This is a genomic window from Paenibacillus sp. XY044 (genome assembly GCF_002257645.1).
Taxonomy (GTDB): Bacteria; Bacillota; Bacilli; order Paenibacillales; family Paenibacillaceae; genus Paenibacillus_AQ.
In genome coordinates, this window is sequence record NZ_NQMO01000002.1 from 227058 (window position 1) to 284501 (window position 57444).

57 protein-coding genes and 1 riboswitch (2 of these 58 running past the window's edge) are annotated in these 57444 nt (G+C 53.7%); of the genes, 43 read left to right on the top strand and 14 right to left on the bottom strand.

The window, feature by feature from the left end; translation table 11 throughout:
- Both tkt and ppnP read left to right on the top strand, forming a co-directional pair.
- Positions 1-1279 carry the 3' portion of a transketolase gene (gene tkt, locus CJP46_RS09215; protein ID WP_094595320.1) on the top strand. It extends 764 nt beyond the left edge of the window, so the window shows 1279 of its 2043 coding nt (coding positions 765-2043); its start codon lies off the left edge, out of view; its stop codon occupies positions 1277-1279.
- Positions 1280-1328: 49 nt separating this feature from the next.
- Positions 1329-1643 (top strand): pyrimidine/purine nucleoside phosphorylase, encoded by a 315-nt coding sequence (gene ppnP, locus CJP46_RS09220; protein WP_094595321.1) that lies wholly within the window; start codon positions 1329-1331, stop codon positions 1641-1643.
- A gap of 210 nt (positions 1644-1853) precedes the next feature.
- On the opposite strand, the gene CJP46_RS09225 is transcribed toward ppnP, so the two are convergent.
- Positions 1854-2753, bottom strand: a complete 900-nt coding sequence (locus tag CJP46_RS09225) for an NAD(P)-dependent oxidoreductase (RefSeq protein ID WP_094595322.1) — start codon at positions 2751-2753, stop codon at positions 1854-1856.
- Positions 2754-2966: 213 nt separating this feature from the next.
- Between CJP46_RS09225 and CJP46_RS09230 the strand changes: the two genes are divergently transcribed.
- From CJP46_RS09230 to CJP46_RS09240, 3 genes are all read left to right on the top strand, one after another.
- A complete protein-coding gene (locus CJP46_RS09230) occupies positions 2967-4322 on the top strand; it encodes a glucose-6-phosphate isomerase (protein ID WP_094595323.1) in 1356 nt (451 codons plus the stop codon).
- A gap of 107 nt (positions 4323-4429) precedes the next feature.
- Positions 4430-5062 (top strand): YigZ family protein, encoded by a 633-nt coding sequence (locus CJP46_RS09235; RefSeq protein ID WP_094596115.1) that lies wholly within the window; start codon positions 4430-4432, stop codon positions 5060-5062.
- 5 nt (positions 5063-5067) lie between these two features.
- Entirely contained in the window at positions 5068-5652 is a 585-nt protein-coding gene (locus CJP46_RS09240) for a TetR/AcrR family transcriptional regulator (protein ID WP_076173442.1), read from the top strand.
- 174 nt (positions 5653-5826) lie between these two features.
- On the opposite strand, the gene CJP46_RS09245 is transcribed toward CJP46_RS09240, so the two are convergent.
- The 3 genes from CJP46_RS09245 to CJP46_RS09250 all read right to left on the bottom strand — a co-directional run bounded on the left by CJP46_RS09245 (position 5827) and on the right by CJP46_RS09250 (position 6888).
- Complete coding sequence (locus CJP46_RS09245) at positions 5827-6228, bottom strand: secondary thiamine-phosphate synthase enzyme YjbQ (protein WP_094595324.1); 402 nt, start codon at positions 6226-6228, stop codon at positions 5827-5829.
- Between the two features lie 122 nt (positions 6229-6350).
- Positions 6351-6587, bottom strand: a complete 237-nt coding sequence (locus CJP46_RS37025; RefSeq protein WP_256992326.1) for a cupin domain-containing protein — start codon at positions 6585-6587, stop codon at positions 6351-6353.
- Complete coding sequence (locus CJP46_RS09250) at positions 6472-6888, bottom strand: helix-turn-helix domain-containing protein (protein ID WP_256992277.1); 417 nt, start codon at positions 6886-6888, stop codon at positions 6472-6474. The genes CJP46_RS37025 and CJP46_RS09250 overlap by 116 nt, the downstream gene beginning before the upstream one ends.
- Before the next feature lie 303 nt (positions 6889-7191).
- On the opposite strand from CJP46_RS09250, the gene CJP46_RS09255 reads away from it, so the two are divergent.
- The 7 genes from CJP46_RS09255 to CJP46_RS09285 all read left to right on the top strand — a co-directional run bounded on the left by CJP46_RS09255 (position 7192) and on the right by CJP46_RS09285 (position 14464).
- Positions 7192-8076 (top strand): MBL fold metallo-hydrolase, encoded by an 885-nt coding sequence (locus tag CJP46_RS09255; RefSeq protein ID WP_094595325.1) that lies wholly within the window; start codon positions 7192-7194, stop codon positions 8074-8076.
- A 36-nt stretch (positions 8077-8112) separates the two neighbouring features.
- Entirely contained in the window at positions 8113-9111 is a 999-nt protein-coding gene (locus tag CJP46_RS09260; protein WP_094595326.1) for an alpha/beta hydrolase, read from the top strand.
- 101 nt (positions 9112-9212) lie between these two features.
- Positions 9213-10124 (top strand): DMT family transporter, encoded by a 912-nt coding sequence (locus CJP46_RS09265; RefSeq protein ID WP_094595327.1) that lies wholly within the window; start codon positions 9213-9215, stop codon positions 10122-10124.
- 323 nt (positions 10125-10447) lie between these two features.
- A complete protein-coding gene (gene cysT, locus CJP46_RS09270; protein WP_094595328.1) occupies positions 10448-11263 on the top strand; it encodes a sulfate ABC transporter permease subunit CysT in 816 nt (271 codons plus the stop codon).
- Positions 11260-12057, top strand: coding sequence for a sulfate ABC transporter permease subunit (locus tag CJP46_RS09275; protein ID WP_094595329.1), 798 nt, complete (start codon positions 11260-11262; stop codon positions 12055-12057). Before cysT ends, CJP46_RS09275 begins: the two co-directional genes overlap by 4 nt.
- A gap of 1 nt (position 12058) precedes the next feature.
- Positions 12059-13123: a sulfate/molybdate ABC transporter ATP-binding protein gene (locus tag CJP46_RS09280; RefSeq protein ID WP_094595330.1), complete on the top strand. Its 1065-nt coding sequence runs from the start codon at positions 12059-12061 to the stop codon at positions 13121-13123.
- Between the two features lie 273 nt (positions 13124-13396).
- Positions 13397-14464 carry a sulfate ABC transporter substrate-binding protein gene (locus CJP46_RS09285; RefSeq protein ID WP_094596116.1) on the top strand — a complete coding sequence of 356 codons (1068 nt, stop codon included), beginning with the start codon at positions 13397-13399 and terminating at the stop codon, positions 14462-14464.
- Between the two features lie 366 nt (positions 14465-14830).
- Here the strand turns inward: CJP46_RS09285 and CJP46_RS09290 are convergent, their stop codons facing one another.
- Positions 14831-16090 (bottom strand): MFS transporter, encoded by a 1260-nt coding sequence (locus CJP46_RS09290; protein ID WP_094595331.1) that lies wholly within the window; start codon positions 16088-16090, stop codon positions 14831-14833.
- A 448-nt stretch (positions 16091-16538) separates the two neighbouring features.
- Between CJP46_RS09290 and CJP46_RS09295 the strand changes: the two genes are divergently transcribed.
- From CJP46_RS09295 to melA, 3 genes are all read left to right on the top strand, one after another.
- Positions 16539-17315, top strand: a complete 777-nt coding sequence (locus CJP46_RS09295) for an MBL fold metallo-hydrolase (protein ID WP_094596117.1) — start codon at positions 16539-16541, stop codon at positions 17313-17315.
- A gap of 31 nt (positions 17316-17346) precedes the next feature.
- Entirely contained in the window at positions 17347-18321 is a 975-nt protein-coding gene (locus CJP46_RS09300; protein WP_256992279.1) for an AraC family transcriptional regulator, read from the top strand.
- 113 nt (positions 18322-18434) lie between these two features.
- Entirely contained in the window at positions 18435-19943 is a 1509-nt protein-coding gene (gene melA / locus CJP46_RS09305; RefSeq protein WP_094595332.1) for an alpha-glucosidase/alpha-galactosidase, read from the top strand.
- A 119-nt stretch (positions 19944-20062) separates the two neighbouring features.
- Here the strand turns inward: melA and CJP46_RS09310 are convergent, their stop codons facing one another.
- Complete coding sequence (locus CJP46_RS09310; protein ID WP_094595333.1) at positions 20063-20860, bottom strand: Cof-type HAD-IIB family hydrolase; 798 nt, start codon at positions 20858-20860, stop codon at positions 20063-20065.
- A gap of 234 nt (positions 20861-21094) precedes the next feature.
- Positions 21095-21997 (bottom strand): DMT family transporter, encoded by a 903-nt coding sequence (locus tag CJP46_RS09315; protein ID WP_094595334.1) that lies wholly within the window; start codon positions 21995-21997, stop codon positions 21095-21097.
- Between the two features lie 173 nt (positions 21998-22170).
- Here CJP46_RS09315 and CJP46_RS09320 point away from each other — a divergent pair, with 173 nt between their 5' ends.
- On the top strand, positions 22171-22431 hold the full coding sequence (locus CJP46_RS09320; protein WP_094595335.1) for a YqkE family protein: 261 nt from the start codon (positions 22171-22173) through the stop codon (positions 22429-22431).
- 52 nt (positions 22432-22483) lie between these two features.
- On the opposite strand, the gene CJP46_RS09325 is transcribed toward CJP46_RS09320, so the two are convergent.
- Both CJP46_RS09325 and lplA read right to left on the bottom strand, forming a co-directional pair.
- Positions 22484-22948: a GNAT family N-acetyltransferase gene (locus tag CJP46_RS09325; protein WP_094595336.1), complete on the bottom strand. Its 465-nt coding sequence runs from the start codon at positions 22946-22948 to the stop codon at positions 22484-22486.
- 190 nt (positions 22949-23138) lie between these two features.
- Positions 23139-24140 carry a lipoate--protein ligase gene (gene lplA, locus CJP46_RS09330; RefSeq protein WP_094595337.1) on the bottom strand — a complete coding sequence of 334 codons (1002 nt, stop codon included), beginning with the start codon at positions 24138-24140 and terminating at the stop codon, positions 23139-23141.
- Between the two features lie 172 nt (positions 24141-24312).
- On the opposite strand from lplA, the gene cobD reads away from it, so the two are divergent.
- The 14 genes from cobD (at position 24313) to CJP46_RS09400 (ending at position 40020) form a co-directional block, all read left to right on the top strand.
- Positions 24313-25407: a threonine-phosphate decarboxylase CobD gene (gene cobD / locus CJP46_RS09335; RefSeq protein ID WP_094595338.1), complete on the top strand. Its 1095-nt coding sequence runs from the start codon at positions 24313-24315 to the stop codon at positions 25405-25407.
- A gap of 148 nt (positions 25408-25555) precedes the next feature.
- Positions 25556-26278 carry an adenosylcobinamide amidohydrolase gene (locus CJP46_RS09340; protein WP_094595339.1) on the top strand — a complete coding sequence of 241 codons (723 nt, stop codon included), beginning with the start codon at positions 25556-25558 and terminating at the stop codon, positions 26276-26278.
- Complete coding sequence (gene cbiB, locus CJP46_RS09345; protein WP_094595340.1) at positions 26275-27249, top strand: adenosylcobinamide-phosphate synthase CbiB; 975 nt, start codon at positions 26275-26277, stop codon at positions 27247-27249. The genes CJP46_RS09340 and cbiB overlap by 4 nt, the downstream gene beginning before the upstream one ends.
- Positions 27234-28019 carry a histidine phosphatase family protein gene (locus CJP46_RS09350; protein WP_094595341.1) on the top strand — a complete coding sequence of 262 codons (786 nt, stop codon included), beginning with the start codon at positions 27234-27236 and terminating at the stop codon, positions 28017-28019. Before cbiB ends, CJP46_RS09350 begins: the two co-directional genes overlap by 16 nt.
- 250 nt (positions 28020-28269) lie before the next feature.
- Positions 28270-28488, top strand: a riboswitch (cobalamin riboswitch).
- Positions 28489-28827: 339 nt separating this feature from the next.
- The gene (locus CJP46_RS09355) at positions 28828-29841 is read left to right on the top strand and encodes an ABC transporter substrate-binding protein (RefSeq protein ID WP_094595342.1); all 1014 of its coding nucleotides are present in this window, start codon (positions 28828-28830) and stop codon (positions 29839-29841) included.
- Positions 29841-30887 carry a FecCD family ABC transporter permease gene (locus CJP46_RS09360; protein ID WP_094595343.1) on the top strand — a complete coding sequence of 349 codons (1047 nt, stop codon included), beginning with the start codon at positions 29841-29843 and terminating at the stop codon, positions 30885-30887. The genes CJP46_RS09355 and CJP46_RS09360 overlap by 1 nt, the downstream gene beginning before the upstream one ends.
- Complete coding sequence (locus tag CJP46_RS09365) at positions 30884-31669, top strand: ABC transporter ATP-binding protein (RefSeq protein ID WP_094595344.1); 786 nt, start codon at positions 30884-30886, stop codon at positions 31667-31669. The genes CJP46_RS09360 and CJP46_RS09365 overlap by 4 nt, the downstream gene beginning before the upstream one ends.
- A gap of 88 nt (positions 31670-31757) precedes the next feature.
- Positions 31758-32828 carry a nicotinate-nucleotide--dimethylbenzimidazole phosphoribosyltransferase gene (gene cobT / locus CJP46_RS09370; protein ID WP_094595345.1) on the top strand — a complete coding sequence of 357 codons (1071 nt, stop codon included), beginning with the start codon at positions 31758-31760 and terminating at the stop codon, positions 32826-32828.
- Positions 32825-33418 (top strand): bifunctional adenosylcobinamide kinase/adenosylcobinamide-phosphate guanylyltransferase, encoded by a 594-nt coding sequence (cobU, locus tag CJP46_RS09375; RefSeq protein ID WP_179281106.1) that lies wholly within the window; start codon positions 32825-32827, stop codon positions 33416-33418. The genes cobT and cobU overlap by 4 nt, the downstream gene beginning before the upstream one ends.
- On the top strand, positions 33415-34248 hold the full coding sequence (gene cobS / locus CJP46_RS09380) for an adenosylcobinamide-GDP ribazoletransferase (protein WP_094595347.1): 834 nt from the start codon (positions 33415-33417) through the stop codon (positions 34246-34248). Before cobU ends, cobS begins: the two co-directional genes overlap by 4 nt.
- 16 nt (positions 34249-34264) lie before the next feature.
- Positions 34265-35878, top strand: a complete 1614-nt coding sequence (locus CJP46_RS09385; RefSeq protein WP_256992280.1) for a cobyric acid synthase — start codon at positions 34265-34267, stop codon at positions 35876-35878.
- Between the two features lie 240 nt (positions 35879-36118).
- Entirely contained in the window at positions 36119-37513 is a 1395-nt protein-coding gene (locus CJP46_RS09390) for an L-cystine transporter (protein WP_094595348.1), read from the top strand.
- A gap of 438 nt (positions 37514-37951) precedes the next feature.
- Complete coding sequence (locus CJP46_RS09395) at positions 37952-39034, top strand: hypothetical protein (protein WP_094595349.1); 1083 nt, start codon at positions 37952-37954, stop codon at positions 39032-39034.
- A gap of 284 nt (positions 39035-39318) precedes the next feature.
- Entirely contained in the window at positions 39319-40020 is a 702-nt protein-coding gene (locus CJP46_RS09400; protein WP_094595350.1) for a queuosine precursor transporter, read from the top strand.
- 106 nt (positions 40021-40126) lie between these two features.
- On the opposite strand, the gene CJP46_RS09405 is transcribed toward CJP46_RS09400, so the two are convergent.
- On the bottom strand, positions 40127-41218 hold the full coding sequence (locus CJP46_RS09405; protein ID WP_094595351.1) for a M24 family metallopeptidase: 1092 nt from the start codon (positions 41216-41218) through the stop codon (positions 40127-40129).
- Positions 41219-41373: 155 nt separating this feature from the next.
- Positions 41374-42105 carry an MBL fold metallo-hydrolase gene (locus CJP46_RS09410; protein WP_094595352.1) on the bottom strand — a complete coding sequence of 244 codons (732 nt, stop codon included), beginning with the start codon at positions 42103-42105 and terminating at the stop codon, positions 41374-41376.
- A gap of 321 nt (positions 42106-42426) precedes the next feature.
- On the opposite strand from CJP46_RS09410, the gene CJP46_RS09415 reads away from it, so the two are divergent.
- The gene (locus CJP46_RS09415; protein ID WP_094595353.1) at positions 42427-43272 is read left to right on the top strand and encodes an SDR family oxidoreductase; all 846 of its coding nucleotides are present in this window, start codon (positions 42427-42429) and stop codon (positions 43270-43272) included.
- Between the two features lie 145 nt (positions 43273-43417).
- Positions 43418-43924, top strand: a complete 507-nt coding sequence (locus CJP46_RS09420) for a GNAT family N-acetyltransferase (protein ID WP_094595354.1) — start codon at positions 43418-43420, stop codon at positions 43922-43924.
- 121 nt (positions 43925-44045) lie between these two features.
- Here the strand turns inward: CJP46_RS09420 and CJP46_RS09425 are convergent, their stop codons facing one another.
- Entirely contained in the window at positions 44046-44429 is a 384-nt protein-coding gene (locus CJP46_RS09425; RefSeq protein WP_094595355.1) for a winged helix-turn-helix transcriptional regulator, read from the bottom strand.
- A gap of 150 nt (positions 44430-44579) precedes the next feature.
- Here CJP46_RS09425 and CJP46_RS09430 point away from each other — a divergent pair, with 150 nt between their 5' ends.
- The 6 genes from CJP46_RS09430 (at position 44580) to CJP46_RS09450 (ending at position 49580) form a co-directional block, all read left to right on the top strand.
- Positions 44580-46151, top strand: a complete 1572-nt coding sequence (locus tag CJP46_RS09430; protein ID WP_094595356.1) for a copper amine oxidase N-terminal domain-containing protein — start codon at positions 44580-44582, stop codon at positions 46149-46151.
- A 168-nt stretch (positions 46152-46319) separates the two neighbouring features.
- Positions 46320-46439 (top strand): tyrosine-type recombinase/integrase, encoded by a 120-nt coding sequence (locus CJP46_RS37515; protein ID WP_373557987.1) that lies wholly within the window; start codon positions 46320-46322, stop codon positions 46437-46439.
- 206 nt (positions 46440-46645) lie between these two features.
- Complete coding sequence (locus CJP46_RS09440; protein ID WP_094595357.1) at positions 46646-47251, top strand: nucleoside/nucleotide kinase family protein; 606 nt, start codon at positions 46646-46648, stop codon at positions 47249-47251.
- 232 nt (positions 47252-47483) lie between these two features.
- Positions 47484-48098 (top strand): nucleotidyltransferase family protein, encoded by a 615-nt coding sequence (locus tag CJP46_RS09445; RefSeq protein ID WP_094595358.1) that lies wholly within the window; start codon positions 47484-47486, stop codon positions 48096-48098.
- A 236-nt stretch (positions 48099-48334) separates the two neighbouring features.
- Positions 48335-48835: a hypothetical protein gene (locus CJP46_RS36130; protein ID WP_179281107.1), complete on the top strand. Its 501-nt coding sequence runs from the start codon at positions 48335-48337 to the stop codon at positions 48833-48835.
- A 262-nt stretch (positions 48836-49097) separates the two neighbouring features.
- A complete protein-coding gene (locus tag CJP46_RS09450) occupies positions 49098-49580 on the top strand; it encodes a DinB family protein (protein WP_094595359.1) in 483 nt (160 codons plus the stop codon).
- Positions 49581-49960: 380 nt separating this feature from the next.
- Here the strand turns inward: CJP46_RS09450 and CJP46_RS09455 are convergent, their stop codons facing one another.
- Both CJP46_RS09455 and CJP46_RS09460 read right to left on the bottom strand, forming a co-directional pair.
- Complete coding sequence (locus CJP46_RS09455) at positions 49961-50341, bottom strand: pepsin/retropepsin-like aspartic protease family protein (protein ID WP_094595360.1); 381 nt, start codon at positions 50339-50341, stop codon at positions 49961-49963.
- The gene (locus CJP46_RS09460) at positions 50338-50598 is read right to left on the bottom strand and encodes a hypothetical protein (RefSeq protein WP_094595361.1); all 261 of its coding nucleotides are present in this window, start codon (positions 50596-50598) and stop codon (positions 50338-50340) included. The genes CJP46_RS09455 and CJP46_RS09460 overlap by 4 nt, the downstream gene beginning before the upstream one ends.
- Before the next feature lie 337 nt (positions 50599-50935).
- Here CJP46_RS09460 and CJP46_RS09465 point away from each other — a divergent pair, with 337 nt between their 5' ends.
- From CJP46_RS09465 to CJP46_RS09485, 5 genes are all read left to right on the top strand, one after another.
- The gene (locus tag CJP46_RS09465) at positions 50936-51385 is read left to right on the top strand and encodes a hypothetical protein (RefSeq protein WP_094595362.1); all 450 of its coding nucleotides are present in this window, start codon (positions 50936-50938) and stop codon (positions 51383-51385) included.
- Between the two features lie 678 nt (positions 51386-52063).
- Positions 52064-53593 (top strand): PucR family transcriptional regulator, encoded by a 1530-nt coding sequence (locus CJP46_RS09470; protein ID WP_373557976.1) that lies wholly within the window; start codon positions 52064-52066, stop codon positions 53591-53593.
- A 135-nt stretch (positions 53594-53728) separates the two neighbouring features.
- Entirely contained in the window at positions 53729-54994 is a 1266-nt protein-coding gene (locus CJP46_RS09475; protein ID WP_094595364.1) for a cytosine permease, read from the top strand.
- Entirely contained in the window at positions 54995-56098 is a 1104-nt protein-coding gene (locus CJP46_RS09480) for an S-methyl thiohydantoin desulfurase family protein (RefSeq protein WP_094595365.1), read from the top strand.
- Positions 56091-57444: the 5' portion of a hydantoinase/oxoprolinase family protein gene (locus tag CJP46_RS09485; RefSeq protein WP_094595366.1), read on the top strand. The gene runs 197 nt beyond the window's last position; only the first 1354 of its 1551 coding nucleotides appear in the window; its start codon is at positions 56091-56093; its stop codon lies off the right edge, out of view. The genes CJP46_RS09480 and CJP46_RS09485 overlap by 8 nt, the downstream gene beginning before the upstream one ends.

The following is a 57444-nucleotide window of genomic DNA, read 5'->3' on the forward strand; positions in this document are numbered from 1 at the left end:
AGTGAAAACTGTCATCGGTTACGGAAGCCCGAACAAACAAGGTAAAGGCGGCCATGGCGGTACTCACGGATCCCCACTGGGTGCTGATGAAGCCAAGCTGACCAAAGAATTCTACAAATGGGTATACGAAGAAGACTTCTACGTGCCTGAAGAAGTTCGCGCTCATTTTGCGAAAGTGAAAGAGCACGGCGTGAAAGTCAACAAAGAATGGACCGAGCAGTTCGAAGCTTACAAGAAAGCTTATCCTGAACTGGCCGGTCAATTCGAAAAAGCCGTTGCCGGCGAACTTGCCGAAGGTTGGGATAAGGACCTTCCGAAGTATTCCGTGGAAGACAAAGCCGTATCCACACGCGTTGCTTCCGGTAATGCCCTGAACGGTCTTACAGGCGGCGTACCACAGCTGCTGGGCGGATCCGCTGACCTGGAAAGTTCCACGATGACTCACCTGAACAACTTGTCCAACTTCACGCCTGACAGCCGCGAAGGCCGCAACATCTACTTCGGCGTACGCGAATTCGCGATGGCTGCAGTCATGAACGGCGTGACGCTGCATGGCGGACTGAAAGTATTCGGCGGTACGTTCTTCGTATTTACCGACTACCTGCGTCCGGCGGTTCGCCTGGCTTCCATCATGAAGCTGCCTGTCACTTACGTTCTGACTCATGACAGTATTGCGGTTGGTGAAGACGGTCCTACCCATGAACCGATCGAACAGCTTGCATCGCTGCGCATCATTCCTGGATTGACTGTGCTCCGTCCGGCTGACGCCAACGAAACATCGGCTGCCTGGGCTTACACAGTTGAAAATAAAGAAAACCCGGTTGCGCTCGTATTGACGCGCCAAAACCTGCCAATCTTGGCCGCTACAGCAGAGGGCGCACGCGAAGGCATCAAGCGCGGTGCTTATGTGGTAGCCGACGCGAAGAACGGCAAACCTCAAGCGCAAATTATTGCAACGGGTTCCGAAGTACAGCTGGCTGTGAAAGCTGCCGAAGCGTTGTCCAAAGAGGGCATCGAAGTTCGTGTCATCAGCATGCCAAGCTGGGATCTGTTCGAAAAACAAGATCAAGCTTACAAAGATTCCGTCCTGCTGCCTGACGTCAAAGCGCGTCTTGCCATCGAAATGGCTTCTCCATTCGGTTGGGAACGTTATGTCGGCGACAAAGGCGACATTCTCGGCATCTCCATCTTTGGCGCATCCGCTCCTGGCAACCGCGTCATCGAAGAATACGGATTTACGGTGGACAATGTAGTCAGCCGTGTCAAAGCGCTGCTGTAAGGTCTAGCCGTTTAATTCATATTTTGAGTTTAAAAGGAGCAGTGAGCACATGTCGCAGTTCAGCAATGCCACCATCGTCAAAGCAGCCAACGTTTATTATGACGGCCAGGTGACCAGCCGCACCGTCATTCTGGAAGATGGTAGCAAGGTTACGCTCGGAATCATGCTTCCGGGCACGTATGAATTTGGGACGGACGGTCCTGAAATTATGGAAATCCTATCCGGCCACCTGAAGGTCCTTCTTCCCGGTGAAGAATCCTGGCAAGAAATTCAGGGAGCACACACGTTTCACGTGCCTGCCCATTCCAAATTCGCTCTGGAAGTGTTCAGCGTAACCGATTACTGCTGCTCCTATATAGATTGAACTAAAGAAAGTCATATCTCTGGAACGTGAATCCCAAGGAGTAAGAAGTACAAAACTTTAGTTCATTCTATGTACCCGGCGGAGTAACGAAAAAGGGTAAGTCCGTCATCTGGCGGACTTACCCTTTTCTCTCCGGTTAACATCTTTTCTGCATAATTTGGAGCTGTTCCATTCAACCTATGGCTGTATATGGAAGGAGCCTGCCTCTGATTATTGCAGCGGCTTGCCGCCGATCGTCTGTCCGATCCATGCTTCATAGCATTTGACGACAGCGGACAAGTCCTCATCTCCGAAGCCCTGCGTCTGTCCGGCTTGAAACAGGCTTTTCGCCAGGTTCAGCATCGGGGACGGTACGCTGGTGGCATCGGTGAGGGAGGAGGCAAGCTTCAAGTCTTTGAGCATCAGCGCAAGGGAGAACTGGTTGCTGAAGTCGTGATCAATGATTTTGCGGCCTTTCAAATCCGCTGCCTTACTGCCGGCCGAACCGAGCTGCACAAGCTCAAGGAAGCTGTCCGCAGGAATGCCGGATTTGGCGGCGATGGCGAAGCCTTCCGCCAGGGCCAGATTGTTGATTCCGACCATCGTGTTATGGGCGAGCTTGGCAACGGAACCGCTGCCGCTAGGTCCCATATGGATGACCTTCTTGCCTAGCGTATCAAACAGGCCGGATGCGGCTTCCACCACGGAAGCTTCTCCGCCGACCATAAATACGAGCGTGCCGTCGATAGCCGCCGGCTTGCTGCCGGTAACCGGTGCGTCGAGGAAATAGGCTCCGAGCTTGTGAACCTCGGCGGCCAGCTCCTTGACGAGCCCGGGGGAAATGGTGCTGCTGTCAATGACGGTGGTGCCTTGAGCCAGCGTTTTCAGAATGCCGTCCTCGCCGTAAAACACCTCGCGGATGGAATCGTCATTGCTGACCATGGTGATGACCGCATCCTGTCCCGCAGCCGCTTCGGCGGGAGTGGTGGCTTGGGACGCGCCTTCCTGGACAAGCGGTTCGGCCTTGGAAGCCGTGCGGTTATAGACGGTTACCTCGTAACCTTGTTTTAACAGATTGGAAGCCATGGGCGCTCCCATGGTGCCCAGTCCGATGAAGCCTATTTTTTTCATGAGAATCACCTTTTCCTGTGGGATATAAGCATTCATTAAGTTTACCACGAGGCCATGCGACAATCCATGGGGGAAGAAGTGAAATAGTGGGTGGATAAGCTTCATATTGTCCTTGCCAAATGCAGTCAAATTACAGTATCCTATTCTAAAGCTGTTTTTTTCGGAGCGTAAATAGAATAGAGATGAAGCCAAACTAGGAGGTTTACATTAGATATGTCTACCAAATTAAATTTCGATTACAGTAAGGCGCTCTCCTTTATCGGTCAGCACGAAGTGGATTATCTGGCGGAGCCGATCCGACTCGCTCACGAGCAGCTTCATAACAAGACAGGCGTCGGTTCTGACTTCTTGGGATGGATCGATCTTCCTACCCAATACGACAAGGAAGAATTTGCACGCATCCAAAAAGCAGCAGCAAAAATCCAAAGCGATTCTGACGTTCTGATCGTCATCGGAATCGGCGGATCTTACCTCGGCGCACGCGCGGCGATTGAAGCTCTGTCCCATTCCTTCTATAATGTATTACCAAAGGACAAGCGCAAGACGCCTGAGATCTATTTCGCCGGCAACAACATCAGCTCCACTTACGTGGCTCATTTGCTCGATCAGATTGAAGGCAAGGACTTCTCCGTAAACGTCATTTCCAAGTCCGGCACAACGACGGAGCCTGCGATTGCATTCCGCATTTTCAAAGCCGAGCTGGAGAAGAAATACGGCAAAGAAGAAGCCCGCAAGCGCATCTATGCCACAACCGACAAGGAAAGAGGAGCCCTCAAGAAGCTCGCGAATGAAGAAGGTTATGAGTCCTTTATCATTCCGGACGACGTGGGCGGAAGATATTCCGTACTGACTGCGGTTGGCTTGCTGCCAATTGCCACGGCCGGAATCAACATCGAAGAGATGATGCAGGGTGCCGCTGACGCTTCCAAGGAATTCAGCAACCCGAACGTGCAAGAGAACCTCAGCTACCAATACGCTGCCGTGCGCAACGCACTGTACCGCAAAGGCAAAGCCATCGAGATTCTCGTGAACTACGAGCCTTCTCTTCACTTTGTATCCGAGTGGTGGAAACAGCTGTACGGCGAAAGCGAAGGCAAGGACTACAAAGGTATCTATCCGGCATCCGTCGACTTCTCGACCGATCTGCACTCCATGGGACAATTCGTTCAGGAAGGCAGCCGCAACATTTTCGAAACGGTCATTCAGGTAGAGAATGTAGCGAAGCAAATTACGATCGAAAGCGATCCGGACGATTTGGACGGCCTGAACTTCCTGGCTGGCAAAACGATGGATTTCGTCAACAAAAAAGCCTTCCAAGGCACGATGTTGGCACATACAGACGGACAGGTTCCTAACCTGATCGTAACCGTACCGGATATGACTCCGTATTCCTTCGGATATCTGGTGTACTTCTTTGAAAAGGCGTGCGGTATTAGCGGCTATCTGCTTGGCGTCAATCCGTTTGACCAGCCTGGCGTGGAAGCCTATAAGAAGAACATGTTCGCTTTGCTCGGCAAACCGGGCTACGAAGAAGAAAAAGCGGCGCTGGAAGCAAGACTGTCCGAATAAGAATAATATCAGCAACTTTTGAATAGACGTACAAGGCTAGGGAAGCAGTTCACCGGTTAATCAACAGCGGGGGACTGCTTTCTTGGCAAATGAGAAAGGGCATGAACATGATTGATCGCTATCGGACCGTCCGGGGGGCGGGATCCAAGGAAATTGTCATTAAGAAGTCCCGTTTTATCGGCCATGTGAAACCGGTGGACAGCGAGGATGATGCAAACGCTTTTATCGAAGAAATCAAGAAACTGCACTGGAATGCCACGCATAACTGCTCCTCCTACATGATTGGGGAGAGGGATGAAATCCAGAAGCAGTCGGATGACGGAGAGCCGAGCGGAACGGCGGGCAAGCCGATTCTGGAGGTGATCCGCAGCCAAGGTTTGAAAAATGTGGCGATCGTCGTGACCCGATACTTCGGCGGCATCATGCTGGGGGCGGGGGGGCTGATCCGGGCATACACGGACGGAGCCGTGGCGGCGATTGAAGCGGGTGAAGCCGTTACACGCGTGCTGCACCGCGAGGTTTTTGTAGATATCGACTATACCTGGCTGGGGAAGGTCGAGAACGAGCTTCGGGGCCGCGAGGTCCGAATGGGGGAAACGGTGTTTACGGATAAGGTACGGCTGAAGTGCCTGCCGGAAGACCGCGAAGCGGAGTCGTTTATGTCGTGGATGGTGGACTTGACACAGGGGCAATCCCTGATTACGGAGGGCGAAAAGCTTTATTTTATTGAAGGGGAATAAGGTCTATGGCAAGAAGAGCAGTGGAACAGGAGTTGTCGAGGGAGAGGATTCTGGAAGCGGCCAGGCATTTGTTTGTGACCAAAGGATACCGGGCCATTTCTATGCGCAGTATTGGTCAGCATTTAGGTTACAGTCATGGTTCCTTATATTATCATTTCAAGGAAAAGGCAGAATTGTTCTACGCCATCGTGGTTGAGGATTTCAACAATCTCGCTGTACAGCTGAATAAGGTGCTCAAGGTCGCTCCGACCCAGGATTTGACGAAGGTGGAACAGCTTATGCTGGAATTCATTCGTTTCGGCCTGGACCATCCTTATCAGTACGAGATCATGTTCATGATCCGGGACGAAGAACTGCTGTCCTACTGCCGTTCTGAGCAGGGACGCTGCTTCGAATTGTTCGCCTCCATGGTGCGCCGCTACATGAACGAGGAGGAGCACGGCCCCGATCATTGCCGCAATCTTCCGCTAACGTTATTTTTGTCTATGCACGGATTCATATCGTATTACATTCAGGATCGCGTGACTTTTGAGGAGATTAAACCCGCGGCCATTACGCATGTGAAGATATGCTGCCGCAGTCTGCGGTAATTTTTTTAGCTACTTACTTTATAGCGGTGAATTGGTATTGCGCCAACGTATAAATGCTGTGGTGAGTGTGAGCAAAGCTTGAGGATGATAAGGTGAAGGGGAAGGGCATGAAGAAATGCCTCACACCCCGACACCTGTTTTGTCATGCCTGCTTTCGGAGATACGGCGGTTTTCTTACCCCTCCATAATTTTCACATGGTATTGCCTGCGGCGCGGCCCGTCGAACTCGCAAAAATAAATTCCCTGCCAGCGCCCGAGCAGCAGCTCCCCCTCCGTAATGATCACGGTCTGCGAAGGCCCACAGGTGATCGACTTCAAATGGGATGCCGTGTTGCCTTCGGCGTGGCGGTACTTCGGATGCTCCCACGGATACACCTCATCCAAACGCAGCAGCACATCATGCTTGACGTCCGGATCGGCGTTTTCGTTAATGGCGATGCCGGCGGTCGTGTGCGGACAGTATATCAGCACCGTCCCCTCCTTGACCCTACTCTGATGAACCAGCGAGATAATCTCGCGGGTAATATCCCTCATTTCGTCCCGTGAAGCCGTACTGAATTCTAGGGTATGCAGCATGTAGTCCGTCTCCTTTCCTGGGCTGTTTGCCTAATTTTGGACATGTTATAAGCCTATCATACAGCTGCCGCGCCGCATGCACAATGAACGGCGGGCCTATTCCGCCAATGGATAAAGTTAATCTAGAAGGTAGCTGGAGAGGGAACGGCAATCAGCAGCGTCTCCCCCTCGGCGATATTTTTGTAACTATGCGGCGTTCGGGCATCGTAATAAATGCTGTCGCCTTCTTCGAGCGTGAACCGTTCATTTCCAAGGACGAACTCCAATCGTCCGGTATGGATAAAAAGGAACTCCTCCCCTTCGGGATGGCCAACGCTGACGTCCCCCGATGTTGCGCCTTTTTCGAGAACTCCCCAAATCGGTCCCATCTTGTTGCCGCTTCCGTGACTGAGAGCATATTCTGGAACCCTCGGAATGAACGAGGGGTTTTCGTTCGTTTTTTCTGATGACGATGCTTCGTTTCTCCTCGCCGAACAGATCGGTAAAATTCACGCCCAGAGCGTTAGCTATACGCTTGAGAACGCTTAGGGATGGATTCACCTTGTCGCGTTCGATTTCACTGAGAAAAGACAAAGAGATGGAGGCCATGGTGGAAACCTCTTTGAGTGTCAATTTTTGTTTTTTTCTCGTATTTCGAATGGTATCGCCGATTAAATTCATCAGAATTCCTCCTCACCGAAAATTTCGCTGTGAACGTAATTTTTATGTGTATCATATCGGATATTTGCAGTGGTATCAAGCACTTTGATGCAGAGGGAATTACGCTGTAAAACCGTTGAATTATCAGGGTTTAAGAACTACTATTATATCAGGGTTGATGTGCAGCCTCATACCCGGGTATTTATGCATTTCTTCAACCATTTCCATATGAGCGAAATTTTTGGGATGGTTTCAGGTCCCATTATAAATACGATAGTTGTCCCAAACGATCTACGATTCAGAAAGAAAACCGGAGGATTTCAAATGAACAAAGTCTATAAAGTAGGCGACGCGACCGTAACCCGTGTCACGGAAATGACACTGAGCGGCGTCCCGCCGGAAATTTATTTTGCAGGCTCGTGGGACCCGGAGTTCTTGGAAAAGAATCGGGATACCCTGCCAGCCGGTCTAATCGACGGCGATTCTCAGCTTGTCGTTAGTATTGGAACTTGGGTCGTGAAGACGCCGGACCATACGATCCTTATTGATACAGCAACGGGAAATGATAAAAGTCTTCCGTATAATCCGGAATTGTCCAATCTAAAGCTGCCCTATCTCGAACGTCTCCTGGAGGCGGGGGTTACGCCGGAGGATGTGGACTATGTTCTGTTGACGCATTTGCATGTGGATCATGTCGGCTGGAATACAAGGCTAGCAGACGGTAAATGGGTACCGACGTTTCCGAACGCTACCTATGTATTTCCGCTTGCGGAACAACAATATTACTCCAGCCCGGCCAGCCATAATAAAGAAAACGAACCTAACTTTAACGCATACGAAGAGAGCGTTCTGCCTGTTGTCGAAGCTGGAATGATAAAGACGATCCCTCCCGAGGGGGGAGAGTTCCTCGACTTGTTCAAATTTATTCCGACTCCCGGCCATAGCATCGGTCAAATGTCGATCAGCCTCGCGTCTGGCGGAGAAGAAGCTTTGTTCGGCGCTGACGTGATGCACCATCCGTTTCAGGTATACCATCCCGAGTGGAATTCCATGTATTGCGAATTCACGGAACAAGCAGGCGTCTCCCGACGTTGGGTGCTAGATTATGTCGCGGATCGGCCCATCATTTATTTCAGTACCCATTTTCCGGGGAGTTCTGCGGGGTATGTGACTCGTGACGGCAACGGATTCAAATGGGAATTCATCTAATAAACGATCCTAATCACATTGAAAGGTGCTGACAACATGACGACAAACGATTTTAAGCACGATACACCGATTTTGACCGAAGACCACCGTATCCCCAGCGATACGTCCGGAATCGAACTATATGTACGCAACAAACGTCCGGCTTCCATGAACACGTTCACGAACGAGAAAACGATTGTCATGGTTCACGGTGCCACATATCCGATCGGCAGTTTGTATGACGTTGAATTGGATGGCTTCACATTCTTGGACTACTTGGCCAGCCATGGTTACGACGTGTATGCCGTAGATGTACGCGGCTACGGGGGGTCGACAAGACCCCCTGAGATGGAGCAGCCCGCTGACTCCAACCCTCCGCTGGTTCGCACGGAAACGGGAGTTCGCGACTTAGGCTCGGCGGTAGACTTCGTTTTAAAACATCGAAATTTATCGAAGGTCAACATTTTGGGAATGTCCTGGGGCGGAACGGTCGCCGGGGCTTATACGAGCCGGAACAACGAAAAAGTAAATAAGCTTATTCTTGTTGCGCCTCAGTGGCTGAGCACAAAACCGGTCCCTATCGATACCGGGGGTGCACTCGGCTCCTATCGCCTCGTTCCGGTCGGAAGCACGAAGGAACGCTGGCTAAGCGCCGCCCCTGAAGATAAACGCGGCGATCTGATTCCGGAAGGCTGGTTCGAACAATGGACCGAAGCGACGTTAGCTTCCGATCCGGGAAGCCACTGCGCCCATCCGGGACATATTCGGGCGACCAATGGGCCGATTCTGGACATCCGTGAATACTGGACGGCGAACAGAGCTTTTTATGAGCCCAAGGAGATCACGGTGCCTGTCCTTCTTGTTCACGCGGAATGGGACATCGATGTGCCTCTTGAATTGGCGCAAAACTTCTTCACGTCACTGACCGGCGCCGTTTATCGCCGCTGGGTAGAGATTGGGGAAGGGACGCATATGGTGCTGCTGGAGAAAAACAGGATGCAGGCTTTTCAAGCGATCCGCGGCTTCCTGGAAGAATCGTACATCCCGGCGAAATAACCCGGGTGCAGTGCCCAACATTTCATATGCCTAAAACGAGGCCTGCGGCATGCTGCCGCAGGCTTTTTTCGTACCCACACTTTTGAAAGAAGGCGAATCGTTTGCGGTCCTATCTGCTTCTCTTATTTTGCGCATCCCTTTACGGTAGCAACTTCGTGCTGGGCTCGCTTTTGCTGCAAGCATTTCCTGCGCTGCATCTATCGGCCTATCGGCTTGCCGTCTCCTCGGTGTTCCTGCTCATTTATTTGATAGGGACCCGCCGATGGGTCCGGGTTACGCTGCGGGATGCCGTGTACTTCATACCGTATGCTCTAGTGGGGATGCTGCTGCATCAAGTTTCCTTCTTTACGGGGCTGCGCACGGTCGATGCGACGACGGCATCATTGATATTATCGTTATCACCTATTTGTACTGCGCTGTTTGCTCGCCTGTTTCTGAAGGAATCGTTTACGCTTCGGATGACGATCGGATCGGTCGTCGCCTTTGCCGGTGTCGTTTTTATTGTAGCGAATGGCGCAGGTTTCATGCTTCGCATCTCGTCCGGCATTGGATGGATGCTGATTTGCATGCTGGCATTTTCAGGGTCTGTCATTCTCATGAAAAAGCTGACTGAGCGCGTCGAACCGCTTGTGGCAACGGCTTACTCTACGATGCTGGGTTGTATTGCGGTACTTCCAGTATCGATCTGGAGCGAACCGCATGCTGAAATTCGCCCACACTATGGGTGGTGGCTTGCCTTAATTGGATCCGCGCTGCTTATCCAAGGATTATGCGCCGTCGTCTGGAACGCTCAAATTCGCAAGGTAGGCGCCGCGACGGCGTCCCTGTTTCTGAATTTGCAGCCATTCGTTGCAATGGTATCGGGCTATTTCATCCTAGGTACGCCGATTACCTATATGCAAGTTGCGGGTTCGTTACTGATTATTTGCGGCGTCATCCTGGCGACCTTCCAACGACGCTCGAAAGGAAATGCGCATGCCGATCAACTCCATATGTCCGTGGTGAAGCGATAACAGAGTGGAATGCTGGGAATTTCATCACAAACGGCCTCGATCAGGCAATGGATCATAACGGTTAGACCCTGACTTTGCCCCGAAACAGGTGGCATATTCCGGACTGAAAAATGCAGGGCCTGCACTCGTGCAGGCTCTTTTCTTCGCGGCGTAAACGGAGACTGGAAATAAATCTATTTTTGTATTGACGGTGTGAGACAGTTTTTGGTAAAGTACTGATAAGCAAAATCCAAGTAGTCAAATAGGAATAATTTAATCTTTGATGGAAATCATCAATCGTCAAGCGCCGACCGGGCCGATTCCCGGAGGCAGGGAGGGGTCAAGTGAATACACTGCTGCGACATAAAGGCTGGACTTGGGGTTTTCGAAGCACCGTTCTTCTTTATTTTGTACTGCTGGTCGTGCTCCCTTTGCTGGGAGTGTATTATCATTCGTTCTCGCTGGGATGGAGCGCTTTTGCGGAAAGCGTGAAAGACCCGATCGCGTGGAAATCCGTGCTCCTTACGCTGAAATTGGCCCTCGTGGCCACGATGATTAACGTTCTGATCGGTACGATGATCGGCTGGGTGATCGTCCGCTACCGTTTTCCGGGCAGATCGCTCCTGAACAGTCTGGTGGATCTCCCTTTTGCCCTGCCGACCGCAGTCGGGGGCCTTATGATTCTGCTTTTACTCGGACCGGGAAGCCTGATCGGCGGAGCTGCCGAAGCGCTCGGCTTCGAAATCGTGTTCCATCAGCCGGCGATCATCATCGCCATGGTATTCGTCACGTTTCCTTTCGTCATCCGTGCGGTTCAGCCGCTGCTGGAGGAGATCGATCCTTCCGAGGAGGAGGCGGCGCGGACGCTGGGGGCGTCGGGGAGCAAAATCTTTTTCAAAGTCGTGCTGCCGTCCATGCTGCCGGGTATGCTCAGCGGGGGGATGCTGGCCTTCTCCCGGGCGCTGGCGGAGTTTGGGGCCGTCGTGCTCGTTGCCGGCAACATTCCGGGCCGAACGCTGATCGCTTCCGTGTTTATTTACGGGGAGGTTGAGAGCGACAATACCGCCGGGGCCGCTGCCGTGTCGATTCTGCTGCTAACGCTGTCCTTTGTCATACTCTGGGTCGTGAATTTTGTGCAGACGAAGGGGAAGAGAGCATGAAGAAACTGTGGATTACGCTGACATACCTAGTCTTTTTCCTGCTGCTAATCGCTCCCCTCGGCAAAATGGTCATGGGCGCCTTTGAAGATGGGCTGGGCGGTCTGGGTGATGCCCTGGCAAGGCCTGAGGCGCTGCACGCCCTGATGATGACCGGGCTGATCGTCGTCACCGTGACGGTGCTGAACACGCTGCTCGGCATGATGATGGCCATCTATCTCGTTCGCGGCAGCTGGATGAGCGGCGGGCTTCGGCGCTTTCTGAACAGCATCGTCGACCTGCCGTATGCAGTATCCCCCGTCATTGGGGGGCTGATGATCGTGCTCCTGCTGGGGCCGGGAAGCGCAGTGGGGGCTTTTTTCGAGGATATCGGCTTTAAAATCGTGTACGCCTTTCCGGGAATGGTCATTGCCACACTGTTCGTTACTTTTCCGCTCATGGTGCGAGAGGTGATGCCGGTGCTGCAGGAGATCGGGGCTCAGCAGGAAGAAGCGGCCTCGACGCTGGGGGCCTACGGCTGGACGACCTTCTGGAAGGTAACCTGGCCGTCGATCCGCTGGGCGGTCATATACGGCATCGTGCTGACGGTGGCTCGCTCCCTGGGCGAGTTCGGGGCGGTGCTTGTCGTGTCGGGTAATATCATAAACAGGACCCAAACGGCGACAACGCTGGTGTACCAGGACGTCGAAAATTTCAACGTCATTTCGGCCAACAGCGTTGCGCTGGTTCTGGCTGCTTTTTCGGTAAGTCTGCTCCTCCTGATGGAATGGGCCAAAAAAAGAAGGGAAGTGCGCTGATATGCATGTGGAAGTTCGCGGATTGAACAAGCATTTTGGTGATTTTCATGCCGTAAAGGATGTGCATTTTGGAATTGAAAAGGGCCACCTGATCGGTCTGCTCGGACCGAGCGGCGGCGGCAAAACGTCGATTCTGCGGATGCTTGCAGGGCTGGAGACGCCGGACAGCGGGGAAATCCGCTTCCACGGAGAGCTGGTCAACGCGCTTCCGCCGCAGGAGCGGGGCATCGGATTTGTGTTCCAGAACTACGCGCTGTTCAAGCACATGACGGTGTTCGACAATATCGCGTTCGGCCTGAAAGTGAAGAAGACGCCGAAGTCGCAGATCAAGGACCGGGTCATGGAGCTTGTCGAGCTGACCGGGCTGGCGGGCTTTGAGAAGCGCTATCCGCAGCAGCTCTCAGGCGGGCAGCGTCAGCGGGTCGCCTTTGCCCGGGCGCTGGCCCCGGAGCCGCAGCTGCTGCTGCTGGATGAGCCGTTTGCGGCGATCGACGCCAAGATCCGGCAGGAGCTCCGCTCCTGGCTGAGAGAGCTGATCGAGCGGGTGGGCATCACGTCGATCTTCGTGACGCATGACCAGGACGAGGCGATCGAGGTAGCTGATGAAATCATGATCATTAACCAGGGACGCCTGGAGCAGAAGGGTACCCCGTGGGATATTTACAAGGAGCCGAAGACGCCGTTCGTCGCGACCTTTATCGGGGAGTCCACCGTGGTGGAAAATGCCCGCGAACTGAAAGGCTTCGAGGAAGCTGCCGAGGGCAGCGGCACCCGGGCGCTTATCCGGCCGGAGTACATCGAAGTCGGCGAACCCGACGAATTCCGGGTGCTGTCCGCGACGGAGGAAGGCATCGTGCGTCACCTGCATTTCCGCGGCAGCGAGTGGATGGTGGAAGTCGAAGTCGGCAGCCACAAGCTGATGACGTACCGCTCGCTGGAGAAGGATACGCTGCAGCCGGGTCAGCCGGTACGGGTGCTGGTGCACCGCGCTTACCTGTTTAACGACGAGCGCAGCTGGATCGAAGAGAACCAGCTCAAGGTCGACCCGATGCCGGTCATTATTTAGTGGGATCAGATACTTAACACGGATACGCTCCTCATGAGGAGATGACATAGAAAAGCCTTAGGGTTGACTCAATCCTGTAAATGCGGTCCTGTTCTTGTGAAATTGGCTGGGTTGAGCCCGATAGATCCGTTCTCGTTTTTAATGAAAATGATCGCTGAGACACCTCTTGGAAGATAACCAATATTACGACTCCAGCCTGCCCTCCGGCAGGCTGATGCGGCAAACGCGGCAAGTTTCAGCCTAAAGGAGTGGCAGACGATGCGAAAGCAGACGATGCAAAATAACGATAGAAAGCCAGCACTCCGCCCGGGTCTTCTCGGCGCTCTGCTGCTGGCCTGCATTCTCGCCTTTACCGGCTGCAGCAAGGATGCTCCGGTGAACGGCACCGTATCGGCAGCGGGCGGCGACGTCACCCTGGTGATCGGCGCGTACAGCGTGGCGAAGGATGCGGTGGCCGACATCCTGCCGAAGTTTCAGCAGGAGTGGAAGGAGAAGACCGGGCAGACGGTCAAGTTCCAGGAGTCTTATGAGGCGTCGGGGACCCAGGCGCGGGCGATTGCCGGTGGCTTTGAGGCCGACGTCACGCTGCTCGCGATGGAGGGAGACGTCGATAAGCTCGTCAGCGCGGGCCTCGTCGACAAGGACTGGAAGACGAAAAATCCGGACCAAGGCATGGTCACCCGGTCGATCGTCGTGCTGGGCACGCGGGAAGGGAACCCGCTGGGGATCAAGGATTTTCAGGACCTGACCAAGCCGGGGGTCAAAGTGCTGTACCCCAACCCGAAAACTTCGGGCGGGGCGCAGTGGGACATCAACGCGATTTACGGAGCGGGCCTAAAGGCTTCGGAGCAGCAAGGACACAAGGATCCGGCCGCGGCCAAAGCCTTCCTGGAGCAGGTCCACAAGAATGTGGAGTCGCTCGATAAGAGCGGCCGGGCGTCCATGGCGGCGTTCGAGTATGGCGTGGGCGACGTTATCGTCACGTACGAGAATGAGCTGCTGGCGCGCATCCAGCAGGGCGTCAAATACGACGTTGTCATTCCAGGGAACACGATCCTGATCGAGAATCCGGCGGCCGTCGTGGACGCTTTTGCCAAGAAGCACGGCACCACCAAGGTGGCCGAGGCGTTCGTGAAGTACCTGTGGAGCAAGGAAGCGCAGGAAATCTTCGCACAGCACGGCTTCCGCCCCGTCGACGACGAGGTGCTCAAGGTCAACGCGGCCAAGTACCCCGTGCCGAAAGGGCTGTTCGATATTAACTATCTCGGCGGCTGGAATGAGGTGCGTAACACGCTCTACTCCAAGCGGGGCGTGTGGTACCAAGTGCTGGCGGGGCTGTGAGTCGCAGGATTCATTTTTTGTAGATAGAGAAAAACAGTAGATATGAAAAGGTATGGATTCGAGTTTGTTATCTGTTACGGTATGTTATTAGATATACAGCGGCATTGGATAGGCACGGTGTAAGATAGGCGTGGAGCAGAGCATGGGTTTAAGCAGGTGACGCCGGAGGCGGGGCCTGCTTTTTTGTACTTATTGAATGGAGTAGGAGAAAACCCACTAAACATGTGCATCCTTCACCAACACATGCTAACCCTACAGGTGCGCTGAAATCGAACGGCCGGAGAAGCAGTAAAAGAGAGGTTTGGCGGCAAGAAAGGCCAGCAGGTGGACGAACGTACGCCTCCACCCAACAAAAAATGCCCGGCATCAGCCGGGCATTTCGACATTCATCTCTTGCTGGTGCCTGCGGTTCAGCGAAGGCAGGACAACGAGATAGTAGACGCTGACGATGAAGATGCTGGCCGCCAGGATCCAGTACAGCGCAGTGACGGATACCAAGCCGGGGAAGGCGACGGCCAGAAATCCGAGCGCGATCGCCTGGCCGGTCGTGTTGAGCGGCTCGATCCAGGCGCTGACACGACCCATGCTTTGGGGCTCGACGAGCTCCGGCAGCCATCCGCCAAGCACGACGTTGATCGGTGCGAGGATCACGCCGAGCAGCACCATCGTGCCCAGGTACAGCTGGATGTTGTGGAATCCGCCGGCAACCAGCGTTATGATGCCGATGAGGAACAGTCCGGTGATCAGCACGCCGACTTTGCCGATTTTTTTGATGAGCAGGGTGCTAAGTGCGCTGCCCACAAGGTAACCGATCCCGAGGAACACCATCACCAGCGGTGTGTACACCTCGTAGTGCTCCGGGCTGAGCTTGTATTTCATCGTAAAGAGGGGCAGGATCGAAAACACGCCGTTAACGATGCCGAAGAAGAAAAAGCCGAGAATAATCGCCAGCAGCAGGCGCGAACGGACGATGTATTTAAAGCCCATGCCGAAGTCGGAGGTGATGCTTTTCAGATTCAGGTCTTTCAAACGTACTTTGCCGTTGGGCTGGGAGACATGCTGCGGGAAATGGCATGACATGAGAAGCAGGGCGGAGATGATAAAGCTGGCCATGTCGATCAGAATGGCACCTTCAATGCCTAGGAAATAATAAGCGGCCGATCCGAGGCTCATGCCGAACAGCATGAATACGCCCGAGATGGACATGTTCAGACTGGAGGCCTGAACGTACTGTTCGGGTTTCATTACCCCCTGGAGCAGACTCATTTCGGCGGGCCCAAAAAACTTCGAGATGGCGCTGCGCAGGAAAAGAAGGGCAAATGCGCCTACAATCCAGTTTTCATGTACCGCCAGCAGCAGGACGATAGACAGGCCCGCGCGAATCCAGTCGCTGTTGACGGCGATGCGCTTGCGGTCCAGTCTGTCGGCAAGCACGCCGACGAACAGAAACACGACGAGCGTCGGCAGAGAATACATCAGCTCGGCTAACGTTGCGTAAGCGGGCTGATTGCTGAAGCGGTCGACAAGATAAAAGGCGAAAGCCATGCTGCCGACCATCGACCCAAGCTGGGACGCGAAGTTGGCCAAAAACATTTTGACAAATGTGGCATTGCGGAAAAGCTCCATGCAGGTGACCTCGTTTCTTCTCGAATTTTTCGGTACAACGATTGCGAACTTGGAATGATTTGAAGGACTCCACCTGGGCACTTGTATCATGCGGTTCATCCGATCATCCTGTCCGGCCTGTGCCGGTCAGGGGGCAGTTAAAAAGGCGGTGCTTGATGCGTCCGTTCGTGGTTCGCAGCTTTGATCTCAGTGTATTCGAATAAGCGGCCGGCCAAAATCGTCGCTGGTATGATTTTGAAGTCGGTCTCTGGACCGAGAACCCTCTGAAAAGCGAATATGGTATCATATATAGATTGAACTCAAGTTTCGAATTGAACCCCCTGTTGTAACAGCTTATCCAAGCCCTTCAACATGAATTTCTTGAGTTCATTCTATATAGCTGTAACGAACCAGGAATATAACCACCACCACACATACATAGGGGAAAAATAAGGAGATGACCGACGGAATGGACGCATTGATCTTTTTGGGAACCGGGGACGCGATGGGGGTGCCGCGCGTGTACTGCAGCTGCGAGGTGTGTGATGAGGCCCGGACCACGGGGATAAACCGCCGCTTACGTTCTTCCGTGCTCGTTCAGGGGCAGGGGGAAGACGACAGCTTCCTCATCGATTGCGGGCCGGATTGGCGCAGCCAGATGGAGGCGATCGGGCAGCGGGCGACAGCGCGGATGCTGGTGACCCATGCGCATTTTGACCATATCGGCGGGCTGCCGGAATGGGCGGATGAATGCCGCTGGCGGCAGGCAAGAGGGGAGCTGTACGCCCCGCAGGAAGTGCTGGACCAAATTCAGCGGCAGTTTCCGTGGATCCACCGGCAGCTTCTAATGATTCCTGCTGATGATGGAATCGAGCTTGGCGGCTGGCACATCAGCACATGGAAGGTGACGCACGGCGCGAACGGTTATGCCTATGCATACCGGCTGGAGAAGCCAAGCTTCCGCTGGGGATACTGCTCGGACTCGATCGGTCTGAACGAGGAAGAGAAAAGACCGCTGCACGGCCTGGATCTGCTGGTGCTCGGGACGAGTTTTTTCCATGAGACGGCGCCTTATCACACCCGGTCCGTGTACGATATGAAGGAAGCGGAAGAGCTGCTGCATGAAGTGAAGCCGCTGAGAACGGTCTACACGCATATGTCGCATGATATCGACCTGAACCGGTCTTATCCGCTTCCTCCGCAGGTGACGCTTGCAGTGGCCGGAATGAAGGTTGAGCTGGGCTGACCGTTACAGGAAAAAAGGGAGGTTGGTATCCATGGCAAACGTCGGCGGATGGAATGGCAGAGCATTAAACGGCCGTGGACCCGGCGGTTTATTTCCCGAAAAGTTGATGCTTGCGGACTGCCGTCCGGAGGTCAGCGCTTACTATTTTAAAGAGTGGAATGGTTTTGACATGGCCCTGCATACTCACGATTCTTCTGAAATCATGTATGTCATTGAGGGGAACTGCATGGTCGGAGTAAAGCCGTATGGCGAAAATGAGTCGGTCGTGCATTTGACCAAGGGTGGCTTTATCCTGCTGGACGGAACCGTTCCCCATCGCCTGCTGGTGACGGGGCGCTGTCGCATGCTCAACATCGAATTTCGTTTTGTCGAGCGGGAAGGGGTGCTGCCGTCGACGAAGCAGCTGGCTGAGGGAGAGGATGCGCTGGCGGCGCTGTTCCGCAACCCGGCCCCCTATGTGGTTCTGAGGGAATTTGATGACGTGCATCAGCTGCTGAAAAATCTTGTTCTTGAGCTGGACGCTGCCGAATCCGGACAGGAGCTGATGCCGCAGTTGATGCTTGCCGAGCTGTTGATCCGGATTGCCCGGCTGCATCAGGAATACGTGGAGGCCGGCCCCGATACGCAGAGCATGTATGTCCGGCAGTGCATCGAGTACCTGTATCAAAATTATGACCGCAGCATTCAGGTAAAAGACGCCGCCGAGCATGTCCGGCTTCATCCCGGGTATTTACAGCGGGTATTTAAGCAGAAGACGGGAATGTCGATCATGGAATATTTGAATGCCTACCGGATGGACAAAACGGCGATGCTCCTGCGGCAGACGGAAATTCCGGTGGCGGATATCGCGGATTATGTGGGGATCGGCAGCCGCCAGTATCTGCATCTCATGTTCAAAAAGCATACCGGTCAGACGCCGGTCGAGTACCGGAAGGCTTCCCGGATCGCAGGGTACGTGGATTCCAGGGACGCGTATGATCCAAATCTAAAAAGTGAGAATTGTTGACACTTTTCCGGCAAAGAGGTCATGAATTTGATAACGTTTTCCCAAGAAGGGTTGCTACAATACCTGTATCAGGGTGAACCTGGCGACTATTGTTGAGGGAGGCGGTTTTTGCCGTGTCATTTAAAATTGCTTTTATCGGGGCGGGAAGCATTGGCTTTACCCGCGGACTGCTGCGCGACCTGTTGTCCGTTCCGGAATTTCATAACGTGGAAGTTGCTTTTACGGACATCAATCCACACAACCTGGACATGGTGACCGAGCTGTGCCAGCGGGACATTCGGGAGAACGGACTGGACATCAAGATTCACGCGACGACGAACCGCCGCGAGGCGCTGAAGGATGCCAAATACGTCATCTGCACGATCCGCGTGGGCGGCTTGGAGGCTTTCGCGACGGATGTGGACATTCCGCTGAAATACGGCGTCGATCAATGCGTGGGCGACACGCTGTGCGCAGGCGGCATTATGTACGGTCAGCGCGGTATCGCCGAGATGCTGAGCATCTGCAAGGACATCCGCGAAATGGCATCCAAGGACGTGCTGCTGCTGAACTACGCCAATCCGATGGCGATGCTCACGTGGGCCTGCAACAAGTACGGCGGGGTTCGCACGGTCGGACTGTGCCATGGGGTGCAGGGCGGGCACTGGCAGATCGCTGAAGCTTTTGGCCTCAAGCAGGAAGAAGTGGATATCATCTGCGCGGGCATCAACCATCAGACGTGGTATGTCCAGATCCGCCATAACGGAGAGGACCTGACCGGCAAGCTGCTGGAAGCATTCGAGAAGCATCCGGATTTCAGCCGGACGGAAAAGGTGCGGATCGACATGCTGCGCCGCTTCGGCTATTACAGTACGGAATCGAACGGCCATCTCAGCGAGTACGTGCCGTGGTACCGCAAGCGGGCGGACGAAATCAACGACTGGATCGACCTCGGCAGCTGGATTAACGGGGAGACCGGGGGATACCTTCGTGTCTGCACGGAAGGGCGCAACTGGTTTGAGACCGATTTTCCCAACTGGATGAAGGATAAGCCGTTCGAATACAAGCAGGACCAGCGCAGCCATGAACACGGCTCTTACATTATCGAAGGTCTGGAAACGGGACGGGTGTACCGGGGACATTTCAATGTGGTCAACAACGGGGTGATCACCAACCTGCCGGATGACGCGATCATCGAGGCTCCGGGATACGTCGACCGCAACGGCATCTCCATGCCGGTGGTTGGAGATTTGCCGCTCGGACCGGCAGCGGTTTGCAATGTGAGCATTTCCGTGCAGCGGCTGGCGGTGGAAGCGGCAGTTCATGGCGACGACAAGCTGCTTCGCCAGGCGTTCATGATGGACCCGCTGGTCGGCGCGGTGTGCAATCCGAAGGAGATTTGGCAGATGGTCGACGAAATGCTCGTTGCGCAGGAGAAGTGGCTCCCGCAATACGGGGATGCCATCGCCGAGGCATCTGTACGATTGGCTTCCGGCAACCTGATTCCGACCCGGGAAGGCTACCGCGGCGCGGCACGACTCAAGGTAAAGACGGTGGAGGAAATGCAGCAGGACCGGGAAGCCGCGAACAAAAACGCCAGCGAATCGGATAAAGGCAAGGACCGGGCCAAAACGGTTCAGTAACAGGTAACAACCGGTAAAATCAGCCGGAAAACAAAAAGACAGCTCGCGAACAAGGATCGTTGATCCTGATTCGCGGCTGTCTTTTTTAGATATGGCGTATCGCTGAATATTCAGCCGGATTATACGTTTAGCACGAACTTCTCAATCGCAGCCTTAACGCCTTCGTCGTTGTTGCTCAACGTTACGTAATTCGCAATGTCCTTCAGCGCCTGGATGGCGTTGCCCATCGCAATGCCCATTCCTGCCGCTTCCAGCATCTCATGGTCGTTCCAGGAATCGCCGATGGCGATCGTTTCGGACATGTCGCAGCCGAAGTGGTCGGCGAGGAAGGTGAGGGCATGGCCCTTAGTGCCTTCGCGGTGCATAATTTCGAGGAAGTGCGGCTTCGATTTGGTGATGTGCACTTCGTCTCCCAGCAGGTCGCGCAGAATCGGGATCAGCTGATCCAAGTAGGCCGGATCGTCGATAATGAGCATTTTTGGCGTCTTCTGGGCGATCAGCTTTTCAAAATCCGGTTCGATATAGTAAGGGGTGCGGTTCAGCTCACTGTAATCCTTCAGCTTTTGGTTTTCTTCACGGGCGTACAGCTTGTCGTCGATATAGACCTGCAGGTGAAGGTCATGCTCAATGCAGTATTGGAACAGCTTGTAGCCTGCATCCTTCGGCACATAGCGCTCGTAGAGCACTTTTTCGTCCATCAGGTTTTTGACGAGCGCCCCTTGGTACGTAATGATCGGTACGTTCAGCCCGGTTTGACGGGCAATGGCTTGGGCGGAGGCATAGGCCCGGCCCGTGGCCAGCGTGACGACTACGTCTTTGGCGACCGCCTGCTCCAGCGCCTGCTGGGTGCCCGGGGTCACCTCTTTATCGTCGTTAATCAGAGTATCGTCGATGTCGATCGCGATCAATTTGTACATGGTTCTCTCTCCTTTGTTCATGTCCGAACCCTTCGCCGGGAAAGGCGTTGAACGGCTCGTCCATGTTCTCTCTATCGCAGGAAGGGCATCTCTCTAAACTCTCCTGCACAGTATGGCTTATTTCTAGATAATAGAATCTATCGTTTTCAGCGAAGCTGAAGCATTCTATTATCGCAAGAAAAGTTTCCGCTAAGCGCGGTCTGTCTTCTGTGGATTACTTCGATCATACTTTTCTTATTGTACCTCACGCGGGGCAGATTTCAATTCCGCGAGGATCATTCCGGCAAAAATACAAATACATCCCAGCCCCGCCGCAGCGCCCAGCACCTCTCCGCCGAAGGTGACGCCCGTCAGTGCGGCAAAGACCGGTTCCATGGCGAAAATGACGGCCACCCGCGACGGGTTCGTATATTTCTGGCATACGGTCTGGATCCAAAAGGCAAATGCGCTGGTCGGTCCGATGGACACTAGGAGCGCCCAGATCACTTCCGGCTTCAGCAGATGATCTGTCACCTGCCCCAGCGGGCCCACATCCTCAAACAGCAGCGAAGAGAGGAGGCTGAGCAGTCCGACGACCGCCATCTGCATCGCAGCCAGGGGCAGCGCGGAATAACGGGGCGCGAACACGCCCGTATACGCCACATGCAGAGCAAACGCCACCGCGCACAAAAAGATGAGAAAGTCTCCTTTGTTCAGCGTAAGGGAGGTGCCGGCGAAGGCCAGCAGGTACAGTCCGGCGGCGGCCAGCAGCGCGCTGATCCACGTATAGCGGGAAATGGGGGTTTTCAGCAGCAGAAGCGCCAGAAACGGAACAAATACGACGGACAAGCCGGTGATAAAACCGGCGTTCGAAGTGGTCGTGTACAGCAGTCCCACGGTTTGGAAGGCATAACCCAGAAACAAAAAAAGGCCCAGCAGGCACGAATGGAGCAGCATCCTGCCGGAAATGTCCCGCCACTGGCTGCGGTAGAAGATCGTAATGATCAGGGCCAGCAGCACGGCCGCACCCAAGAAGCGGATGCCGTTGAAGGCCAGCGGAGGCAGGACCCGGACCGCATGCTGCACGATCAAAAAGGTACATCCCCACATCATCGCCACGATGAGCAGGCTGAGGTCGGCAATACGGGAGCGGTTCAATGAAGTCATTCCTTTCACGGTTCGTACGATCGGCCTGTGCATAACAGGCAAGCGACCAAATTGTAACGTAAAATAGGAGGGAGGACAAGGATCAAAAGGAGCACAAGGGCGGGTTCAGGCATGACGGAGCCTGGGAAACCTGCTATAATGTGGGTGGAAACGGAGATGATACGATGGCCAAGAAGAACCGAAACCAAGCCCCGAGCAAGCCACAGGTCTCGGACAAACCGGCGACGCTGAAGGATCTCCTGAGCAGCGAGGTGCTGGATAAGCTGAAGCAGCAGTCCAGTGAGCTGAAGGCGGAGCAGCAGAAGCAGAAAGAAGAGCAGGAGAAACAAGCGGCCGAAGCGCGCAAAGCGGAACAGAAGCGCCTGGAGAACAATTTTGAACATCTGCTGGAGAACAGCAGCATGGACTGGCGTAAATATAAATAAGAAAATGATATCTTAGGAGAAAAGCTGCCGTTGCCGGCAGCTTTTTGTGTGCTTATTTTTCACCGTCCATTCCCAGCTTTTTTTCAAATAGGATGTAGTCCTGTCCGGGACCGGCATAATCTTTGGCTGTCGTCAGATTAAAGCCCATGCGGGCATGAAACTTCATCGAAGTTTCGTTCACGGTCGAGGTAATGCAGCGCACCGTATCGCAGCCGAGCTGAAGGACTTTTCCGAAAAAAAGCTCGTATAGCGTCCGGGCCGTGCCCTGCTTGCGGTAATCCGGATGGACGCCGACAAAATGGATATACGCTTCATTCGGATGCGTCTGGGACTGGAAACCGATCAGGAAGGCGACAAGCTCTCCATTCACTTTCTCTTCCATCACAAAGCTAGTCTTTTGAAAATGTTCGAAAAACAGCTTCGGCAGCAGATGCGTCATTTGGCGTCCGCCCCACCAGTCATTGACGACCGGGATCACGCGGTCATAGTCGGTCTCATGGATCGGTCTGATTTGCATAAGAATACCTTACCTCCGTTCATTCTATCCGTCTGAGCTGAGCGGATCATCACCCGCCTGCAGGCTTTTGCAGCCGATTATACCATACGATGGGGAGGCTCAAGCGACAAAAAAGAGAGGTCCATCGATATCATGGTACCTCTCTTTGCTGTATGTCACGTTGTCCATTCGGACGAACACCGGAGCCGGACTATTCTTCCAGGAAGATGAGCCCGATCAGGTCGTCCATCACGATGTTGCCGAAATAGTGCTTCACGTCGATGTCCGCGAGGGCTTCCCGGACTTCGGATTCTTCATAACGCTTGCCGCGCAGACGGTCCTCGATATCCGCCACATCGCCTACACCGAAAAAGTCGCCGTAAATTTTGATGTCCTCGATACGTGCGTCTTTGATGTCCATCCGGATGTCGATGATGCCGACCGGGAATCGCTTCGTGTGCTTGACGTTGGACTGCGGAGACTGCCCGTAATTCCATTCCCAGTTCTGATACCGGTCCTTGGAAATTTGGTTGATCTTCTCCCAGTCGGCTTCAGTTAGCCGATACTGCGGCACCTCGTTTGCTTCCATGCCGAAAATATAACGGAGCAGCTCGGAGCGGAACTCCTCGATCGTCATCTTCTGGTTCATCAGCTCACTGATGTTGGCGACGCGGCTGCGCACGGATTTGGTGCTCTTCGACTTGAACTTCTCCGGATTGGCATTCAGGGAAGCTTGAACGTCGTCCAGATTCAGGTTGAACATGAGCGTGCCGTGGCTGAACATCCGGCCCCGAGTCGAGAACTGGGCGTTACCGGAAATCTTCTGCTCGCCGACCTGCAGGTCGTTGCGTCCGCTCAGTTCCGCGTTTACGCCCATATGCTGCAGCGCGTCGATCACCGGCTGGGTAAACTTCAGGAAATTGTGGAACGATTCCCCGTCGTCCTTGGTTATGAAGCTGAAATTGAGGTTGCCGAGGTCGTGGTACACCGCACCGCCGCCGGAGAGCCGGCGAACGACTTTGATATTCTGGTCTTTCACGTATTCCTGATTGATCTCCTCGATCGTGTTCTGATGTTTACCGATGATGATCGAAGGACGGTTAATGTAAAACAGCAGGTAGCTGTCGTCCATGGGCAGATGTTTGAGGGCGAATTCTTCAATCGCCAGATTGACGGCAGGGTCGGTAATTCCCTGGTTATCGATAAACAGCATGTTTGATTCCTCCGTTAAAAGGCCTTAATTAATTCGTTTCCTTGTCTATTGTAAACCAATTGCGGACAAGAAACAAAAGCGAAAACCGAATTGACGCGCACCGAAATTTGGCGCAATAATGGGGTCATTCGTAAACGATTCAAGACAGAGAACTGCTGGGGGGATCATACATATGCTGGAACGATACGGACATGGCGGGGATCTGGAGAGCGCGTCGGAGTTGTACGGCGGCGACCCGGCGTCTTTCCTGGATTTCAGCGCCAATATCAATCCGCTGGGTCCGCCGGAGGGCGTCATGGCGAAGCTGGGACAGGTGCTGCCTTCTATCCTTCGCTACCCGGATCCGGGACACCGCCGCCTGAAATCGCTGCTGTCCCGCAAATTGGGCGTGGCGCCGGACAACTTAAGCATCGGCAACGGCGCGGCGGAATCGATGGCACTGATACTGCTGGGGCTGGCGCCGTCCAAGGTCGGGATCGTGCAGCCCTGCTTCTCGGAGTACCGCCAGCTGTCGGAGCAGTTCGGCGCCGAAGTGCATGCCGTCTTCGGCAGCCGGGAGCGCGACTGGAGAGCGGAGGTCCCGGACATTGCCGGATTGATGAAGAAGGTGGACCTGCTCTTCCTGGGGCAGCCGAACAATCCGAATGGCGTGCAGTATCCGCTGGAAGAGATTCGGGAGTTGGCGGCCGAGGCGGAGCGTACCCGGACCTATTTCGTCGTTGACGAGGCGTTCATCGACTTCATTCCCGCCGGGCGGCGGATGACGCTGCTGCCGGAGCTGGAGCGGTTTCCGCGGACGATTCTGGTCCGCTCGATGACGAAGTTTTATGCCATTCCGGGCCTGCGGCTGGGCTATGCGGCCGCGCATCCGGACGTGATCCGGGCGTTGACGGGCAAGCAGGTGACGTGGAGCGTCAACGGCTTGGCCCTGCTCGCCGGCGAATTTTGCCTGGAGGGCGGCGAGGCGCATGAGCGCGAGACGCTCGAGCTGATTACCGCAGAGCGCGCCCGGATGACGCCTGGCCTGCGGGATCTGGGCTGCCGCGTGAGCGGCGGCGAAGCCAATTTTCTGCTCGCGGAGCTGCCGGCACCATGGAGTGCCGGGGAGCTGCAACGCGAGCTCGGGCTTCGCGGCGTCCTGATCCGCAGCTGCGCCATGTACCCGGGCCTGGGGCCGGGGCATGTGCGGTTTGCGGTGAAGGGAGCGGACGCCAACAAGCGGTTGCTGTCTGTGCTGGGCGACGTGCTCCTAAGCCGGGCGAAATGATCCGCATGTAAATGCAGGTTCTGCGCTACTAAAAGTCGGGGGAGTATGAGACTTGCGTAGGAAGGCGTTGGCGTGAGGTGCCTGCTGCATTTTCGGATCTGCGGATACTGCTTAACAAATACAAGATCGATATGGGGGATAAGAACCGATGACGACACCATTTATGGACGGATTGCAGGATACTTACCGCTCCTCCGTGTGGCCGGGGCTCGTGCTGACGCGGAAAGAGCGGCACTTGCTGCTGGAGGCGCCGGAGATGCTGGACAGCCTCGGAAGCTCCATTCACGGGGGAGGCATGAGCAGGCTGCAGCGGGTGACGAATATTTATGTGGACCGGACGTATGACTGCAGCGATCCGGTGCGCGACGCGGAGGCGTGGCTCACGGCGTGGGGGTACCCGCTGGAGACGACGGCGGGGCTGCTGACGGCGGTCCAGCTCCGCCATGCGGCGGTGCATGAGGAGAAGAACGAGCAGGCCGCGGTGTTCTGCTGCACGACGGCGGGCGTATCCAATGCCGCCCGCGCGGGCTCGGAGCGGCGGACGTTCGCGGCCTATACGCCGGGAACGATCAACATCATGCTGGCCATCGACGGCCAGTTGACGAAGGCGGCCATGCTGAACGCCGTCATGACGGCGGTGGAAGCCAAGGCCGCGGCTCTGGCCGACCTGGACGTTCGCGACGCGGACAATGGGCTCACCGCAACAGGGACGACGACGGACGCCGTCGTACTCGGCGTGAGCCAAAGCACGGCTTACGCCGGGCTGCACCGCTATGCGGGCACTGCGACCGACCTCGGCGCGATGATCGGCCGCTCGGTGTACGGCACGGTGAAAGAAGGTCTGCTGGCGGCCTGGAGCGAGCGGAAATGACCGCGGTTTGGATCCTTGCCGCGGCTTTCATCATCGATTGGGTCATCGGGGATCCCCGGTGGATTCCCCATCCGGTCATCGGCATGGGAAAGGTGGTCAAAAAGGTGGAGAACGCCATTCGGGCAAGGGTAACCCGACCGGCAGGACTAAAGAGAGCGGGGATACTGCTCCCGATCATCGTGGCAGGCGGCTCCCTGCTGCTGACATGGCTTGTCCTCTGGGGGCTGCATAAGGTACATCCGTGGCTGGCTTGGGCGGTGGAGGCGGTGCTGATCGCGACGACGATCGCCGTCAAAGGGCTGAAAGATGCCGGCAAGGAAGTGCTCGGCCATCTGCGGCGCGGCGATTTGCCGGAGGCGAGGAAGTCGCTCGGCATGATCGTTGGCCGGGACACGGCTCACCTGGACGAGCCGGAGATTGTCCGGGGGACGGTTGAAACGGTGGCGGAAAATATCGTCGACGCCGTCGTCTCGCCGTTGTTCTACGCCATCATCGGGGGTGCACCGCTAGCGATGGCCTACCGGGCGGTGAACACGCTGGACTCCATGGTCGGCTACAAGAACGACAAATATCTGCATCTCGGCTGGGCGTCAGCCCGTTTGGACGATATCGCCAACATCATTCCCGCCCGGATTACCGCGGGCATCGTGGTGCTGTCCGCTTGGCTGCTGCGGGTGGACGCCGCCCGAGCCTGGCGCACCGTGCGCCGGGACGCGCGCCGGCATCCGAGCCCGAACAGCGGCTTTCCCGAATCTGCGGTGGCGGGCGCACTCGGCATCCGGCTCGGCGGCGAGAACGTGTACCACGGCGTCGCCTCGTTCCGCGCCTACATGGGCGAGGCGCTGCGCCCGATGGAGGCCCGTGACATCAGCATGACGATCCGGCTGCTCATCTCGGTATCGGTCATCTTCATTCTACTGGGCATCGCCGTGCTGTGGGCGGCAGGGGGCAGCTTATGGACGCTCCGGTGAAACAAGCCGATCTGCTGCTGGTCCGGCATGGCACGACGCCGTGGAACCGGGAGAAACGGTATCTCGGGCATATGGATATCCCGCTCGACCTGGGTGGCAGGGGCGAGCTTGCGCCGCTTGCCCGGAAGTTAGCCGGGAAGGCGTTCAACGGCGTGTACTGCAGCGACCTGGCCCGATGCCGGGAGACGCTGGCGATCGTTAGTCCGGCGTACGCAGACGCTGCGGTGTATGACCCGCGGCTGCGGGAAATGGACTTTGGCGCCTGGGAAGGGCATACCTATGAGCAGCTGCAGCATCAGCCGCTTTACCGGCAGTGGATCGATTCGCCGCAGCAAGTGACCCCGCCGGGCGGGGAGGCATGGGCAGATTTTGCCGGGAGGATCGACGGGTTTATCGGCAGCCTGCTGAAGGAAGTGGAAGGGACTTGCCGCAAAACCTTAGGGGCCGAAATCGGCAGCAGACAGTTACTTTCCGGATCGAAAGGGATTGAGATTGGCGGGGTGACACTTTCCGGATCGAAAGGAACCGATGACAGCGAGGTGATTCTTTCCCGGTCGGAAGGACCGGAAGGCACCGATCCCGAATTTCAGGTTCCGCCGGAGATGCTGATTGTCGCCCATGGCGGTGTTCTGCGGCAGCTCGCGGTTAGCCTTGTTCCCGGACTGTCCTTTTGGGACGTGCATGCTCAGCCTGGGAGTTTACTGCGGATCCGGCTGGGGTGCAGGGAAGAAACCGGCGGTTGGAGCGGTATCCTGCTGAATGATGCCTGAGCGATATAATCGGGCCAGCGGTCGTCAGCGACTGATCTCAGCCACACTCCGGACAACAGCAAGCGGCGAAACCGTTCAGTCTGCCAATCTACAGGGACGCGGTTCCCTATTCGTCCGTTCTCTCATTTGGCCACGCCATCGGGCACACGTTCGGACATGCGTTCGGCACGTGGCCGGACACAAAAATTCCATTGTAACCCACAAGCTTTTCCCCTATAATCAGGACAAAAGAAGCATGGCCAGGATAATTGAATAGGAGTGCTTGTGAGGTCCCGAAAGCCGTCTGCCGTGTCAGGCGAGCGTCGATTCGGGTGAAAAGGGAAGCCGGTGCAACTCCGGCACGGTCCCGCCACTGTAAACAGGTATGTCCCCGGGAAGCCACTGTTCCGCCGCTATAGCGGGATGGGAAGGCGGGGACGATCTTACCCAGCCTGTAAGTCAGGAGACCTGCCTCATAAGAAGAAATGACGGTCCTTCGAGGAAAGGATTACGTTTTCACGTGCCTTTGCACGCATGTTCGCGGCAGCTCAAGCAAGCATTCGTTTGATCCCGCAGCATGCTAAGGCACACCGGTCCATCGCGGCGCGCCGCGGGATGTCCGTGCAGACGTAATCCCTGATTCTTGATCGAACAAGAGTCAGGGTTTTTTAGTTGAAAAGAATGGAGCGGCAGGCGCCATATATCTGCTCAAGGGGAGCAGAGACGCCCGAGCCTCCTAAATTTCCGTCAGGTTTATTCCGTTTTCGTATACCGGTCAGGCCTCTTTTGTGAATATCATTCAACAGACAAAGAGGGAGAGAACGAAATCATGAACGTAACGTTGAAACGCTGGTCCACGGGCCTCGCGGCGCTGCTGCTTGCCTTATCGCTGAGCGCCTGCGGCGCCAAGAACGAAGACAGCTCCGCCTCGCAGCAGCCTGCTGCCCAAACGGAGCAAAGCACGGATAACAGCTCGTCGCAGACAAAGACAGACGAACTGAAGACAACCTATCCGCTGACCATTCAGGATGCGACCGGAGAGTCCTTTACCTTCAAGGAAGCGCCGAAGCATATCATCTCGGTATCTCCGGCCGAAACGGAAGCGCTCTTCGCGATCGGGCTGGACAGCGAGATCGTTGGGGTGTCCGATTATGACGATTATCCGGAAGCGGCCAAGTCCAAGGCGAAAATGGGCGGTATCACCAAGCCGAACGAGGAAGCGATCATTGCGGCCCAGCCGGACATCGTGTTCACGGGCATTTCGATGAGCAAGGAAGCGGTGACGAAGCTGCGCGACCTCGGCATTCAGATTTTCAAAACCGATCCGAAAACGGTCGATGACGTTATCAAAAATATCGAAACCTACGGCCTTATCACCGACCATCAAGCGGAAGCGAAAGCGGTGGTCGACAAGATGAAGCAGGAGGAAAACGAAGTTACCGAAGCGGTAAAATCGCTGACGCCGGAGCAGAAGAAAAAGGTATACATCGAATTTTCCCCGGGTTGGACGGTCGGCAAGGGCGAGTTTATGGATGAGCTGATCACCCTGGCCGGCGGCGTGAACGTTGCTGCGGACACAGAAGGCTGGAGCGAAATCAGCGAAGAGAAAATCATCAAGGACAATCCGGACGTGATTCTGTATGCAAACAGCGTCATCGACGAGAAGACGAAGAAAAGCCTTGGCGACATCATTAAAGGCCGCAGCGGCTGGGACCAGATTACAGCCGTGAGGAACGATGCGGTCATCGGTCTTGACGACAATCTGCTGAGCCGTCCGGGTCCGCGCGTCACGCAGGGCCTGAAGGAAGTGGCGAAAGCCATTTATCCGGACCTGTTTAAGTAATGAGCAAAAAGCTGGCAGGCTATGGGGGAATCGGCATCGTCCTGCTTGTCCTGACCCTGCTGATCTGTCTGGGGATCGGCTCGGTCGCGCTGCCGATCCGGGACATCGCCCTCATTCTGCTGCACCGGATTCCATGGATCGGCAGCCATATTGAACCGACGTGGAACGCGTCGTTTGAGCAGATTATCGTGAAGGTTCGGCTGCCGCGGATTCTGCTGGGGATGCTTGTCGGCGCGGCTTTGGCCGTAGCCGGCTCGGGGTTCCAGGGGGTGCTGCGCAACCCGCTCGCCGATCCGTTTACGCTCGGGGTTTCCTCAGGATCGGCGGTAGGCGCGTCGTTCCTGATCTTTTTCGGACTGCAGTATTCGTTTTTCGGGGGCTGGACGCTGCCTGCGGTCGCTTTTGTGACCGGGATGCTGACGCTGTGGATGGTCATTGCTTTGGCCAGAGAGAGCGGGAAAATTCCAACGAACAGCCTGATTCTATCCGGCGTGGTGATGCAGTCTTTTCTCGGGGCGGTCGTATCCTTCCTTTCGGCGATGTCGAACCGGACGATCAATGAAATTATATATTGGACAATGGGCAGCCTCAGCCTGCGTGGATGGTCGTATACGGCCATCCTTTTGCCGTATTTTCTGGTGGGGTTTGCGGTGGTCTGGAGCCGGGCCCGTGCGCTGAATCTGCTGTCCCTGGGCGAACGGCAGGCGTCCCATATGGGGATGAACGTGGACCGCGTGAAGCTATGGGTGCTGCTCGTCAGCACGCTGCTCACGGCCGCCGCGGTGTCGGTTGCGGGCATTATCGGATTCGTCGGACTCGTCATTCCGCATGTGATCCGGCTGATCACCGGTCCCGATTACCGGCTGATCGTTCCGCTGTCGGCCATCGGCGGAGCTGTCTTTATGGTCTGGGCTGACACGATCGCCCGCTCCTTGCTGGCACCGACCGAGATTCCGCTCGGCGTGGTGACGGCATTTGTAGGTGCTCCGTTCTTTGCCTATTTGCTGTACCGGAACAAAAAGCAGCGAAAGGGGAGATGGACATGATCGATATCAGGGAAGCAGGGAAACAGTATGGCGGCATCGCAGCTCTCCATGGTCTCAACTGGTCGGTCCAGGAAGGCGAATGGTGGGGGATTATCGGGCCGAACGGCAGCGGCAAGTCGACGCTGCTGCAGCTGCTCTCCGGCGTGGAGAAGGCGAGCAGCGGCAAGGTGCTGATTCACGGCAAACCAGCCTCTGCCTACAACCGGAAAATCCTCTCCCGCATGATGGCCGTTCTCCAGCAGGACGGCCTTCCTCCTGTTCATTATCCGGTCAGGGAAGTGCTGGAGATGGGACGTTATCCGTATCAGGACTGGCTCGGCCGGGATGGAGGCGGAGATCCGGACGCCCTGATCGAGAGCATCATGGATAAGCTGCAGCTGCACGCGCTTGCGGACCGTCCGCTGGATGAGCTGAGCGGCGGGCAGCGTCAGCGCGTCGCCCTTGGCAAAGTGATGGCGCAAGAGCCGCAGATTCTGCTGCTTGACGAGCCGACGACGTACCTGGACATCCGCTACCAGCACCAGTTCATGGAGCTGGTGGCGCAGTGGCGGAAGGAAGAGGGCATCACGGTCGTTGCCGTCCTGCATGATTTGAACCTGGCGGCACAGTTTTGTGATAAACTGCTGGTATTAAGGGACGGGCAAGCGGTCGGAATGGGGACGCCCGAAGACATTCTGACCGAGGAAACGATCCGTCTGGTGTACGGCATCGAGCCGGTCATCGTCCCCCATCCGGTCAGCGGCATTCCTCAGGTGCTGGTGACAAGGCAGCGGGCGGATTGAAGCAGCCCGGCGAACGAGTGCGGAAACCGGACGGGCCGTGAGTTGATCGGTTTTAAGGCAGTTTTACGAGAGAGGGAGTAGATTCAAGATGAACGAACTTTTGAAGCAGTACGTGGAGCGCATTCAGCCTTTGGATGAAGCCGCGTCGAAGGCAGCGGCAGCCCATATCGCCAACCTGACGGTACCTCCGGGCAGCCTTGGCAAGCTGGAGTCGCTGGCGATCCGTCTGGCCGGCATAACCGGCGAGGCGAAGCCGCTGTTCGAGCGCAAAGAGGTCATCATCATGGCCGCGGACCACGGCGTGTGCGAAGAAGGCGTCAGCGCCTTCCCACAGGAAGTGACGCCGCAGATGATCCTCAATTTTCTCGCCGGAGGCGCGGCGGTTAACGTGCTGTCCCGGCTGGCCGGCGCGGACATCGTCTGCGTCGATATCGGGGTGAAGAGCGACCTGGCCCATCCACAGCTGGTGTCCCGCAAGGTGAGGTACGGGACGGCCAATATGGCCAAGGGACCGGCGATGACCCGCGAGGAAGCAGAACAGTCGATCCTGACCGGCATCGCCGTCACCCAGGAAGCGGTGGCGCAAGGCGTCCGCATCTTCGTCTCCGGCGAAATGGGGATCGGCAACACGACGGCCAGCTCGGCCGTCATGTGTGCGCTGACCGGCACGCCGGTCAAGGAAGCGGCCGGACGCGGGACAGGCCTGACCGACGAGCGCCTGCTTCATAAGATCGGCGTCATCGAGAAGGCGCTCGCCGTCAACGCGCCGGACGTGGCCGACCCGATCGATGTGCTCGCCAAGGTCGGCGGGCTCGAAATCGGCGGCTTGGCCGGCGTCATCCTCGGCGCGGCCGCACACCGCTGCCCGGTGGTCATCGACGGGTTCATCTCCAGCGCCGCTGCCCTGCTGGCGCGGGCGATCTGTCCGCTGGCCGCGGAGTACATGATCGCGTCCCATGCTTCGCATGAGCAGGGGCATCGCCTGCTGCTGCAGGAGCTCGGGCTGGCGCCGATGCTCGATCTGGACATGCGCATCGGCGAAGGCACCGGCGGCGTGCTCGGCCTGACGCTGGTGGACGCGGCATGCCGCATCGTGGGCGAGATGGCCACCTTCGAAAGCGCCGGCATCTCCGGGGGCGAGGCGGTGACGTCCGAGTGAGCGTACTCGTAACGGGCGGTGCCCGCAGCGGCAAAAGCTCCTTTGCAGAGCGCTGGATGATGGCCCACGCCGGGCAGGCGGTGTACGTGGCGACGGCGCAGGCCTTCGACCGGGAGATGGAGGAGCGGATCGCCCTCCATCGGCAGCAGCGCACCGCAGCGGCGTATCCCTGGGAGACCCGGGAAGAGCCGCTGCGGCTGGCTGAGCTGCTGCAGGCGCTGCGCACGGGGCAGGCTGACCCCGCTAACGCTGCTCCTGCCGGGGTGGATCGCCCGCCGGCCGTGCTGGTGGACTGCCTGACGTTGTGGCTGTCCAATACGCTCCTGGCGCTGGAGGGCGAGGAGAATATGGAGCCGCGCCTTATGGAGGCCATCAACAAGCTCGTGGAGCAGATTCAGGCGTATCCCGCCCCGCTGGTGCTGGTCACCAATGAGGTCGGCGACGGCATTGTGCCGGAATACCGGCTGGGCCGGGTGTTCCGCGATTACGCGGGCATCTTGAACCGCAAGGTGGCGGCCGTCAGCGACCAGGTCTTTCTGGTGACGGTCGGCATTCCGATTGAGCTGAAGAGCAGGGAGTATCACTTATGAAAATGAACGTTCAAGCGGCTGCGGCCGCTTTTCAGTTTCTGACCCGTTTTCCGGTCAAAATGACCCTGGATTATACGCCGGAGCTATTTCGCCGGAGCACGCGTTTCTATCCGCTGGTCGGACTGGCGATCGGCTTGACCGTTTGGATCAGCGGAGCGGCTGCTTCGTATCTGCTCCCGCCGCTTCCTGCCGCCATCCTCATGCTGATCCTCTGGGTCGGACTGACCGGGGGCCTGCATCTCGACGGCTGGATGGACACGGCGGACGGCCTGCTCAGCTACCGTTCAAGGGAGCGGATGCTGGAGATTATGAAGGACAGCCGGGTCGGCGCCATGGGCGTCATGGCCTGCGTGCTGCTCCTGCTTCTGAAGGCATCGCTGATTTACTCACTGCTGATCGGCGGCCTTCCACCGCTGCTTTTGCTGCTGCCACCGGTGTGGAGCCGCTGGTTCATGGTCCATGCGATGGCCTCCTGGCCGATGGCGCGGGGCAAGGAGGGGCTGGCGGGCAGCTACTTCAACGGCATGACACGGAAGCAGAGCATCGAGTCCTTTCTGCTGGCGGCAGGGCTCACCCTGATCGCGGCGCTGCTGTCCCCGCTGCTTCCCTACGGCCCTGCCGGGCTTTGGAACATTAGAGGCATCACCTGGCTTCATGCCGGACTGGCCTGGCTGCTGCTCCCGATTGCAGCATGGGCTGCCGGATGGTGGGCCGGGCGGCGGATGAGCGCGAAGCTCGGCGGATTGACAGGCGACACCTACGGCGCGTTGAACGAGGGCATTGAAACCGTCCTGCTGCTCGTGCTGACTGTACTCATCTACCGTTTTTGACAAGGAGGCAGACGCGATGGAATTTACCGATACAACACGGAAGAGCGGCTCACCGGGAGCCGTGCTGATGCTGCAGGGAACGGCTTCGGACGTCGGCAAAAGCGTCGTGACTGCGGCACTCTGCCGCATCTTCGTGCAGGACGGATACCGCACGGCACCGTTCAAGTCGCAAAATATGGCGCTGAATTCCTACGTGACCGCGGACGGCAAAGAAATCGGACGGGCGCAGGGGATGCAGGCCGAGGCCTGCGGGATTGAGGCGACCACCGACATGAATCCGATCCTGATCAAGCCGACGGGCGATATGCATTCGCAGATCGTCGTTCACGGGCGCCCGCTGGCACATATGAGCGCGACCGATTACCGCAGCCGCTTTCTGCCGGAAGCCAAGGAAACGGTGCTGGAGGCGCTCGGAAGGCTGCGCGAGCAGTACGACATCGTCGTGATGGAAGGGGCAGGCAGCCCGGCCGAGATTAACCTGAAGGACCGGGACATCGTCAATATGAACCTGGCCGGCTGGGCGGATGCGCCCGTGCTGCTCGTTGCGGACATCGACCGAGGCGGCGTGTTCGCGTTCCTGGTGGGTACCCTGGAGCTGCTGGAGCCGCACGAACGGCAGCGGGTGAAAGGTTTTATCATCAACAAGTTCCGCGGTGATCTGTCTCTGCTGCAGCCGGGGCTGGACTGGCTGGAAGAGCGGACCGGCATTCCGGTCCTGGGTGTGCTTCCGTACATCCCCGACATCCGCATCGAAGCGGAGGACTCCGTCGTGCTGGATGAGCTGACCGCCAAAGGGCAGTCCGGACCGGAAGCGGACATCGACATTGCCGTCATCCGCTATCCGCGCATTTCCAACTTCACCGACTTTGATCCGCTGCAGGAGGAAAGAGACGTGCGGGTCCGTTTTATTACCAAGGCGGCCGATCTTGGACATCCGGATGTGATCATCCTGCCGGGGACGAAGGATACGATTGGGGACCTGCAGTATCTCCGCAGCCAGGGCTTCGACCTGGCGATCGCTGCAGCCGTCGAGTCGAGCGATGCGCAGCTGGCCGGCATCTGCGGCGGGTACCAGATGCTCGGTAAAATGCTGCATGATCCGGAAGCCGCCGATGGAGGCGTTGCCCGGGAGGAGGAAGGACTCGGTTATCTGCCTGTCGCGACGACGTTTGCGAAGGAGAAGCGCACGGTCCGGGTTACCGGCCGGGTTGCGGACCACTCCCCTCTGCTGCTGTCTGCAGAGAGCCGGTACCTGCTGGCCGCCGGCGAACCGATTTCCGTCGAAGGATACGAAATCCATATGGGGCAGAGCCGCAGCCTGAAAGGGGAGCAGATGGCCCCGGTGTTTAAGCTGGGACCGGACGGTGAGCAGCCTGCCGCCGAAGGCTGGGGGACGCTGGACGGGCGGATCTGGGGCACCTATCTGCACGGCGTGTTTCATAACGACCGGCTTCGGCGTTTATGGCTCGACCGGATCCGGGAGAGCAAGGGGCTCCGTCCGGTAAAGGAGACTTTCTCGGCGTCGGGGCTGAAGGAGCAGGAGTTTGACCGGGTGGCGTCGCTCGTCAGAGAACATCTTGATCTGGAGCGGGTGTATCAAATCATGGGAATATCCGCCGAGACGGTATAGTTTCGAGCGGGATGCGGGTAATAAATAGGAGTCATTCCAACGAATTGGCGGATGGCTCCTTTTTTCTTTTTTTACAGTAAATTCTAACATAAAATTAACCCTACCCAAATAGTATGAATTATGCTACACTAAAATCCAGTTTCACAGATTGTCACAAAAAGCAAGCGACCTGCCCCGCGGGCAAGCCGCAGGAACGGGCGTTAACATTATTGTTTTATAAGAGGGGAGAACGAAAGAGAGATGGATACACTTTGGACTGTGGTGAACGTCGTTGTGATGCTCATCCTGATCGGCCTGTTGATCTGGATGCAGAAGAAGCACGTCTCGTTCACGAAACGCGTATTTACCGGCCTGGCGCTCGGTATTATTTTCGGTTTTATCCTTCAATGGGCCTTCGGTACAAAATCGGAGGTCGTCAGCAAGTCTACCGACTGGTTCAGCCTCGTCGGCAACGGTTATGTCGGACTGCTGCAAATGGTCGTCATCCCGCTGATCATGGTTTCGATCATTTCGGCGATCATGAACCTGAAGGGCAAACAGAACCTTGGCAAAATGAGCGGCTCGATCATCGCCGTTCTTCTTATCACCGTAGCCATCGCGGCTTCGGTAAGTATCGTGACCAGCTTGTCCTTCAACCTGAAGGCGATTGAGATTCAAGCGGGAGACCGCGAAACCGCACAGGGGCAGAAGCTGGAAGAGAAGGTAGGAGACGTCCAGGACAAGACGATTCCGCAGCAAGTTCTGGAATTCATTCCGACCAATCCGTTCGCGGATATGACGGGAGCACGCCGCTCCTCGACGCTGGCCGTCGTTATTTTCTCGGCCTTTATCGGAGTTGCGGTTCTCGGTATTGACCGTAAGAAACCGGAGCAGGCGGCAACCTTCCGCAAAATGGTCGAAGCGGTCTATGCGGTGGTCCTGCGAATCGTTACGCTGGTGCTCAGACTGACGCCATACGGCATCTTGGCTTTGATCACGAAGACAACCGCCACCACGAATATCGATGAGATTCTGAAGCTGGCCAAGTTTGTCGGCGCTTCGTATGTGGCCCTGATCGTCATGTTCATCATTCATCTGATTCTGATTACGCTGTTCGGGTTCAACCCGATTCAATACGTTCGCAAAGTATTCCCGACGCTCGTCTTCGCGTTCACTTCCCGTTCCAGTGCGGCAACGATTCCGCTGAACGTGGAAACCCAAACGAAGAAGCTCGGGGTATCGGAAGGGATCGCCAACCTGTCGGCGACCTTCGGCGCCACGATCGGCCAGAATGGCTGCGCCGGTATTTATCCGGCGATGCTTGCGGTGATGATCGCGCCAACGGTCGGCATTGATCCAACGAGCTGGGATTTCATCATCCAACTGATCCTGATCGTGACCATCAGCTCCTTCGGGGTTGCCGGCGTCGGCGGCGGTGCCACCTTCGCTTCCCTGATCGTGCTGTCCACGATGAACCTGCCGGTGGCGCTCGCCGGTCTCCTGATCTCGGTTGAGCCGCTGATCGACATGGGACGCACGGCGCTGAACGTCAACGACTCGATCACGGCCGGTCTGATCTCGAGTAAAATTTTGAAAGAGAACGACCAGGATACGTTCCACAACAATCATGTCGAACTCGACTCGGCGCATGCGTAAGCTGCGACGTGTCCGAAGAAACCAAGGCCTTTACGGGCTTTGGTTTCTTTTTTTATTATAAAAAAAGCGTAAGCTTCAGAAACTCGGTTTCCTTATTTCGCAAGAAAAACATTAGATCATTCGACGGTATTTTCTGCGTCCAAAGGACCGGCCGGCGAGCCGGAACAAACGGTCCGTATGGTAGGGATAGGCTGCGTGGAGAGTTGCAGAGAAAAGGGTGCAGGCCGCAGCAAGGCTTAACACGCTGGGATGATTGAAAGACCCTCTTCATCGGGAAAAATAGATCCGTCACGGAACTGTCCCAAGGAAATGAGCCTTTGGCCGCAGTCCCTAAAAAAAGGAAAACGCGACACCCCCGCGAACATGTTAACCATCCGAAATGACATCTCACGATCGCCACCTGGAAGGATACTCTTACATATTCAGGAGGGAATAAGCATGAAAAAAACGAAATGGCTGCTGAACATCGGCCTGCTGGGCACTCTGCTGCTGTCGGGATCGGCTGCGGCGTTTGCGGACGACGCGGAGCTTGTGCCGATTGAGACGCTGAAACCGGCGGTTCCCATGGTGAAACCGGTGCTGACGGGAACGGGCGGATCCCTGATCCTAAGCGACTCCCCGGAATCTCCCAAAGTCGAAGGCGCATACTACAGAGATGCGGTGACCGGATCGTTCCGCGTATTTTGGCATCATCAAAATATGACCGGCGAACCGCTGACCGTGGCCGTGGCTGTGACCAACACGTCCGACGAGCCTGTCATGCTGTTCTCGGAGGGGATCGGACTTGCGACGGATTATTATCCGGATGTCGCCGGGCAGATGGCGCTGGCTGATTTTATGAACAATCGCGCGGCCCAGAAGAAGGAAGCGATCCTTCAGCCGGGTGAGAGCTATTACTTGACCGCCCTTGCGGAAAATACGCACACCGCCAGCGGCATCGCCAATTTTGCTGCGTATACGCAGCAGGGGCATCAGGACGCTAACGTCACGGTAACGACGCTGGGCTATAAGGAGCAGCCGGCCAATCCGCTGGACGTGCCGATTCTGCCGAAGGATGTGCACGAGCGCGGAACGTTCCCGCATGCGGACCGCACCGGTACATTGGACTACAATACGTCGAGCGGCAATTCGCTGATCCGCATTTCTTCGGCGGCAACCGGCCAATGGAGCGACAGCATGCCGGGCGAGTATGAGGATGGCTGGAACGCGGTGGACGGCGGAACCGTCATCAACAACGGCAACTACGGGGTCATGTATAACCTCAGCGTAGCCATTAACAACGATTTGGACGTGAAGCGGGTCATTTCCGTGTACGATAATCCATCCGGCGGCGCGGGCCACTATGTGATCGGCTGGGGTAAGGATCTGCTGCAATCGCCGTTCGTGAACTATCAGAACGCCTGGAAGTTTACCGAATTTACGGTGAACAAAAAAGGTAAAACGATTGCGGCCGAGCTGAGCTTGACCGGCGGAGCGGCCGGACCGCAGACGCTGTATTTTACCAATTCGGATGTGGAGTAAAACGGTCCTTCGTGCACGAGTGTAGATTACTTATATATGCCTAAATGAAAAGACTGCCCATGCCGGCTGCGAAAGCCGGGACTTGGGCAGTTTTTATTTGCAGCGGTGCTTTGCGGCAATATCCCGGAGCCTGCCTGAGACATTACCGGTCCCAGAAAAAAACATGGCAACTTCCGGTTCCGTGTGATACAGTAGTACATGTTTTGGGTCTGCTAGATGAGACAAAGAGCCCCAAAACCGCGGTTCGCAACCATCCCGCGTAATCAAAACTAGGAGGAACACGAGTGTACAATTTGATGTGGGGTATTTTATTCGTACTTGTTAATTTTTCGCTGTACCTGCTGTGCTACCGTTTATTCGGCAAAAAGGGGCTCTACGCCTGGATCGGGGTCGCGACGGTGATCGCGAACATTCAGGTAACGAAGACGATCGATATTTTCGGCATCGTTCTGACGCTGGGCAACACGATGTATGTCAGTCTGTATATGACCAGTGACCTGATCAACGAAAAATACGGCCGGAAAGAAGCGCAGAAGGCGGTGTGGTTCGGCTTTTTCACGCTGCTGATGACGACGCTGCTGATGCAGATGGCGCTGTTCTTTACGCCGGACGAGAGCGACCTCGCGCAGGAATCGCTGCAAAACATCTTCGGCCTCATGCCGCGCCTGGCGCTGGGAAGCTTGGCGGCTTACTTCGTCAGCCAGTTCCTGGACGTGCGCCTGTATGCGTGGCTGAGGAAGCTGTTCGGCAAGCGGAACCAGTTCTGGATCCGCAACAACGGCAGCACGATGATCAGCTCGCTGGTGGACACGCTTATTTTCTGCACGATTGCATTTGCCGGACGTTACGAGCTGTCGGTCTGGATCGAGATTTTCCTGACGACATATCTGATCAAGTTCGTACTGACCGCAGTGGGGACCCCGTTTCTGTATATCGCCCGCGATTTCAAATTCAAGGACGAGGACGAGACCGAACGGGCGGCTTGACACAGCGCTGTGCAATATATAGATAGGCCATACATGGTTGCAGCACAAAAAACCGGAAGATCCATCTGTCGATGGTGTCTTCCGGTTTTTGCCGTTTCATAGGGCATTAGCCGCCGATAACCGTTAACTCTTTGGGATAAGAGGTCAGCACTTCGACGCCGCTGTCCGTGACGACGATATCGTCTTCGATCCGGACGCCGCCCAGTCCCGGCACGTAGATGCCCGGCTCAACGGTGAAGACCATTCCTGTCTGCGCGAGATCGGTATTGCCGCCGTGCACGGACGGATACTCATGGACATCCATGCCGAGGCCATGACCAAGACGGTGCATAAAGTACTGGCCGTAGCCTGCGTCCTCGGTGACTTGGCGGGCCGCCTGGTCGATGGAAGCCAGCGTCGCGCCAGGTTTGATCGCCTGAATGCCCTGGAGGTTGGCTTCCAGCACGGTGTTGTAAATCTTCGTCAGCTCCGGCGAAATGTCGCCGACCGCAAACGTCCGGGTGATGTCGGAAGCATATCCGTTGGCGTAAACGCCCATATCAAACATGAGCAGGTCGCCGGACTGGATCTTGGTCTGACCTGGCGTGCCGTGAGGGAGGGCCGTCTTCGGTCCGGTGAGCACCATCGTATCGAAGGAAGGGCCGTCCGCGCCGAGTTTCTTCATTAAATACTCGAGCTCGGCGACGATTTCGATTTCGGTCACACCGGGCTTCACGCGGGAGAGGCCCTGCCGCAGCACTTCTTCAATGAGGTAGATCGCGTGTTTCATGCGCTGGATTTCTTCCGGCGTCTTGCTGACGCGCATCGCGCGCAGCAGCGGACCGATATCGGCGTACTGCCCGGCACCGACCGACTGCTGCAGCTGCTCGTAACGCGCCACGCTGATCTGCTCCTTTTCGATGCCGAGCGTGCCGATCGTGTTCTTGAACTGCTGCCGGAGCAGGTCGTACGGATTGTCCGTGTCGGCATGCGTGATGATGTTTTTCACCGAAGATGCGGCCTGGGCGGCCTCGGCATCGAGGGCGGGCACGATCAGGAGCGGCTGCTCGCCGCGGGTCAGCAGCAGGCCGAGAAACCGTTCATGCGGATTGCTGGCAAAGCCCGTCAGGTAGTAAACATGCTTGGGGTCGGTAACGAGGAGGCTGTCGAGGCCTGGCTCGTTCATGGCCTTTTCCAAGGCGGTGATTCGGTTGCTCATGGTCTTTCATCCTTTCTTATGTAGAGAAGCCGATGGACAGGCAGTGATCGTGAATGATGTGCGATTGCTGGATTACTCCATTGTTCGATGATCGAACTGCCCGATCCAGGCTCCCCGAGTCATTTCATTCTTATTAGTGGAGAGGCATTGCCATTCTAGCGGTGGCTTTGAATGATCTCCCGGATACGTTCGTTCGGAGATTTATCATACAAGCCGCCGTGGTAGCAGAACACCCGGTCCAGCGGCAGATCGGCCAGCTTGCCCATGCTTTCGATAGCCTGCGCCATATTCGGCGTAAAACCGGGTGCCGGTCCCTGCAGCTCGCCCTCGTGAATGGTCAGCTCGTCGGCTGCGAGCAGCAGCTTTTCCTTCGGAAGGTACAGACAAATATGCCCTGGTGTATGCCCTGGCGTATGGATGACTTGAATGCCGCCGTGCAGCTCCAGATGATCCCCGTCATGCAGCACCCGGCTGATGGAGATGGAGGAACGCTCATCGAGTACATGCTGCACCACCTCCCGGGCCGCTTCGGGCATTTGGGCGAGACGCTCCGGCGTGACCTTGATCAGCGGCTCTTGCCCGGTGATGACGGGAATATCGTCTTCGTGGGCCCAGACCTCCATGCCGGGGTTGGCTTCAAGCATCCGGGACACGTTGCCGATATGGTCGATGTCTTGGTGCGTAAGGATGACACGCTTAATATCGTCCAGGGTGAGCCCTGCTTCGGCGATCGCCTTCTGGACTTGGTCGAACTGGCCGACATTGCCGGTATCGACGAGCGTGGCTCCGGTTTCGTCCCACAGCAGGACCGGCTGGTAGCCGGGCTGCTCAGCCGTCGGCTGGGCAAACAGCTCAATGGAAACAATTTGATGTCCGATTTGCATCATTTTCCGGATAACTCCGGTACACCTCCTATGTTCGTTTTGAATGTAAAAGCATCAGTTGCTTCTATTATAAACCTCTCATTTGCAAAAGAAAAAGCAACCCCCCGGAAGTACCTCGGGCCGGGGTGCTGTAAATGCTATCCGTTTTGGCACGGGCTTGAAGGATACCATTCACTCGAGCTTGCGGGAAAGCCATCCTTTGTTGCGGTGCCCACGCAGTAAGAGGAGGGGGAGAATATCTGTAGAACGATCTACGTTTTCCCTTGCCTCTGTGCTAGAATTTTAGAAAAAGCAGTACGCGTAAAGGGAGGGATCAGAGTTAGCATGGAGCAAAAAACGGTGATCGTGACCGGAGCCAACTCCGGCATGGGGCTTGCGACGACAGTCGAGCTGGCGAAGCAGGGAGCGCGCGTCGTTATGGTGTGCCGGAGCGAGTCACGCGGCCAGGCTGCGCTGCAGGAGGCCATCCGCCGGAGCGGCTCGGAGGCGATTGAGCTGATGCTGTGCGATTTGGGAGATCTGGCGAGCATCCGCCGGTTTGCCGAAGCGTTCAAGGCGCGCTATCCGGCGCTGGATGTGCTGGTCAACAATGCGGGCGTAGTCATGCTGAAAAGGCAGCTAACCCGGGACGGTTTCGAAATGGACCTCGGCGTGAACCATCTAGGCCACTTCCTGCTGACCAACCTGCTGCTGGACCGGCTGACCGCGGCGGAGCAGGGAAGAATCGTGGTCGTGGCTTCGGGCGCTTACAAGGCTGGCAGCATTCATTTCGACGATCCGTTTTTGTCGCGCCGCTTTAACCCGATCAAAGCGTACGCCCAGTCCAAGCTCGCGAACATTTTGTTCACGGTAGAGCTGGCCGAGCGGCTGAAGGACACCCGGGTCACGGTGAACTGCGTCCATCCCGGCGCCGTTGCAACGCAGATCGGGGTGAACCGCGATACAGGCTTTGGGAAGCGGGCGCTGGCCGCAATGAAGCCGGTATTCTTGACGCCGGAGCAGGGGGCGGACACCGCCATTTACCTGGCGGCCTCGCCGGAGGTTGCAGGGGTGAGCGGGAAATATTTTTACCGGAAGAAGCAGCAGGCTCTGAAACCCAAAGCAGCCGACCGTGAGAGCGCAGAACGCCTGTGGGCATGGAGCGAGCAGATGGTGGGACTGGACGGATGAACGCGGCGTAACAACAGCAGAAAAAGCGGTGCATAAATCAGTGAACAAATCAGCCTAAAGCTTCCTATAGCGCAGATTCCCGGATTATTTTACAATAGAAAATAACATGGATTCGTAGACAAGCGGTAGGAGGCTGAACAGGCAAATGACGACGCAACAACATTACATCATTGAAGACGCCGCGCTGGAAGATTTGCAGGCGGTGGTCGAAATTTACAACACGACGGTGGCGGGAAGAACGGTGACCGCGGATCTGGAGCCCGTGACGGTGGAGAGCCGGCTGGCCTGGTTCCATGAACATAACAGCCATCACCGTCCGCTGTGGGTTATGCGTTCCGAAGGGAAGGTCGTGGCCTGGTTTAGCTTCCAGTCTTTTTATGGGCGGGCAGCCTATAATGCAACAGCGGAGATCAGCGTTTATGTGGCGGAAGAGTGCCGCGGGGCGGGCGTCGGCCGGATTTTACTGGAAAAGGCGCTGGCCGAAGCTCCGCGCTTCGGACTGAACCGGCTGGTGGGCTTTGTGTTCGGGCATAACGTACCGAGCCTGAAGCTGCTGCGCCGCTATGGCTTTGAGGACTGGGGCGTGCTGCCGGGCGTGGCCGAACTGGATGGCGTGGAACGGGATTTGGTCATTGTCGGCCGCAAAGTATAGTAAGCCCGAAGGCAACGACGACTGATGGCTACGATAGAGGTGGAAACAACGAAAAGGCGCTCTGCATGCAGCAGGCGCCTTTTCATTGTAGTGATGAGGGCGTTGATTCAATCCGTACGTATTAAAGGTCTTCGTCGCAAGCAGTCTTCTCTTCACAGCACTTGGCGGCTGCGGCGGGCGTGGAGTCCGCATCGTCAATCGTGACCCATTGCTCGGACCAGAGCTCGATTCCACGGATGACCGGTTCGAGGGCCATGCCCTTCTCGGTCAGGGAATATTCGATTCGCACCGGCGTTTCCGGAAATACTTCTCTCCGGACGACACCGTCCTGCTCTAAATCCTTGAGCCGCTCCGATAACAACCGGCCGCTGATCGGCAGGGAGGTTTCAATCGTGCAAAAACGCTTCGGGCCGCTCAGCAGCTGATGGATGATCAGGCTGGTCCAGCGCCGGTTGATAATTTCCATCCCTTTTTCCAATTTGGGGCACAAAGGACTTGATTGCATGCTTCTTCACCTCGTTTATGATTTCCATTATATCGTAAATGCCGCTTTAAATATATACGGTTTGAAATGTTCTTTACATCCGGTGTTACCTGCTGGCATACTATATAAAATGGAATTTTTTCCATACATACATAATGGGGAGGTAAACTGATGAAGAAGCGTTTCAAATGGGGATTGGCGCTCGGACTGGCCATCATGCTGGTTGTGCTGGCAGGCTGTCAGGCCGTTGGCGGCCTAGACGTCAACAAGGCGGTGCTCAGTACACTGGATGTCAAATCGTCCGAATCGAAGTCCTCGGTGTCGCTTGAACTGGTGCCTGCGGATCGCGGCCTGACGGCAGAGGATAAGCAGATGATCGACCTGATCAATTCCATCTCGCTCACGATTGACTCGGCTCGTACGCAGGATCCAAATACCGGATCCGTTGAAGGCGCCGTGAAGGTTAACGGCAAACAGATTCCGTTCCATCTGTCCGTAGATAAGGACAACCTGGCCTTGTCTCTTGAGGGCATGACCCAGCCTGTCGTGATTCCACTGAATGGTGCGCCCGGCATGGAAGGGCTGACGATGACCGGACTTCAAATGTCCAACGAAAGTGCATTGAAAATGGTGAAGGATGTCGGCGGATTCCTGATCAAGCACGCTCCGAACCCATCCTCGATCGCGCTGTCCTCTGTGACCGATAAGGTGAACGGCGAATCGCTGTCGCTGCAGAAACTGCACATCGACATTCGCGGGGATGAGCTGGCGGGCCTGGTCAAAGGCTTCCTGACCAGCGTATCCCAGGACAAAGAAGGATTGAAAGAAATGATCGCGGCCGTCTACGACGTCTACTATCCGATCTTCGAATCGGCGTTTAGCCAATCCGGTGAAGACATAGACGATATGGCAGCAGCGTTTGGCACACCGGAAAGCGTGCTGAAGGATAAGGATGCGGCAGTGACTTATTTAACCGATGAAGCGCTGAAGGCGCTGAACGAGTTCCTGCCTCAGTATGACGACACCGTCAAAGAATTGACGGCCGATCCGGATCTGTCCGTGCTGCTTGGCAAGGATACCGTGCTTTCCCTGGACTTCTTCCTGGACAGCAAGCTGCAGATCCGCAAGCAAAACATGGACCTGACGATCCAAATTCCGCAGGGTGAAGGCGTGCCTGTGAAGCAGGTGAAGGTTCACTCGCAGTCAGAAACATGGAACGTTAATCAGCCGGTGACCGTGAACAAGGTCGACACGTCCAAAGGCGTGTGGGAACCAAGCTTTATCGGCGTGACACCAGGCGAAGTGATCCGTCATCTCGATGCGAAATCCGACCTGTACCGTCTGCTGACGGAAGATGCAAAGATTACGCAAAAACAGATTTCGCTGACAACACGCCAGGATGCTGAAGACGATGATGACTACTGGTACTACCCGGAAGCCATTATCGTGAACAACACGACGATGGTGCCGATCAAATACGTGGCAGATCAGCTGGATGCCCAGCTGAAATGGAATGGGGCCACGAAGCAGCTGACGCTGGTCGAAGACCTTAAGGGCACCCAGATCGTGATCAAGGAAGGCTCCAAGCAAGCCACGATCGACGGCAAAACCGTTACCTTGACCCAGCCGGTGATCAATCGCGACGGCTCGCTGTATGTGCCGCTGCGTTTTGTGGCCGACGCCTTCGGCACGAAGGTGAACTGGGACAAGAGTGAGCAACTGGTGACGATTGAGCGGGAATAGGAAGCATTGAGAGTTTGAAAGCTGGAGAGCTTGAAAAACTCGAATGAAGAATGCATGAGGAAGAACTGGAGGCAGCCCTGAGGGGCTGCCTTTTTAGTTGGGATAAGGGACATAGGAGCGAGTTGACTATCGAAAACCAAACAGCAAGCGGGAATGGGTAAGCCCATCATGGGACATACCCTGAGGTATTCTTTCGCCATGCATTTACGCAAAGCAGGCACCGATCCTCAGTACATTCAAGAATTATTAGGGCGTGAAAGCTCCAAAACAACGGAAATCTACACCTAATGTTAGTATCAAAGACATCCGCCGTATACAGAGTCCGCTGGATCGATTATTGGATTGAATAATATGGAAATTTCGCATACCATGGGAGATACAAATGTAATACGAATATCGCATAATCGGTGGGGAAGAAAGAGTATGCGACATTCGTAGAATGGGAGTTAGGTGAAATTGCTGTAATAGTACATAAAAGAAAGGAATAAAAGACAATGAATAAATCTGCGTTCACAATTGCTGTAAGTGGACCATCTGGTTCAGGTAAGAGTACCTTAACAAAGCAATTAAGAGATAAACTTGTCGATGCAATATCATTCCACTTTGATGACTATGATTCAACTAATAAATATCCAGATAATTTTTTGGAATGGTTGGAGAAAGGTGCCGACCCTAAATTAGTTCAAAATCCAAATTTTAATAGAGACTTATATGAGTTGGTTCAGGGAAGGTCGATAAAACTACCTAACAATCAAATGGTAAAATCAGAAAAATACATTATAGTTGAAGAACCTTTCGGTAGAGGTCGGGAAGGAATGGCCGAATTAATTGATTTTGTAGTCTGTATTGATATTCCATTAGAAGTAGCACTAGCTCGTAGAATTTTAAGAGGGATACAAAAAGCCGAAAGTACTCCAAGTGAAACTTTAAAGAACTTCGAAGAATATTTGTCTCAATATCTTATAGTAGTGAGAAATTTATACCAAACTATAAATTCAAATGTCATGGCCGAATGTGATTTAGTTGTATCTGGCCTCGAATCAATTGATGTAATTACGGACAAAATAATAATAGAGCTTGAGAAACGAAATGTTAAGTAACTCAAAGACGCTGCGGATCAGCTGAAGCCGATCCTTGGTCTGGCAGGAGTTATCCGAAGTGGTTTGGAAAAAGCAATTGGCAGCCATCAGGGAGGTGCAAGCAGCCGGACACACCTACACCACCTAACTGTATAGCGGCCGCGCCTCCGGAGCCTTAAAATGGTGGCGTCGTGAATACAGGAACGTTATGTGAAATTCCTTGAAGAACGATAAAAAAGGAGGATCTATTTTCATGTCTTGGGAACAAGCTTTAAAGACATTTTATAAACTCTACTCAGAATCTAATCTAGCAAATGAATGGATTATTGTCGGATCAGTTGGATCTGTAATGCAGAAGGCAATAATGAATCCAAATGATTTAGATATATATGTTCAGAACATTGATGATGTTAAAGAATTGGCTCAACTACTGAATGAATTCAACTTAACGACTAAATCTAATTTTTCTTATTTTGATGTAGACTGGCTTTCCTCTAATGAGGAACCATACTTTACTCAAACTTTTCCATCTGGATTTACTTGGACTAAAGGTAAATGGAAGATTCATGATTTTACTGTGGAAGTGGTACAAATATCAAATTCAGCTGGAATACCCGATTCGATTAAAGGTGAAGGGATATGGGAAGGCGGTAAATATATTTGGGAATTAAAGAAGTATGTTGAATTTGAAAACTATGAAATACCAGTAGTTCCTCTTGAGATTCAATTGGAATCAAACATTAGAAGAAATAGACAAGATCGAACTGATGCAATTTTGAATGCATTAATAACAAATGGTTATGACAAAGAATTATTGGGAAAAGCATTATCAAATACAAATAGAGAAAAGTTTAAAGAATTGTTATAGCAATTCGAGGAAGTCAAGGAACTTCACATAACACAATATTTACGCAGCAGGTCGGCTGTCACCGTTCCTTGGTTCGCCCGAGGAATTGCGAGGAAGCTGAATCAGGCGGACAACCCTGAGAACCTAATCGCGTCGCGGCCGCCCCCCGTTGGGGGCTCAAGGTTCTTGGGTTCGTAGATACAACAACATTATCGGAAATCAGTGCATGGATTAAAAAATAAAAGTAGGTGAGTTCATTGGAGTATAAATGTTCAACAGAACTTTCAAAATCGCACTGTGAATCAGTAATAAAACATAGTGTTGACTTTTATTCCATTACACTCGATGGGGGAGAGCTTGTTGGGTGGATTAATAAGAGGTTATTTAGTATTTCTGTTACTAGAGGAATGTTAAAGAGTGACTTAGTTCGAAATAAGGTGCTAGGAAGGATTAGTACAAAAAACAATAAAACTTATGTTTATTTTCGAACATATAGAGGCTACACTGATATAGTTTCTATAATAACTATGTTTATTGTTTGTTTTATTAGTGCGAGTTTGGCTGATATTTCTACTGGTGTACTTAGTTTTTTGTGGAAGATAATTATATCAGCGTTGTTTTGTCTTTTAATTGCGGCTATTTCATGGATGATATCGCATGCCTCTGAAGATGGTCAAGAAAACGAAAATTTATTAGTTGAATTTTTACAAAAAGGGTTAGAACTAAGAAATGAAAATAATTCAAATCAAAAATCATAGTATAAATCAAGACTTTAAGGATTCCTGAGACTATCAAAGAGGGCACTGACATCCGATAACAACTTGTTCAAGCATTGGGGGACAAGCCTCCTCGGTCTGGCAGAGGGATTTCGAGGAAGTGGAAGCTGCTTCAGCGGACACATCCGCACCGACTAAGCGCATCGCGCCCGGCGACTTCGTCCCCTTAAGTCGGTGGAACGTCGTGAACACAACAACGTTATCCGAAATAACCGAAAAATTAATCGAAAAGTGAGGTACAAGGATGAGTTATAGATCTATTCTCATAGACCAATTAAACGCCTGCTATAACGATAAGAGTTGGTTCATTCCGCTCCATGAAATTTTAAAAGATTTAAATGCTACACAAGCTGCATGGGAGAATGAAAGTAAACAATCAATTTGGTCGATCGTGAATCATCTCATATTTTGGAATGAGAAGTGGCTTGAGAGATATAAAGTCGAACAATTTGAATTAGAAATTTCAATAAACAATGATGGTACTTTTTACGTGAATCCACATACAATAAATGATTTTGAGTGGAAGAAGACCTTACAGAGACTTGAAACAGTCTTTAAAAGCTGGAATAGGGCACTTGAGGAAAGCGAAGATCTCAAACTTATAAAAGAGATCCCCTCATATTTCAATGCTCCTTGGTGGGGAGTAGTATCAAATTTATGTATTCATAATGCATATCATATTGGTCAGATCATGCTGCTCAAAAAACAATTGATAAGTATAGGTTAGGTATTTCAGAGGAGTCGGTTACTTCAGATAACACAGCATTCCTACTTCGGGCATTCGCCCTTGATCACCAAGAAGAATCTCTAAGAAGTGGAATAATCAGGCGATACATTCAACCAGCTGAGTCTTCTGACGACCCGTTACCTGCAGTCACTTAAGCTGCTTGAACGTCAGGAATGCCAAACGTTAATGAAGGAATCCCAGTAGAAAGAAGGGAAAATAAACAATGAAACCACTAATTACTCATGATACATTTTCTTAGATGCAGACTCAGCAGCTGACAACCCTGCGAACCTAACCGCGTTGCGGACCGGCAACTGATGCTGCCTTAAGGTTCTCGGGTTCGTAGATACAACAACGTTATACGCAAGTTCGTTAAACCTTTATGAAATAACTAATTTCTCAAAATCGATTTTTAACCCATATTTATAAAGAAAGTCGACACCCAATATTGCATCGAAACCATATGGTTCTTTGGTAAGTGCTAGTTGGATAGTAAATTCTTTGAGCAGGATACTATCAATAAAGAGGTCTGAGACAATCTGCTGATAACACAACTCGCTTGAGCCACCTACTCCAAACAACCGAACCGATTTTCCATTGATAAAGTCTATATCTAAGCCGATAGGTTCAACAAGATCAGTATCAAAGATAGTTGTGGAACATCCGGTATCGAGTAGGACATTATCGAGAAAAGTTGATTTATTCTTGTAAGATAGAGGGAGAGAAACAATAGGCAGACCATTTACAAGATGAATTTTCATCGTAGACCTCTGATTCCGGTAAAGGGCTGCTCAATGACTTCAATATACTCATTTCCGGTGTAGAATATATAGAGTTCCCTAGTAGGCTCTGACAAATGAAGTTTTTTATATGAAGCCCATGCATTCTTAGGGTCGTCATATTCAGAAACAACTGACATTTCTTCAATAGTTCTTTGGTGATTGTTAGAATGAGTGGCAAGAGCTTCAACTAATACCCAACGATTAGGGTAGATATCACGAACATTACTCCACTTCATACATGAACACCCCCGAAAGACTTATAAATTAATTGTACAGCCCTATTTACAAACAAGCAATGATAGTGAGTTCAACCAGCGCATAAAGTCGTTTCGTAGTGGTGATGCTGGAAGGCGTCATGTAACATTATATTCACGCATCGGGCACACGTCCTTGGTCCGGCCGATTTGAGAAGCAAGGAAGTAGAATCAGCCGAACAACCACTGCAAGCATGAGTTTTCGCCCCGTTCCTTGCCTGTACTTAAGTCTCTCGTGTTGGATGAAATAAGCACGTTATAATCTTCGCGAAAAAAATACTATTATTTATTTCCAAATATTCACTAATTGGAGTGCAGAATGAATAAATGGATCGCTATATTAATATGCTTCCTTCTATTTTCAGCAGGCTGCAGTACTACTCACAGTGTAGATACCGATTCAACCAAAGAATTAACAAAAGATTTGAAGGATCTTTTCCCGTCGATCGAAAGAGTCCAATTTACATTTACTCGACCAAACCTTTTTTGCAGAATAGATATGAGCAAAAAACCGAGTAAAGAAGAACTGGAATCGATTCGTAAGGAAATTGAGAAATTTTCAACAATCGATAACTTGAATAAAATTGCTCGGAGTGTCAAATGGGGATTGGAAATATCAAATATTTATCTGGATATTAATACGGATAAAGATAAAAAAACAATTGAACATGCGTATTACGCTAGGTACTTCAAGACATCGGACGCTAGTGATCACTCAGAAACAAACATTGAGGGTTACAGAATTTGGTATAAAAGAACCGAAAAGTAATAATGGGTTGCTTTTCAAGAAGGCGAAGAAATCATATCACATTACAAGAGATGGGCGCAGTATATAACACCGTATCTAAGCTGCGGGTTTTGCCCTTGGTTCGCAAGGAGAGGCATACAGGGGAGGAAATTCAGCTCACAACCCTGTGAGGCTAAGTCTAGTGGACCCGGTCGCGTGCGCTCCTTTAAGCCTTTCGGATTCGTAGATACACATGGTAGAGAATTCTAAATAAGGCTTGAAGAAAATAGAAAAATAATGGTGACCGGAACCCAGCCAAATGCGCTTTTTGGCTAGGTTTGCATTATTAAGATTGATGTTAAGCAATTCGAAGATGTGGGTGGCATCATCTAACAATAGTAGAAATGATGAACATAAATCCTGACCAGGATGGAAATAAAAACCCAAAATTTGCAGATCTAATTATAGATGGTATATCACTTTATCAAAGGTTACGGCCGAGTATACAAAAAATTTCATAGTTGGCAAAGGAACTTGCTTGGTTGCTTATCATAACGAGGGTTATACTAATATTATCTATAAAAGATGTAGAGAAGTATAAGATCAAGCTATCGTAAAGATTGAAGAATAGGAGCAGCTTGAATCGAACAAAAAAGTGGTGGTTGAAATGGGGTAACCGTTAAAGATTTACTGCAGCTGCCTTCATTTAGAGGAGCTCAGGTGGTCACTGGAACAAGTAGGCTTCATCAGACCGTATCCTCTTTATCTGTTTTAGAGGTGGCGGATGTCAATTTCTTCTCGCAAATTATTCAAACCGTTCAAGAAGAGTGGTATGCTGAAGAGTTGGTCATCAGCTCTTTTTATTCCATAAAGGACAGCGTGGAGCAGCAGTGCAAAACCGTTCAGTACCTGCATGACCTGGGTGAAGTGGGGCTGATTCTGTACTATGTTGGCATTGTAATGCCAGATATCGCCGATGAAGTGCTCGAGCTGGCTGAATCTTTGAATTTTATTATCATTTGCATGCCGAGAAACGATTACTCTCTTCGATATAATGAAGTCATTTATGAAGTCATGGAGGCGATCGTCAGCAATCAGAATGTGAATGAGCATTTCGTGAATGAATCACTGGAAAAGGTATCGCTGCTGCCGGAACATTTGCGGAGCGTGGAAATTACCCTTAAACTGCTGTCGGACCGGATGAAAGCGAACATCATTCTGACAAACAGCAACCTGGATATCATCAATCGTGTCATGTGGCCGCGCAATTCATCGCTCCCTGTTGCGAATCTGATCCGGTCCATGGCGCCGTCCATTTTGAACGGCAGAACGGGAGAAGGGGAGCTGGATTCGTCCTGCTTTGTTGAATACAAACGTGTTCAGCAAAAAAACGGGGAAGCCCTTTACCTGTTTATCATTAAAGAAAATACGAAGCTGCCTCCGAAGACAATGGATCAAATCAGCGAGGTGGTGCAGGTGGCCATCAATTTGTGGGGAGATAAGCATAACGAGGTCAGCGAATACGCTCTGGTTAAAGCCATCGTAAATGATGAAAGCGAAAAAATGCGCAGATTGGCCAGTTTGCTGTATATCGACGTTTCCGCAATCCAAATGATGTGGCTCGTGTACATTCAGGATTTGTCGGAGGAAAGAAGGATAAGGGAAGACTTAAAAGCGTATCTCTCGCAATATTATAAAACCGCGGTCATTCAAACGATCGATCACTGCATTGTCGTTTTGCTAGGGAATTGTTCCTATAAATACAATGAGTTTGAAATCGCAGCGGAATATATCGAAACCACGAGTCTCATCGCTGAAATATCAAGCATCGTATATTCTCCGAGGATGCGGAACACACAGGACGTACGCCGAATGTACCAGCTCGTCAACGAAGCCTCTAAAGAGGTTCACCGCATTTATCATAACCGTAAACTATACACCGCGGCTGAAGTCCGTTCCATGAAACGGGCGATCGACCTCAGCAAACAAGGGGAAGAGATCACTGAAGAATGCTTGTCTGTCCTAGAGCCGATATTGGACGACCCTGACGCACTGATGACCCTGATGACTTTTCTTATGGATGCGAAGGGGAATATGGATGACTGCAGCAAGCTGTTGTTCGTCCACAAAAATACGGTGAAATATCGCATCAAAAAAATTTGCGAGCTCATAGGATATGATGTGACCATCAACTCGGAATCGTACGATGTTTATACCGCCTGCATGGTCTACCGTCTCATCCATAACTAAAAAGTTCCGATGTTTTGTCCAATCAGACAAAAACATCGGATTTTTTTTTGTTTTCTGAAAAAGACGCTGCCCGGCTTTATCTTTTACAATAAGAAAAAACAATTCGAACGAACAAGGTTGAGGAGGGGAGATCATATGAAAGCCGTTAAAGAGCATCAATCCTGGTTCAGTCTCGGGATCATCTGGGCCGGCGCGGTCATCAGCATCCCCAGTTTATTGGTGGGAAACACGCTGGTGGCAGGCATGGGATTGTCGAAAACGCTGCTCGTCACGTTGGTGGGTTACTCCATCATTGTATTGCTCATGATTTTGCAGGGGATTCAAAGCACGGAGCTGGGAAGACCGACGGTTCAGGTTGCGGGTCAGGTGTTCGGAAAACAAGGATCCCGGACGATTCTTTCGATCATCCTCGCCATTGCGTGCCTCGGATGGTTCGGAATTCAGGCGAATGTGTGCGGTGCGGCCTTGGCCAATTTGTTAGCCGTAGGTGGAATGAGTGTCCCGGTTCCGCTGGCTTCTCTCATCTGCGGTCTTGTGATGGTGGTCTCGGCGATCTATGGCGTTAAAGTGCTGCGCGTCATCAGCTATATTGCCGTTCCTTTATTGATTGGGATCAGCGTATTTGGTCTTATCAAAGCATTGACCGGTGACTCCCTTCAGATTATTCAGAATTTTAAGCCACATGGAGCTATGAGCTTTACGGACGGACTGGCGGTAACCCTGGGGTCGTTTGCCTTGGGAGCGGTTGTCGCGGGAGATTACTCCCAATTTTCGAGAAAACGGTCGGATGTCCTGAAAGCCGCTCTTTTCGGAATTATCCCAGCAGGCTTGCTGATGATAGGTGCAGGAGCCGTCCTGACGATTGCTTACCAGGCCAGCGATATTACAGCAACCTTTTTGAGCATCACGACCCCGTTTATTGGCGGTGTGGTTTTGATCCTCGCTACATGGAAGACGAACCTCGTGAATGCCATTTCAGGCGGTTTTGCCTTAATAAACGTGTTCAACGTATCGAAGGAAAAAGAAAAATGGGCCGTCGGCATCGCCGGAACGATCGGGACGGTACTAGCTGTCGTCGGCATACTCAACTATTTTACGCCGATTATGTCCATCCTGTCGGCCATGATTCCGCCGGTGGCAGGCGTGATGATCGCATCTTACTGGGTGCTTGGCAAAGGGGATAAGAGCCGCTGGCATGAGGTCGAAGGCGTGAATATACTGGGCGTCATTTCCTGGCTTGTGGGCGCGGTCATCGCTTGTACCCCTGTTGTGTTATCCCTGTTCCCAAGCCTGCCGCAGGTACCGAATCAGCCGTTGATCGGGATTGTCATTTCTTTTGTCATGTATTATGCAGGCTATCGTTTATCGGCTCGGAAAACAGTCATATTGGAGGAAACGTAAATGAGATATTTAGATCAAGCAGCTGTTGAAAACATCGCCGTCGGCGCAGCATTCTTAGGAACCGGCGGAGGGGGAGACCCTTACATTGGCAAATTGATGGCTCTCTCAGCCATTGAGAAGTATGGACCTGTAAAACTGTTCTCCGTCGATGAGATTCAGGATGAGGACTTTTTTATCCCGGCCGCGATGATGGGGGCGCCTTCCGTACTCGTGGAGAAATTCCCTAAAGGGGACGAGTTTGTTAAGGTTTTTCAAAAATTAGCGAATTACTTGGGAAAAGAACAGATCGCCGGCACGTTTCCGATGGAAGCGGGAGGCGTTAATTCCATGATTCCCATCGTCGTTGCGGCGCAGCTGGGCTTGCCTCTGATCGACTGTGACGGTATGGGACGGGCATTCCCGGAGCTGCAAATGGTCACGTTTAACCTGGATGGCATTCCGGCGACACCGATGGCGATTACGGATGAAAAAGGGAACATCGGCATCTTTGAGACCATTGATAATAAATGGACGGAACGGCTCGCCAGAGTGGCCACGGTCGAAATGGGCGCCAGTGCTTTAGTCAGCCTGTACCCGACAACGGGTGCGCAAATCAAGCAGAGCGGCGTTCATCATATCGTGACCCTGTCCGAACAAATCGGAGCCATCATTACATCGAAGAATAGGGACGCAGGCGATAAGCTTCAAGAACTGCTGAAACTGGTGTCCGGTTATGAACTTTTCCAAGGCAAAATTGTGGATGTCATCCGGGAAACCAAGGGAGGATTTAACCTCGGCCAAATGCATCTTGAAGGAATCGAGGCGTTTAAAGGCGGAGAGATGAAGGTTCATTTTCAAAATGAAAACCTGATTGCTGAAAAGAATGGTCAAGTGGTTGCGATAACCCCTGATTTGATCTGTCTGGTTGATTACGAAACCTTGTCGCCTGTAACCACGGAGAGCCTGAAATACGGTAAACGCGTACGGGTGGTTGGACTGCCCGCTCATGAAAAGTGGAGAACGGAAAAGGGAGTCCAGACGGTAGGACCAAGATACTTCGGATATGATTACGATTATGTTGCGATTGAGGAACTGGTGAAAAAGGCGGTGGCTGAGAATGTATAGAATCGGGATCGATGTAGGCGGCACCAACACAGATGCCATCATATTGGATGAGAATCATCATTTGATTCATGCGGTTAAATCCCCAACAAGTTTAGATATTAAAACAGGGATTGAAACCTCGCTCCGGAATTTGCTGCAGGAATCGAATATTGATAAAACCCAAATCACGCATGCCATGTTAGGCACGACGCAGTGTACCAATGCCATTGTTGAGCGTAAAAAGCTGGCGCAAGTCGGCGTCATTCGTCTGGGTTACCCGGCAACGGCCTCCGTTGCTCCGTACACGTCCTGGCCTGAGGATATGGTTCAGAAGCTGTCGGGTAAATATGCTCTCGTTCATGGCGGATATGAATATGACGGCCAAGTGCTTGGAGAAGTCGATGAAGCTGAAATTACAGCTCTTTTAGAGGAATGGGGGAGCAGTGTCGAGTCCATCGCAGTCATTGGTGTGTTTTCATCCATTAAAAATGATCAGGAGCTCCAGATTCGCGATCTCATCCATCAAGTATACGGACCTGAATTCCCTGTTTCCTGTTCTTCATTGATTGGTTCTGTCGGCTTAATTGAACGGGAAAATGCGACCATACTGAACGCAGCCTTATGCAAGGTGATTGAAACGACGACCCAAGGATTTGTGCAGGCGTTAGAAGAAGAGGGCATCACAGACGCAGCGGTGTTCCTATGCCAGAATGACGGTACCCTGATGTCGATCGATTACGCTAAGCAATTTCCGATCCTAACCATTGCATGCGGGCCGACGAACAGCATACGCGGCGCCTCTTATTTGGCGAAGATCAAAGATACGATGGTTCTCGACGTGGGAGGGACGACATCGGACATCGGGGTATTGCAGGACGGCTTCCCGAGAGAATCCTCGGTTGCGGTCGAGGTTGGCGATATCCGCACGAATTTTCGCATGCCGGATATTATCTCCGTCGGGCTGGGCGGCGGAAGTATTGTGCGCTCGGAGAACGGCAAAATTACCGTTGGCCCTGACAGCGTAGGATACAAGATTGGACAGGAAGCGCTGGTCTTTGGCGGGCATACTCTGACGACAACAGACATTGCCGTTCGGCTGGGTCTTGCGGATGTCGGGGATAAGAGCTTGGTAGCGCATCTGGATGAAGACTTTGCTAGAAATGTGCAAGCTGAAATTGCAACCATCATTGAGCAGGCCATTGATAAAATGAAGACATCCTCGGGAGACGTTGAGCTTGTTTTGGTAGGCGGCGGCAGTGTCGTTATCCCGAACACGATTCGCGGGGTATCCCATATGATTAAGCCTGAGAACGGGGGCGTAGCCAACGCCATTGGCGCATGTATAGCTCAAATCAGCGGACAATATG

Bases quoted from the DNA above. Each gene is read 5' to 3' on its own strand.
- CJP46_RS09425 (WP_094595355.1), bottom strand. From the start codon at position 44,429: ATGCAATCAAGTCCTTTGTGCCCCAAATTGGAAAAAGGGATGGAAATT.
- CJP46_RS09235 (WP_094596115.1), top strand. From the start codon at position 4,430: ATGATTGATCGCTATCGGACCGTCCGGGGGGCGGGATCCAAGGAAATT.
- CJP46_RS09320 (WP_094595335.1), top strand. From the start codon at position 22,171: ATGGCCAAGAAGAACCGAAACCAAGCCCCGAGCAAGCCACAGGTCTCG.
- CJP46_RS09455 (WP_094595360.1), bottom strand. From the start codon at position 50,341: ATGAAAATTCATCTTGTAAATGGTCTGCCTATTGTTTCTCTCCCTCTA.
- CJP46_RS09300 (WP_256992279.1), top strand. From the start codon at position 17,347: ATGGCAAACGTCGGCGGATGGAATGGCAGAGCATTAAACGGCCGTGGA.
- CJP46_RS09360 (WP_094595343.1), top strand. From the start codon at position 29,841: ATGAGCAAAAAGCTGGCAGGCTATGGGGGAATCGGCATCGTCCTGCTT.
- CJP46_RS09395 (WP_094595349.1), top strand. From the start codon at position 37,952: ATGAAAAAAACGAAATGGCTGCTGAACATCGGCCTGCTGGGCACTCTG.
- CJP46_RS09420 (WP_094595354.1), top strand. From the start codon at position 43,418: ATGACGACGCAACAACATTACATCATTGAAGACGCCGCGCTGGAAGAT.
- cobD (WP_094595338.1), top strand. From the start codon at position 24,313: ATGCTGGAACGATACGGACATGGCGGGGATCTGGAGAGCGCGTCGGAG.
- CJP46_RS09295 (WP_094596117.1), top strand. From the start codon at position 16,539: ATGGACGCATTGATCTTTTTGGGAACCGGGGACGCGATGGGGGTGCCG.
- CJP46_RS09415 (WP_094595353.1), top strand. From the start codon at position 42,427: ATGGAGCAAAAAACGGTGATCGTGACCGGAGCCAACTCCGGCATGGGG.
- CJP46_RS09445 (WP_094595358.1), top strand. From the start codon at position 47,484: ATGTCTTGGGAACAAGCTTTAAAGACATTTTATAAACTCTACTCAGAA.
- CJP46_RS09245 (WP_094595324.1), bottom strand. From the start codon at position 6,228: ATGCTGCATACCCTAGAATTCAGTACGGCTTCACGGGACGAAATGAGG.
- CJP46_RS09310 (WP_094595333.1), bottom strand. From the start codon at position 20,860: ATGTACAAATTGATCGCGATCGACATCGACGATACTCTGATTAACGAC.
- CJP46_RS09225 (WP_094595322.1), bottom strand. From the start codon at position 2,753: ATGAAAAAAATAGGCTTCATCGGACTGGGCACCATGGGAGCGCCCATG.
- CJP46_RS09460 (WP_094595361.1), bottom strand. From the start codon at position 50,598: ATGAAGTGGAGTAATGTTCGTGATATCTACCCTAATCGTTGGGTATTA.
- CJP46_RS09475 (WP_094595364.1), top strand. From the start codon at position 53,729: ATGAAAGCCGTTAAAGAGCATCAATCCTGGTTCAGTCTCGGGATCATC.
- CJP46_RS37515 (WP_373557987.1), top strand. From the start codon at position 46,320: ATGGGACATACCCTGAGGTATTCTTTCGCCATGCATTTACGCAAAGCA.
- CJP46_RS09280 (WP_094595330.1), top strand. From the start codon at position 12,059: ATGCATGTGGAAGTTCGCGGATTGAACAAGCATTTTGGTGATTTTCAT.
- CJP46_RS09355 (WP_094595342.1), top strand. From the start codon at position 28,828: ATGAACGTAACGTTGAAACGCTGGTCCACGGGCCTCGCGGCGCTGCTG.
- CJP46_RS09450 (WP_094595359.1), top strand. From the start codon at position 49,098: ATGAGTTATAGATCTATTCTCATAGACCAATTAAACGCCTGCTATAAC.
- CJP46_RS09405 (WP_094595351.1), bottom strand. From the start codon at position 41,218: ATGAGCAACCGAATCACCGCCTTGGAAAAGGCCATGAACGAGCCAGGC.
- CJP46_RS09290 (WP_094595331.1), bottom strand. From the start codon at position 16,090: ATGGAGCTTTTCCGCAATGCCACATTTGTCAAAATGTTTTTGGCCAAC.
- CJP46_RS09440 (WP_094595357.1), top strand. From the start codon at position 46,646: ATGAATAAATCTGCGTTCACAATTGCTGTAAGTGGACCATCTGGTTCA.
- CJP46_RS09250 (WP_256992277.1), bottom strand. From the start codon at position 6,888: ATGAATTTAATCGGCGATACCATTCGAAATACGAGAAAAAAACAAAAA.
- CJP46_RS09465 (WP_094595362.1), top strand. From the start codon at position 50,936: ATGAATAAATGGATCGCTATATTAATATGCTTCCTTCTATTTTCAGCA.
- CJP46_RS09430 (WP_094595356.1), top strand. From the start codon at position 44,580: ATGAAGAAGCGTTTCAAATGGGGATTGGCGCTCGGACTGGCCATCATG.
- CJP46_RS09385 (WP_256992280.1), top strand. From the start codon at position 34,265: ATGGAATTTACCGATACAACACGGAAGAGCGGCTCACCGGGAGCCGTG.
- cbiB (WP_094595340.1), top strand. From the start codon at position 26,275: ATGACCGCGGTTTGGATCCTTGCCGCGGCTTTCATCATCGATTGGGTC.
- CJP46_RS09240 (WP_076173442.1), top strand. From the start codon at position 5,068: ATGGCAAGAAGAGCAGTGGAACAGGAGTTGTCGAGGGAGAGGATTCTG.
- CJP46_RS09230 (WP_094595323.1), top strand. From the start codon at position 2,967: ATGTCTACCAAATTAAATTTCGATTACAGTAAGGCGCTCTCCTTTATC.
- CJP46_RS09260 (WP_094595326.1), top strand. From the start codon at position 8,113: ATGACGACAAACGATTTTAAGCACGATACACCGATTTTGACCGAAGAC.
- cobS (WP_094595347.1), top strand. From the start codon at position 33,415: ATGAAAATGAACGTTCAAGCGGCTGCGGCCGCTTTTCAGTTTCTGACC.
- ppnP (WP_094595321.1), top strand. From the start codon at position 1,329: ATGTCGCAGTTCAGCAATGCCACCATCGTCAAAGCAGCCAACGTTTAT.
- CJP46_RS09350 (WP_094595341.1), top strand. From the start codon at position 27,234: ATGGACGCTCCGGTGAAACAAGCCGATCTGCTGCTGGTCCGGCATGGC.
- CJP46_RS09285 (WP_094596116.1), top strand. From the start codon at position 13,397: ATGCAAAATAACGATAGAAAGCCAGCACTCCGCCCGGGTCTTCTCGGC.
- CJP46_RS09275 (WP_094595329.1), top strand. From the start codon at position 11,260: ATGAAGAAACTGTGGATTACGCTGACATACCTAGTCTTTTTCCTGCTG.
- lplA (WP_094595337.1), bottom strand. From the start codon at position 24,140: ATGCTGTTTATCGATAACCAGGGAATTACCGACCCTGCCGTCAATCTG.
- CJP46_RS09410 (WP_094595352.1), bottom strand. From the start codon at position 42,105: ATGATGCAAATCGGACATCAAATTGTTTCCATTGAGCTGTTTGCCCAG.
- CJP46_RS09255 (WP_094595325.1), top strand. From the start codon at position 7,192: ATGAACAAAGTCTATAAAGTAGGCGACGCGACCGTAACCCGTGTCACG.
- CJP46_RS09325 (WP_094595336.1), bottom strand. From the start codon at position 22,948: ATGCAAATCAGACCGATCCATGAGACCGACTATGACCGCGTGATCCCG.
- CJP46_RS09340 (WP_094595339.1), top strand. From the start codon at position 25,556: ATGACGACACCATTTATGGACGGATTGCAGGATACTTACCGCTCCTCC.
- CJP46_RS09390 (WP_094595348.1), top strand. From the start codon at position 36,119: ATGGATACACTTTGGACTGTGGTGAACGTCGTTGTGATGCTCATCCTG.
- cobT (WP_094595345.1), top strand. From the start codon at position 31,758: ATGAACGAACTTTTGAAGCAGTACGTGGAGCGCATTCAGCCTTTGGAT.
- CJP46_RS09365 (WP_094595344.1), top strand. From the start codon at position 30,884: ATGATCGATATCAGGGAAGCAGGGAAACAGTATGGCGGCATCGCAGCT.
- CJP46_RS09480 (WP_094595365.1), top strand. From the start codon at position 54,995: ATGAGATATTTAGATCAAGCAGCTGTTGAAAACATCGCCGTCGGCGCA.